This window comes from Arthrobacter silvisoli, from assembly GCF_003369445.1.
GTDB classification, from domain to species: Bacteria; Actinomycetota; Actinomycetes; order Actinomycetales; family Micrococcaceae; genus Arthrobacter; species Arthrobacter silvisoli.
In genome coordinates this window covers 1-57,671 of the sequence record NZ_QRCU01000076.1, presented here as the reverse complement: position 1 = coordinate 57,671, position 57,671 = coordinate 1, and the positions used below count along the sequence as shown (strand labels likewise).

Below are 57,671 nucleotides of genomic sequence, written 5' to 3'. Positions count from 1 at the left end.
GGTGACCAGGTTCTGGCTGGAGAAGATGGCGGTAGGCGGTTCATCCGAGGACAGGACGGCAAGGGCCGCCAGCCGCGCTGATTCCACATCCCGCAGCCCTTCCCGGACGTAAACAGTGGAGGTGGGGATGCCGGCCTGGCCCAGTTGCTCGAGGAAGCCGCGGCGGCGTTCCCGTGCCGTCTGGATTTCCGGCGTGTCACCAAAGTAGGCCAGCCGGGTGTGGCCGTGGCCCACCAAGTGGGCCGCGGCCCGGGCGGCTCCCGCAGCGTTATCCGTGACCACGGCGTCTGCCTCGATGCCCACCGGTTCGCGGTCGATGAAGACCATGGGGAGGTCCCGTGAATGCTCCGGGATCACGTACGCCTGGTTCCTGCCGATCGGCGTGAGCACCATGCCATCCACCCTTCGGCCGAGGAAGGCCGCCACGAGCGCCTTTTCGCGTTCGGGATCGTCGTCGAGGCTCGCCGCGAAGACCGCGATTCCGCGTTCGGAGAGGGTGTCCTCCAGCGCGCGGTGTATTTCGCTGCTGAAGGGATTGGCCACGCTTGGCAGGAGCAAGCCGATGGACAGGGTTTGGCGTCCGGACCGGCGCAGGCTGCCGGCAGCCATATCCAACTGGTAGTTCAACTGCCGGCTGGCCTGCAGGACACGCTGCCGGGTTGCTTCGGATACCCCGGGTTCGTCATTCATGACGCGCGAGACGGTCTTGATGCCGACGCCCGCGAGGGCAGCAACGTGGCGCATGGTCGGACGCCCGCCTTGGCTGGCTTGGTAACGATGAGACAACGTTGTCACGAAATGTTCTCCCCCTTGAGGTCTACGCGTTGACTATAGCGTGTGAGCTGCATTACACATGGGGATGACATCGTTGTCAGGCACGCCACGTGCCCTGAGACAGGAGATTCAAAGATGAGTTCCATCGCCCCTCGCTCCACCGCCCGCCGCCTCTTCGCCGCCGGCGCAATCCTGACCCTCGGTGCACTGAGCCTGACGGCCTGCGGAGGCAGTTCAGGCGGCACAGGCTCCTCCACCGGGGCTTCATCCGAAAAGATCGGCGTCTCGCTGATCGTCAAGACCACCGCCAACCCATTCTTCGTCTCCATGCAGGACGGCGCGAAAAAGGCTGCCGAAGCGGACGGCGTCGACCTCAAACTCGCGGCAGGCAAGGCCGACGGCGACGAGGACACCCAGATCCAGGCCATTGAAAACGCCATCTCCAAGGGCGACAAGGGAATCCTCATCACCCCCAACGGCCCGTCCGTCGTCGACGCCCTGAAGAAGGCCAAGGACGCCGGCCTCTTTGTCATCGCACTGGACACCCCTCCGGACCCGGCCGATGCCGCGGACATCACCTTCGCCACGGACAACTTCGCGGCCGGCGAGCTGATCGGAAAGTGGACCGCCGCGCAGCTGGGAGGCAAGAAGGCCACCATCGCCCTGATCGACCTCTTCGATGACAAGGTGGTCTCCGTTGACTACAACCGCGACCAGGGCTTCCTGACCGGCCTCGGCATCGACACGGCGGACAAGAAGAAGAACGGCGACGAAGCCAAGACCGGCAAGTACACCGGCGGCAAGGGCGGCGACTACGAGATTGTCGGTAACCAGGCTTCCCAGGGCGCCGAGGACGGCGGCCGCACGGCGATGGAGACCCTGCTGTCCAAGAACCCCAACATCAACGTCGTGTACACCATCAACGAACCTGCCGCCGCCGGAGCGTACGAGGCACTCAAGTCCGCCGGCAAGGAAAAAGACGTCCTCGTCGTCTCGGTGGACGGCGGATGCGCCGGCGTGAACAACGTCAAGGCAGGCGTCATCGGCGCCACCGCCCAGCAGTACCCGGTCAAGATGGCAGAGCTCGGCGTTAAGGCAATCGTCGACCTCGCCAAGACCGGCAAGAAGCCGGAGAACTCGGCAGGACTGGACTTCTTCAACACCGGAGTCGAACTGGTCACCGACAAGGCGGCCGAAGGCGTCAAGAGCATCACGACGGCGGATGCTGCCCAGATCTGCTGGGGCAAGTAGGACCGGCCGTTGTCAGGAGCAAACATGACCCAGCAACAGCAAGCAGCCGGACCGCCGGCCGAAAAGCCCACCGACCCGGCCGAGGAATTCCTGGACCGGAGCACACCCCTTAGCCGCATCCGCAATGTGCTGCACCGCTATCCCGCCCTGAGCCCAGCCATCGTGCTCCTGGTAGCCGTGGTGGTGTTCGGCATCCTCAACGACCGATTCCTGCGCGTTGAGAACCTCTCCCTCATTACGCAGCAGGTCTCCGTGGTGGGAACCCTCGCCATCGCACAGACCCTGATCATCCTCACTGCGGGAATCGACCTCTCAGTGGGCGCCGTAATGATCCTGGCGTCCATGGTGGTTGCGCAAATGACAGTTAACAACGGCATGCCGGCACCCCTGGCACTCGTGGCGGGGCTCGTCGTCGGACTCGCCGCGGGGGCGCTCAACGGTTTCCTCGTGACCAGGTTCAAGCTTCCGCCGTTCATCGTGACCCTGGGAACGCTGAACATCTTCATCGCGCTGACCCTGCTGTACTCGGGCGGTTCCACGGTGCGGGGCTCGAGCATGCCGGCCCTGCTGACCTGGATGGGCAGCACCTTCCCCGTGGGCCCGGTCCGGATCTCCACCGGGGTGGTCACGATGCTGCTGCTCTACATCGCCGTGGCATTCATCCTCGGCAAGACCGCCTGGGGGCGCCATGTCTATGCCGTGGGTGACGACAAGGAGGCGGCCCGCTTGGCCGGTATCCCCGTCAACCGGGTCCTCATGAGCGTCTATCTGGCCGCAGGCGCGGTCCTGGCCGTCGGCGCGTGGATCCAGATCGGCCGTACCAACGCGGCCAGCCCCAACGCCGGCGTGGACCTGAACCTGGACTCGATCACCGCCGTCGTCATCGGCGGCACGAGCCTCTTCGGCGGCCGCGGATCCGTCTGGGGTTCGTTGCTCGGGGCCCTGATCGTGGGCGTCTTCCGGAACGGCCTGTCCCTCGCCGGACTGGACGTCCTGTTCCAGACCCTCGCCGTCGGCGTGCTCATCATTGTCGCTGTGTCGGTGGACCAGTGGATCCGAAAGGTTAAGTCATGACCGCCGTCGACGTTCCCACCCCGGCTACCGGGACCCGCCAACCGATCCTGCAGGCACGCAACCTGGTGAAGACCTTCGGCAAGGTGGTGGGGCTGGACGGCGTCAGCCTGGACCTCTACCCCGGCGAAGTTCTGGCCATCATCGGTGACAACGGGGCCGGCAAGTCCACCCTGATCAAATGCCTCACCGGGGCCGAGATCCCGGATACCGGCGAACTGCTCGTGTCCGGGCAGCAGGTCCATTTCAAGCGGCCCCAGGACGCCAGGGCCCACGGCATCGAGACTGTTTACCAGAACCTGGCGGTCTCCCCCGCCCTGGATGTGGCTTCGAACCTGTTCCTTGGCCGGGAAGAGCGGCTCCCCGGGCCCCTGGGATCGATCTTCCGGGTCCTCGACACCAAAGGCATGCGCCGCAAGGCCAAGGCGGAGCTGATCCGGCTGGGTATTTCCACGCTCCAGGACGTCACCGTTCCGGTGGAGAACCTCTCCGGCGGGCAGCGTCAGGCAGTTGCCGTGGCCCGGGCCGCTGCCTTCGGTTCCAAGGTGGTGGTGCTGGACGAGCCGACGGCGGCCCTGGGCGTGCGTGAATCCAACCAGGTTCTGCAGTTGGTCCGGGACCTCCGGGACCGCGGGCTGCCGGTCATCCTGATCAGCCACAACATGCCTCACGTGTTCGACGTCGCCGACCGCATCCACATCCAGCGGCTCGGCAAGTGCGCGGCCACGATCACGCCACAATCGCACTCCATGACGGATGCTGTGGCGATCATGACAGGTGCCGCAACGGCCTGAACCGTCCTGACGGCGCTCCATCCCACCTCCCGTCCGCGGACCCGGCGCAGCCCAACAGCGCCGCGTCCGCGGACGGCCCCGCGAAAGGCATCCGGCAATGGCCAACTCGTACACAGCCTCCGCTCCCCAGGCGAACTCAGCCGACGTCGTCGTGATCGGCGAAGCGCTCATCGACGTCGTCACTACCTCCAACGGCACCGTTGAACACCCGGGCGGTTCGCCCGCCAACGTGGCCTACGGGCTGGGCCGGCTCGGGGTCAGGGCCAGCCTGCTGACCTCGATCGGCGACGACGAACGCGGTGCCGCGATTTCCCGCCACCTGTCCTCGGCCGGCGTGTCCCTGCTCCCGGGGTCCATCTCGGCGGGGCGGACCGCTTCGGCAACCGCCACGCTGGCCTCCGACGGTTCCGCCAGCTACGAGTTCGACATCTCCTGGGAACTGGCGCCCGTGGCTCCCGCTTCCCTCCCCAGGATCCTGCACACCGGGTCGATCGCCAGCTTCCTTTCTCCTGGAGCGGGAGCCGTCAGGACCTTGCTCGAGCAGTCGTACCGCGAAACCCTGGTCACCTACGACCCCAATATCCGGCCCGCGTTGCTCGGCACCCATGCCGAAGCGCTCACCATCTTCGAGGACCTCGTTCCGCTGACGGATGTGGTCAAACTCAGCGACGAGGACGCGCGCTGGCTCTACCCCGGCCTCGGGCTGGACGATGCCGCCGACCGTATCCTCGGGCTTGGCGCCGATCTTGCCGTAATCACGCGCGGCGCCGAAGGATCCCTGCTGGCGACACCGGCCAACCGCCTGCACGTGCCGGCGGTGAAGACCGTTGTTGCCGACACCATCGGAGCCGGCGACTCCTACATGGCCGCCCTGATCTACGGCCTGCTCAGCCGCAGCAGCGACGGCCTGGCACCTGCGGTGCTCGAACTCCTCGGCCGGACCGCGTCCAAAGCGGCCGCCATCACGGTCAGCAGGCCCGGTGCGAACCCGCCCACGACAGAAGAATTGGCGGCGGAACCGGTGCCCGCGCCCGCTTAGGCTCGCAGGGCGGCAACCCTTCGCATTGAAAACCCGGAGACCACCAGCAGCAAGCCTGCGACGGCGGTGAACGCCGCCAGCAGCCCCGAAAGGGCCAGGATGCCGATGCCTGGGTTGACGAGGAGAAGGATGCCAAACGCGATAAGGACAAATCCTGTCAGCGCTGGGCTCCGCCAGGCCCTGAGGGTGGTCCGGCCTTCAAGCGCGATGAAGATCTGCGTGATTCCCAACGCCAAGGCCCAAATCCCCGTGAGGAGAGCCAGCGCCGCGACCGCAATGCCGGGCCACGAAACGGCCACCAGGCCGACGGCAACGGAGGCAATCCCGCCGATCATGCTCCAGCGGGAGTGGCGTACGGGATCGTAGTAGTAATGCGCGAGGTTCGCGAGGCCATCGGTCATCGCGTAGATTCCGAACACATACGCGAGGGCGAACACCGTGGCAACCGGCAAGGACGCCACCGCCAAGGCCAGAAGCAAGGCCAACGCCCCACGGAAAATGAGGCCCGTGCCCGAATGCTTGTACAACTTGCGCGCTGCTATGGCGGACATATCCACAGTTTAGTCCGCCCCGGCCACAGGGGACATGGGACAGCGGCCCCGGATTCCGCGATGCCCCGGATTCAGTGCCCTGCGGACTTGGCAGCCTTGGCCGCGGCCTTCGCAGCCTGCTTGGAGGCGCGGACCTTCCGCAACGATTCCGGATCCACGATGTCTGCCACGGAAAGGAAGACGTCGGCCTGGCCATAGTTCCCGGCGGCTTCGCGCCAACCCGGTGCCTGGAGACCGCATTGCTTGCCAAGAAGGGCCAGGAAGATCTTGGCCTTCTGCTCGCCGAAGCCCGGCAGCGCCTTGAGCCGGTTCAGCACTTCCTTGCCGTCGGGCTCGCCCTTCGTCCAGATGGCGGTGGCGTCTCCGCCCCATTCGTGCTCAACGGTCTCGGCGAGCGCCTGGACCCTGCCCGCCATCGAGCCCGGGAAGCGGTGCACGGCAGGGCTCTCCTTGAACATCTCGACAAAGTCCCCGGGGTCGTAGCCGGCAACCGTTGCCGGCGCGATGGAACCGATGCGCGTCCGGATCTTCTCCGGTCCGGCGAACGCCGACTCCATGGTCACCTGCTGGTCCAGCAGCATGCCGGTGAGCAGTGCAAACGCGTCGTCGCTGAGCAGTTTGTCGGCGGCCGGATCCCCCGTGATGTGCAGTTCCATGCGCCCTATCCTGCCACCCGGCCCTGCACCCGTCACGGCTCCTCCCAGCAACGCGGGGTCAGCTACGGCCCATGTTGCGTCCCGGAACGGGCCGTAAGTGACCCCGTGTTGCTCTTTAGGAGGGGTGTCCGCGCAACACCACGATCCCCCACGCCGCCAGCAGCACCGCCGCGAGGAGCAGTCCGGCCTCGCCGAGCTCGATCGACCCGAGCCAGCTGGTCACAGGATCGTCCAGGCTGAACGCGGCCTTGAGGAAACCGCCGAGGGTGATGACCGAAATGAAGAACGCGGAGGCCGCGGAGATCCCGGTGATCACGGCGTTGAAGCCCAGTTTCCGCTGCGGGTCGGCGAGAGCAGAGCGGTACATACGCATCATCGCGACGCCGTTGACCGAGTCGCAGAGGGTCATGGCCGCGGCGAACGCCAACGGCAGGGACAGCAGCGCCAGCGGAGAGGCCCCGGCGAGGGAGGCCGCCGTCGTCATGACCAACAGCCCGATGGTGGTGGCGGTATCGAAACCCAGCCCGAACAGGAAGCCGATCACGTAGATGTTCCGGGGCCGCCGCACCCGGGCGAGCGGGCGGGCGAGCAGCCGCGCGACAAACCCCCGGGCCTCCAGGTCCTCGACGGCGACCGCGCCGCCGGCCTTCGACCGCCGGTACAGCTGCGTAGCCCGGAGGAACGCCGCGCCGTTGAAGATGCCCATCGCCAGCAGGAACAGGCCCGAAACTCCGCTGCCGATCAGCCCGAGCACCAGGTTCGCGGCGCTGCCGTCCTCCATGAACTGGCCCACCACGGTGGCGCCCGCCAGCACCAGTGCCCCGGCCAGCACCACCACGGAACTGTGCCCCAGGCTGAACGCGAAGCCCACGCTGACGGGCTCCCCGCCCTGGGCCACGAACTTCCGGGTGGAGTTGTCGATCGCCGCGAGATGGTCCCAGTCGTAGCTGTGCTTGACGCCGGCCAGGTACGCGGTGAGTACCAGCCCGAGCGCCAGCGGCTGTCCGCCGCTTTCCCCCGAACGCAGCAGGCCGAACAGCAGCAGCCCGACGGCGGCCAGATGCAGGGCGGCGACCGCGCCGAAGGTGAACAGCAGCCGCGTCCGCAGCGGCAGGTCTTCGCGTTGCCGGTACAGGACGGCGAAGCCGGTCAGAGTCGTCATCAGTACTTCCTCAGGTTCAGCGGCTCCTGGCCGTACCAGTGCTTGCGCAGGTGCGCGGTGCAGGCACCGAGAAGGCGGTTCAGTTCTTCAGTGTTGTCCGACAGCGCCCGCAGCACCAGCCCCGTGGTTCCGCCGACCGTCGCGGTCAGGGAGACACCGGCCAAGGCGTCATGCGGTGCGGCCAGCGCGTGCAGTTCATCGGCGAGCGCCTGGTCCACCCGCGCATCGACCACCAGCAGCGACCCCAGGTGGCTACGGCCTTCCATGAAGCCCAGCCCCGTGACGTTACCCGCCTGGGCACCGCGCCGCGGCTTGACCAGGACGTTGTCCAGTGCCAGCAAGCCCGCCTCCCCCGTCGGGCCTTCCACCCGGATTTCGGTGCGCAGCCGCAGTTCCTCGTACTGGAAGGCCGTGCGTTCAGGGGACCATCCGGGCGTGACGATTTCGCTCATGACCAGGCTCGACGCCGGATGCACGGTGATGCGGGTGTCCTGACGGTAACTGGCCTCCCGGTAGGCGATGAGCTGGTCCGGCGCCAGTTCCAGTCTGGCGCCCTCGCCGAGCCGAATGGACATGCGCTGTTCAGCGAAGGAGCCCGGCGTACGGTAGATCTTGGTGGCCGACTGGGTGGTCAGCAGCAGCGAGGCCCCGGCTTCAACTTCGACGTCGATCACGTACAAGTCCGCGCCCAGGTACGCCCCGCCCGGGTTCACCATCACGTAGCCGAGCTGCCCCGAGTCGTCCAGGTAGTGCGGCCGCAAGACCCGAAGGGCACCCTGATGGAACTGGTGCACGGCCACGGAACGTCCGCCGTGGCGGGCCACGCGCAGGCGGAGCTCCCCCATCGGTGACCCAACGGCTGCGGCAGGCGCCGCCGTCGAACGCGCGCCGGCCGCCGTCGTACTGGTGCTCATCACGATCCGCTCACTGGACTGTACTCAATGAACAAGGTACTCACTGAACCAGGTCGAGCATCAGGACGTCGTGCCGGATCCATTCGATGACCGCTTCCAGGCCTTCGTCCGTCTTGAGATTGGTGAAGCAGAACGGCTTATCGCCGCGGAATTCCTTGGAGTCGCGCTCCATCACGGCCAGGTCCGCGCCGACGTGGGGCGCCAGGTCCGTCTTGTTGATGATGAAAAGGTCGGATTTGATCATGCCCTGCCCGGCCTTGCGCGGGATCTTCTCGCCCTGGGCGACGTCGATAATGTAGATCGAGAAGTCCACCAGTTCGGGGCTGAAGGTGGCCGAGAGGTTGTCGCCGCCGGATTCGACGAAGATCACCTGGAGGTCCGGGTGCCGTCTCTTCAGTTCCTCGATGGCCGCGGTGTTCATGGACGTGTCTTCGCGGATGGCGGTGTGCGGGCAGCCGCCGGTTTCGACGCCGATGATCCGGTCCTCGGGCAGGATGCCGTTGGCGGCCAGGATCTTGGCGTCCTCGATCGTGTAGATGTCGTTGGTGATGGCGGCCATGGAGATCTCCGCACTCATGTGCCGGGTGAGGCGCTCCACGAGCTGGGTCTTGCCGGCGCCCACGGGCCCGCCGATGCCGATCTTGACCGGTTCTGATGTAACGAGTTCAGTCATGGTGTCCTCCTACTAGCTCATGAACATGCGGGCACGTTGTCTCTCGTGCCGCATCTGCGAAATTTCCAGGCCCGGGCTGACGGCTCCGAAGTCGTCCGGTGTAAGGGTGCGGACCCGTTCGACCGCGGCAGCAACACCGTCGTGCGCTGCACGCAGCACCCGCTGCCCGGCGTTCTGGCCGAGCGGGATGGCCCGCACGGCGTTCTGGGTCAGCGAGGTGACCGCGGCGAAAAGGTACGCGGGGAGCGCCTCCTCGAGCGGGATGTCCAGTGAGCACGCGACGACGGCGAACGCCAGCGGCTGGTGGCCGGCGGCCCGGCCGGTGGCCACCGCAGCCCGGTACGCTTCCAGCTCCGGGGACGGGAAGACCTCGGAGCCGATCTCTAGCAGCCGGCCGCCCATCTTGGTGCTCGCTTCGCGGACCTGCCGGGGAAGCAGCTGGGCGCTCAGGTGCTCATCGAGTTCCGCGAGCGGCATACCTTCGTAGAGGAAGCGGATGGCCAGGGCGTCCGAGTACGTCAGCTGCTGGCCCAGGAACGCGGCCAGCCAGGTGCCGAAGCTTGCTTCGTCGTGCACCAGCCCGCGCTCCAGGTAGGACTCGAAGCCGAACGAGTGCGCGAACGCCCCGGTGGGCAGCGCGGAATCCGTGAGCTGCTGCAGGGCAAGGCGGCGGCTAGTGGGTGTGCTCGGCATGGCGGAACGGAACGGGCATGACCCGTTCCTGGCGGTCGTAGGGAACGCCGACGTGCTTGAGGTAGTCCTCCACGGTGTGGTCGTACTGGCAGACCATGACCTCGGCGGCGTACTCGGAGGCGGCGTCGAAGAACTGGGCCTGCAGGTGCCGGTTGCCCAGGGAGTGCGCCACGACGCCCATTTCGTGGATGGTGCGCGGGGCGATCACCAGCACGTCCGTGGGCAGTACCGACACGACGATCAGGTTCTTTTCCTCCACAGCCAGGATGTCGCCGTCGCGCAGGTCCGGGGAACCGGACGGCAGGCGGATTCCGAGCTCCTTGCCGTGGTCCGTGGTGACGCGCTGGATGCGTTTGACCAGCAGGGCGCTGGGCAGCACCACCTTCTCCTTGTGGTGGCCGGCGTAGGAGCCGGGATCGGGCAGCTCGTGCAGGTTGCCCTGGATTTTCTCGATGATCATGCTGTTTTCTCCGTGCCGCTCAGAATCCGGACCGCTCAAAAGAGGAAGTAGCGCTGCGCCATGGGCAGCTCCGTGACGGGTTCGCAGCTGACGTCCTCGCCGTCCACCGTCACCTTGTAGGTTTCGGGGTCGACGGCGATGTCCGGCGTCGCGTCGTTGAACTTCAGGTCCGCCTTCCTCAGGGAGCGGATGCCCGAGACCGGGCGGATGGTTTTCTCCAGGCCGAGTTCCTCCGGGACGCCGGCCTCGATGGCCGCCTTGGACAGGAAGGTGATGGAGGACTTCTGCATGGCTTTACCGAAGGTGGCGAACATGGGCCGCATGGTGCGCGGCTGCGGCGTGGGGATGGAGGCGTTGGCGTCGCCCATGATGGCATAGGCAATCTGCCCGCCCTTGATGACCAGCTCCGGCTTCACGCCGAAGAACGCCGGGTCCCACAGGACGAGGTCCGCGAACTTGCCTTCCTCCACGGAGCCGATGGAGTCCGCCATGCCCTGCGCGATCGCCGGATTGATGGTGTATTTCGCCACATAGCGCTTGAGGCGGAAGTTGTCGCTGTCCGCGGAACCGTGGGCAGTCCCGGCCGGGTCAGCCAAAGCGCCGCGCTGCTTCTTCATCTTGTCCGCCAGCTGCCAGGTGCGGGTGATGACCTCGCCCACCCTGCCCATGGCCTGCGAGTCGGAGGAGGTGATCGAGAAGATGCCGAGGTCCTGCAGCACGTCCTCGGCGGCGATGGTTTCGGCGCGGATGCGCGAATCGGCGAAGGCCACGTCCTCCGGGATGTCCGGGTTCAAGTGGTGGCAGACCATGAGCATGTCCAAATGCTCTTCGATGGTGTTGCGCGTGTACGGCAGCGTGGGGTTGGTGGAGGCCGGCAGCACGTTGGGCATGCCGGCGATCTTGATGATGTCCGGGGCGTGGCCGCCGCCGGCGCCCTCGGTGTGGAAGGTGTGGATGACCCGGCCGTCGATTGCCTTGATGGTGTCCTCCACGAAGCCGCACTCGTTGAGGGTGTCCGTGTGGATGGCCACCTGCACGTCGTATTCGTCCGCGGCCTTGAGGGAGTTGTCGATTGAAGATGTCGTGGAGCCCCAGTCCTCGTGGACCTTCAACCCCACCGCGCCCGCACGGATCTGTTCGGCCAAGGGCTCGACGGCGGAGGCGTGGCCCTTGCCGAAGACGCCGATGTTCACGGGCAGCCCCTCGGCGGCCTGCAGCATGCGCTTGATGTGCCAGGCGCCGGGGGTGACGGTGGTGGCTTTGGTGCCCTCGGCCGGGCCGGTGCCGCCGCCCACCATGGTGGTGATGCCGCTGCTGATCGCAGCGGGCACTTGGTCCGGAGAGATGAAGTGGATGTGGGTGTCGATGCCGCCGGCGGTGAGGATCTTCCGTTCACCGGCGATGATCTCGGTGCTTGCGCCGATCACGATGTCCACGCCGCTGCTGATGTCCGGGTTGCCGGCCTTGCCGATCCTGAAGATGTGGCCGTCCCGGAGCGCGACGTCAGCCTTGTAAATGCCCGTGTAGTCCAGCACGATCACGTTGGTGATGACGGTATCCGGGATGTCTTCATTCCGGGTGGCCTGCCCGTTCTGGCCCATCCCGTCGCGGATCACCTTCCCGCCGCCGAAGACCGCTTCTTCGCCGTAGACCGTGTAGTCCTTCTCGATCTCGAGGAACAGCCCGGTATCGGCGAGCCGGATGGCGTCGCCGGTCGTCGGGCCGTACAGCTCGGCGTACTGCCGCCGCGGAAGCTCGAAACTCACTGGGTGCCTCCCTCAAGGCGGGTGCCGCCCTCGAGCTTTCCGTTGACAGCATTGCTGAGCCCGTGAACCTCCCGGTTCCCGGCGAGTTCCACGAGCCGCACGGTGCGGCGGTCCCCCGGTTCGAAACGCGCCGCGGTGCCGGCGGGGATGTCCAGGCGGTGGCCGTAGGCAGCCTCCCGGTCGAACTCGAGTGCCTGGTTCGCCTCGGCGAAGTGGTAGTGGGAGCCGACCTGCACGGGCCGGTCGCCGCGGTTGACGACGTCGACGGCGATCGCCTCGCGGCCGCTGTTGCAGTGGATCGGCTCGGGGCGGAGCCGGTATTCGCCCGGGATCATGTGCGGCCTCCTAGCGGATGGGGTGGTGGACGGTGACGAGCTTGGTGCCGTCGGGGAAGGTGGCCTCGATCTGCACGTCGTGGATCATTTCCGGCACGCCTTCCATGACGTCCTCGCGGCCCAGGATGGTGGTTCCCCAGCTCATGAGCTCGGCCACGGTGCGGCCGTCGCGTGCGCCTTCGATAAGCTCGTAGCTGATGATGGCCACGGCTTCGGGATGGTTCAGTTTGAGGCCCCGGGCCTGCCTCCGCCGGGCCAGGTCCGCGGCCACCACGATCATGAGCTTTTCCTGCTCACGGGGCATCAAATGCATCGCTTCTCCTCATCGCCGGGCACGCTTCCCGATGGTTTGTGACAAGAGTAGGCGCGGGGTGTTTCGACGAGGTTTCGAGATGCTGGGAACACGGCCGAAGCGGGAGCTCGCAGTACCCGTATCAACCGGGGCTACAAGGAGCGGTCCGCAGACTGGCCAGAGCCCGGTTCTCACACCGTGAACGTAACCGTGGCCAGGACCCGGGAGCGGTTGATCTGCTTGGGGATTTCCAGCGTGGCCGTGCAGTTGCCCGACGGCGGGTAGACGGCCTGGGTGATGCCGGTGCCGTCCGCGCCGATCACCACGGTGAGGGTGGTGGAGTAGTCCCCGCAGACGATCCGCACCGTGTAGTAGTCCCGGTTGTTCGCGCCCTGCACGGTAAAGCTGACGCCGCCGTCGGGCAGGTAGTTCACGGTGAGCGGGCCATCGGAGGGCGCCGCGGCGGGTGCCGGCTCGGCGGAGGTGGTTGAGGTGGGCTGGGTGGCGGAAGCCTGGGTGGAGGACGACGTATCCGGCGACGACATCGTAGCGGCGGCCGGGCTGCCGGCCGGGGCAGTGTAGCCCGCCGGCGCGGCGTCGTCGTTGCTGATGGTCACCTGCCCGTAACCGTCGGCGAGGTTGAAGTCCGGCCCGGCAAGGAGTTGGACCATGAACTGCTCGGCGGATTCGTAGAGCGTGTCCTCGTAGACCGTCACGGTGATGGTCGTTGTCGTGCTGTTGGCAGCGAACGTCGCGGTTCCGGAAGCGGCGAGGAAGTCCGAACCGGCCGCCGCGGTCCCTGCCAGGGTCCGCCAACCGAGCGTCAACGGCGTTGCCTGGACCTGGCTCAGCGTCAGGGTGAGCGTCACCGTCCTGGACCCGCTGTTGCCTTCGACCATGGTGGCGTCGCCGATCCGCACCTCGCGCTGGATGACGGCGGGAGGGGTGAACTGGTCGTCGTCGGTGCGGAAGCGGAAGCTGTTGAACGAGGCGGGCTCCGTGCCCGGGACCGGCCTGCCCAGCAGGCCCGTGCGGCCGTCCGCGACGGCGGAGTTGAAGGGGAGGCTGGTGACCACCTGGCCGTTGAGCGTCACGGTGGCCACGGTGGCTTTGAGCACCAGGTTGAGGGTCTGTTCGCTGCCGGCCGCGATGGTCCGGGCGATGGCCTGGTCCACCACCCAGCCGCTGCGCGGGCTCACGTGCCCGATCAGCACCCGCTGGCCGGGGACGTCCAGCACCACGAACTTGTAGTCGTTGGCGGCGTAGTAGTCGAAGACGATGCCGGTGACGCCGGAGGCCCGGAATGCGGCCTCGACCTCCACGTAGGACAGGGGGTCGATTCCGGTGCTGCCGAACTGGGCTGATGCGAGCGCGGTGTTGGCGGGGAACGCGCCGCCGGTAGTGCCTGCCATGCCGAGGTAGCGGCCGGTGTCGATGGTCCACGAGCCGGCTGCCGGGGTGAACGCCTCGGCCGTGCCGTCGTCGAAGTATTCCGTGCGGTCCAGCGAGATCTCCGGCGAGATGACCGTCAGGGCGATGTTGTCGAACCAGCCCTGGGCCTGCTGCGAACCGAAGCCCACCAGCCCTTTGTTGAGCGCCACGGCGTCGCCGTCGACGTACCGCACCGGGAACTGGTGGCTGAAGGCGTTCTTGCCGTCGATCGTCACGATGACCACCAGTCCGTTGACCACCACGTTCAGTTCGTAGTACCTGCCGGCGCTCACCGAACCGGGCACCGCGGCCTGGGCGTCGTACCACCAGCCGGAGGCGTTGCGGTGGCCGATCACCATCTTGTTGATCGAGTCGTCGATGCCGGCGAACTTGAAGTCCTCCGGGCCGAAGTAGTCGAAGATGGTGAACGCGTTGGCCTTCCAGCCGCCGGTTGCCTTGTCCATGGAGATCTTGGCGGCGATCTCGTAGTACACGGACTTGTAGGCGTCCGAGTACCAGACGGCGACGGCGTCCTGCGAGGGTCCTGCGGCGGTCACCTTGAGCAGGCCGTTCTGGACGGTGAACGCACCTGAGTCGGTGGCGAAGCCCTGCAGGGTGCCGTCGTTGAAGTCGGCGCCGCGGAGGGTGTCGCGGCGGCCACCCGGGATGTTGCCGGCCTGCGGGTCGGTGGGTCCGCCGGTCTGCGTCTGCCACTGGCCGTGGTCGTGCTGGGTGATGAGGCCCAGCTCGCCGTCGGGCTCGCCGTTGCGGGCGGGGTCGTTGCCGGTGTCGGTGGCCCGCGTCGGGTCCGCACCCTGGCTGCGGGAGAGGGCGTACAGGAACCTGGGCAGCTGCGGTTCCACCTGGCGGCTGACGGTGGCGATGCCGAACGGTGCGAACGGCACGAGGTAGCTGTTGAATTCGCCCACCCAGTCGATCAACCGGTCGCCGCCGGTGTTGCCGATGAGGATGTCCAGGCCGGCACCGCCGAAGACGCGGTCCTGGTAGCTGGAGTTCACGCCGTCGGGTGCGTCGTTGAGGCCGTTGTTGGTGGTCAGCAGGTCATCCGCGTTGGAGAGGTCGTTGCCCCAGCCGGCCCAGATGGTGTCCTGGCCGGTGCCGCCCACGGACCAATCGTTGCCGAGGTCGCCGAAGATGGCGTCGTCGCCGTCGGAGGGCTGGTTGGTGATGGTTCCGGTGCAGTTGCCTTGGTTGTCGACGGCGATGCAGGCGGTCACCCAGTTGCCGGACGTGGCGTCGTTGTTCAGGAAGAACTGCCGGGTCCACGGCGGGGTGATGCCCTTCCAGACGCTTCCGTCGGTGTTGAAGAGGACGACGCGGCGCGGATCGTATTCGTCGTAGAGCAGGAACTCGCCCAACCGGCCCATGTTGTGGTTGTTGCTGTGCCAGGCGTTGGTGTCGGCGCCGAAGTGCAGCACATCGCCCGGGTTGTACGGGTGCAGGTAGTCGATCAGTTCCAGGCCCGTTGCGTTGCCGTTGGCCTCGTTGCCGCCGGCGTCGAAGTGCTGGGCGTAGGAGGTGCCCAGCGCCTCGGAGCCGGAGACGGCGTCGTCGCCCGCGCCGCCATGGATGAAGTCGTTGCCCCAGCCGCCGAAGATGATGTCGTCCGAGTTGTTGGCGTCGAAGAGCGGCTGGTTGGCCACGTGGTGCTGGCTGGCGTTGACGTTGTCGCCCAGGTTGTACGGGGTGAGGTCCGCGGCCTTGGCCAGCTGGCCGGCAACGTTGATGGTGGCGGTCTGCACCCGGCCCGGGGTGTAGATGGCCTCGTTGAGGACGTCCCCTTCGCTGGTGCGGGTGTCCGGGTCCACGGTGCGGAACTTGTAGACGCCGTAGAGCGGCTCGCCCAGCTGCGTGCACACGGCGCTGGAGGCGAGCGAGCAGCCGGTGTTGCGGCTGGTGAAGATCCGCCCGTCGTCGCCGAGGATGCCGTCCGTTCCGGTGCCGCCGGAGATCCAGTCGTTGCCCCAGCCGCCGATCAGGTCGTCGTCCTGCGCGTCACCATAGAGGGCGTCGTGGTCTGCCCCGGCGTAGACGGTATCGTCGCCGGACTCGCCGTGGACCTCGTCCCGGCCGCCGATCTGCGTGTACTTCCAGGTGCCGGTGGCGGTGTCCAGGACGATCGAGCAGGTGGGCTGGGTGGGCGAGCCGTTGCAGTCCGAACCGGCGCCCTGGCCGAAGTTGGCGGGGACGAAGTCCGGGCCGCCCGGGGTGTAGTCGAGCAAGTGGACGCCGCGGACCACGATGCGCTGAGTTCCGTAGTTGTCGTAGTTGAAGGTGACGTAGTTGGCCGTGCCTGCTGCGCCCGTGGGGTTGATGTCCGTGTGGTTGGTGCCCACGATCCGGATGATCCGGCCGTTGTCCGCAACGATGGTGTCGGCGTCGCGGGCGTGCATGTTGGCCGGGAGCGTGTTGTCGGCCAGGATCCCGCCGGGCAGGCCCGGGGTGCCGGGCACGCCGCTCACCTGGTTGTTCATGGCGATCTGCGTTCCGGCGCCGCCGAACAGCAGGTCCGCGCCGCGGTCGTCGCCGGGCAGGTAGGCCAGAGCCGGGAAGGGCAGGCCATCCGGGCGGAGTTCCGGGGTACCCAGCGAGAAGAAGTCGCTGCTGCCGCCCACGATGTCGTCCTGGCCAAGTCCGCCAAACGCCACGTCGTTGCCGGCATTGCCCTCGATGTAGTCCTCGCCGTCCGTGGCGGCCTCGAAGGAGGCGACGACGGCGAGCACGCCGGTGAAGTCGCACACCACGTTGCCGGGGGCGCCGGTGCAGCCCAGCGGGGTGCGGGAGGCGCCCGCGTGCAGGGTCACCGTGGGGTCGTCCACCAGGCGGGCGAAGGCCTGCTCGATGCCGCCGTCGCCCTGGATGACGTCGTTGCCGAGCTGTCCGAGGATCACGTCGTGGCCCGCGCCGCCGGCCAGGTAGTCGTTTCCGAAGCTGCCGGCCCACTTGCTTCCCTCGTCCGAGGCGAAGTCGTGGAACAGTTCCGTGACGTCGTACTCAGCCCACCAGGGGGCGCCGTCCGGATCGCGGTAGGCGCGCGGTGTGCCGTCCACGAGGAGCAGGCCGCTGTTGTCCTCCGTGACCGTTCCACCGCAGGCGTTGGGCTGGTCACTCCGGCTGTAGAGGAGCGTGCCGCAAAGGGTCTGGAAGTGGTAGCTGAGGAAATCGGTGCGGAGCAGGTAGGCGTTGTCGCCGAGGACGAGGTCGTCGGCTTCGTCGCCGTCGGCCATGTCGTTCCCGGCCCCGCCGATCAGCAGGTCCCGGCCGAGGCCGCCGAAGATGATGTCATCCGTGCCGCGCTGCAGGTTACGGGACTCGACCGCCAGGACGGAGGCGAGCGCCGTCGTCCGGATCTTCTGCAGCCGGGTGTCGGGTTCGTTCGGGTCCGCGACGTCCTGGATCACGGCGCCGTGGTCGCCGAAAACGATGTCGTCGTACGCGCGTTCAGGTGTGGAGCCGACAGTCCCGGTGCCTTCGCCGAAGAGCAGGTCCCGGCCCGCGGTCAGCAGGTCGTCCCGGACCGGTGACGGGTACGGCTGGATGGTGGTGCCGTTGTTGAGGAAGCCGGCCCCGGTGGCGGACGGCAGCGGGCTGCGGTCGACGACGGCGATGTCCAGCGCCCGGGTGAAGACGTTGACGTTGACGCCGGAGTCGCCGTAGATGTGGTCGACGCCGCGCTGGCCGCGGATTTCGTCGTCGCCCGAGCCGCCGGCCAGGTGGTCGCCGGCCTGGCTGCCGATGATCAGGTCGTCGCCGAGTCCGCCGTAGGCTGTGAAGCCGACGGTGGGCAGTTGGGCGGGTGCCAGGTGGGCGAAGAGGCCGGAGGCGTCGATGATGTCGTTGCCGGCGTAGTCGTAGGGGTTGGCCAGGCCCAGCATCCACTCGTCGTCCTCGTTCTCGGCGTCCGGGATGTTGACGAAGGGGTCGAAGGGCTTGGGGCCGAATTCCATGCCGAGGACGTCGTACGGGTGGCCGGAGTACCAGACGCCGTCCTGGCTGGTGTCGCCATAGACCACCAGCGGGGAGCCGGGACCCGCGGTTGCGTCGAGGTCGCAGGGGACGGCCGTGCCGTCGATGACCGGGGCCACGAGCTTGCAGACGGTGATGGTGTCGCCGCCGATCAGGAGGCCGCCGTCGCGGTTCGGGTCGTAGCCGGTCACCGTGAAGACCGGCGCGTCCCAGACCGCCACGCCGGCGGCGTTGAGGTGGACGGTGGGCCGGAGGGCCGCGTTCCAGAACGTCATGGTGGTGGCCGTGAGGGCCTTGATGGTGAAGGGCCCGGCGAGGCCGCTGATGCGCACCTGCATGCCCACCGTGAAGCCGTCGGCGAGGAAGGAGCCGCCGTCGGTTCGGACGAGGTAGTCAGTGTGCAGCTGCATGGTGCCGCTGGCGGTCAGGGCCACGGGCTTGGCCGCGTGCACGTCCGTGGGGACGACCGCCGGCGGGCCGCTGTAGACGGGCCCGGAGAGGTACATGACCGAGCCTTCGCCGCAGTGCGGGAAAGGGTCGGCGAAGGGGCAGGCGGCGTTGCCGAAGCCCAGGATGAGCCGGGTGAAGGACTCCCCCGCCAGCTGGATGTGCTGCGGGCCGTGGCCGTACGGGTCCAGGGCGAAGTAGCCGCTGCCCGGCAGGAAGTCGGTGAGTGCCCACGGCAGCCCGTCCAGGCGGGTGAGGACCAGGCCCGTCCCCGTCGGTGCACCAACACCTGCGCCGGCGCCGGGGGCGGAGCGTTCCATGTCGAAGGCGTTCCGGATGAAGGAGTTGCCGCCGCCGTGGACGGTGGTCAGGCCGCCGTGCGGTCCGGGAACGAACACGGTGCGACTGCCGCTCAGGGCGGGCAGCGGGTCTCCGCGGCCCAGGGTGAGCACCAGGTCCGTCACCGCGGTGAGCCGCCAGGCTCCCGGGACGCCTTGAATCATCACCAGCTGCCCGGCGACGAAGCCGTCGGCGATCCAGCTGCCGCCCGCCCGGGTGACCGTTCCGCCGTCGTTGGCTGCGTTCGGAACGGTGGTGACGGCGCCGGTGACGCTGACCGGCACGTCCGCGGCCACCAGCGTGCGCAGGGCCGTGGAGGCCACGGCCGCCGGGCCGGTGAGCTGCAGCAGGTACATCACCGTGTTGTCGGTGGTGTCCGTCGGGTCGTCGTCGCCGAAGCCGAGCACCTTCCACGTTCCGGCGAGGCCGCTGATGGTCACCGGCTGGCCAGCCAGGAAGCCCTGGGCCTTCCAGTCGAACGGGGCGGGCCGGCTGACCCGGTGGGTGGAGCCGTATTCGCCCACGGACGGGGCCAGGACCACGGTGCCGGTGAGCTTCACGGCGTCGTCCGGCTGCAGGGTGCCCTGGATGTCCAGGTGGTCGTTGCCGGTGCCGAGCATCAGGTTGAAGATCTCGATGGTGGACTTGGCGCCGTTGGTGGCGAACTGGCCGTCCACGAACTGGACGGTGCCGTAGCTGATGCCGCCCGGGAACACCTGCGGTTCGCCGAAGGTCTGGCCCTCGGCCCCGCCGTAGGCTGCCCCGAAGTCGAGGTCCTTGGCCATGCTGAAGCCGCGCAGCGAGGTGCTGTTCATGGCCCCACGCCCGTTCGCCTGCGAGGAATCGTTGTAGATGTTCAGGATGTCGATCTGCTTGGATTCCGGCGCCTGGGCGGCGATCGCGAACAGCGGACGGTCCCGTTCGCCCGGAAGCTTCAGGCCCAACTGGAGGGAGCGGTCGGCACCGGTGACGCCGCCCTCCACGGCGAGCGGTCCGCGCAGCCGGGACACCAGGTGCTGGCCGGCCGGGAAGATCTTCACGCCCTGCCGCTGGAGCGGTTGTTCGTAGGCGACGTCCGCCCGGAGTTCGATGAACTGTTCCTGGAACCAGTTGGCGGCGGTGAAGTCCACGACGGCGGCAATCCGTACCACCGTGAAGGCGCCGGCGCCGAAGCCGGCCAAGGAGTCGCCGCTGAGGGCGAAGTTGCGCAGTTCCAGCTTCTCGTCGTGCCCGGCGTTGTCCCCGCGGATGACGGCGATCTTGGCCCGGATGCAGGTGCCGGCCTGGCAGATCTGCACCCATTGGCCTTCGCTGAAGCCGTCGGCGAGCCAGCTGCCACCCGTCGGTCCAACAACCGGCCGGACCAGCCGCCAGGCGCCGCCTACGAATTCGGTGGTGGCAGTGCCGTCCCACGCGCCGGAGCGCGTGATCCGGTTGATGCTGATGCCGGCGCCGCCCGCGCAGGCCGGGGCGGCGGACAGGACCATGGACTTGCCGTTGGCGCTGACGGACAGCACTGTGAAGATGGTCGCGCCGCAGCTGGAGATGGTGATCCGCTGGCCCGCGGCGAAGCCTTCGTCGAGGAAGCTGCCGAGGTCGCTGCCGTTGGCCCGGCTGATGGTGGCCCCGGCGATGGCCAAGGCGCCCTGGAAGGCGCGGGCCGGGATGTCCCCGCCCACCACCGCGTAGTCCGCCGGGGTAACGGCCACGCCGCCCACGGAGACCACGTCCACCAGGCCGTCCGGGATCAGGGCGATCCGGACGGTCCCGCCGGCACCGCCGGCGGGGGTCCTGGTGAGCCGGATGGTGTACCCGTCGGTGCCGCCGGGGATGGTGCAGGCGGTGTTGCCGCACTTGACCACCACGGTGTCCGTCCCGGTGGGGAGGCTGACCACATTGGGGGTTTCGTCGTCGTACACCAGCACGTCGGTGCGCTGCAGGCCGCTTCGCAGGTTCGGGAACGGGTAGGCGGCCGCCGCGGCAGGCGCGGTGAGCAAGGTGTCCAGTTCGTAGTTGACGACGGCGGTCAGCGGGTCGCCGGGGTCGCTGTTGGTGCGGGCCTTGACCACGATCCGCAGCGGGGTGCTCCAGTTGGTGGCATCGAAACTGACTGAGTAGTAGGTGCCGCCGTGTCCGTCGGAGAAGGCGAGCCAGCGGCCGGCCGGGACCAGGCTGAAGTCGAGCTGGATGAGGCGCTGGCTGTCCGCGTCCATCCAGACCTTCACCCAGATGGTGTGGCCCGGGGCGGGTGCCTTGGCGAGGCTGAGCAGGAGGTCGTCGGTGCGCTGCGTCAGGGCGCTGCCTTCGATGACCACGGTGCGGCCGTCCGTGGCGGTTCCGCCGGGTTCGACCTCGGTGACGTACACGCCCGGGGTGTCGTTGTCGTAGACCAGGGCGTTGACCTGGCGGACCGCGGCCCGGTGGAAGCGGGGATCCTGGCTGATCACGCTGTGCTGCAGGACCACGGTGCGGTCGCCTTCGGCCCGGGGATCGTCCACGGCCCAGAGGTAGACGCGTTGCGGCGTGTTCCAGGTGCCCGGCGTGAAGGTCAGGGTCAGTGCCCGGCCGGCCTCGTCCACCACCGCGCCGTTGACCACGTAGTGCCGCTGGAACTCGGAGAGCTCGTCGCACTGTGCGTCCACCGTTCCCACGCACAGCCACACGGTGTCGCCCAGGCCGTTGGGCAGCGGGGCCGGGTTGGTGAGGCTGCCGTCAGCTTCCTGCGATGGCGCGAAGGCGGCGGAGACGGTCACGTACACGTTCGACGTCGGGACCACCGCGAGTTCCACCGTGTAGTAGGCGTAGCTCTTGATGGCGGCGGTGCCGGCGGCTCCTTCGCGGACCCGGGTGCCGCCGGTGCCCTCCCGGATCACCACGATGCCGCGGTCCTGGGTGGCCAGGTTGTAGGGCACGCCGTCGGCGGTGAGGCCGTCGTAGCCGGGGTCGGTGGGCGAGGTGACGATGTGGTCCACGGCGCCGCTGAGGCCCTCGAGTTCGCGGGTCACGATGTCCGCGGTGACGTCGCCGGTCACGCTGATCATGTCCGAGCCGAGGCCGCCGATCACCCGGTACGCCACACCATAGGCGGTGGACTGGACGAAGAACTGGTCGTCGCCTTCCAGCCCGTCCACTTCCACCACTTCGATGGTGGTGTACTTGACGTTCAGGCCGGCCCCGAAGATGCCCTTGTCCGTGATGGCGAAGTCGTCCGCGAACTCGGTGCCCAGGACCACCAGCTTGTCGAAGCCGGTGCCGCCGTCCACGTTGACGGGGGCGTTGACGTTGTACTGGACCTCGTCCTCGCCGCCGCCGGCCCGGATGTCCAGGGGCCGGGAGGTGGAGAAGCCCAGGCCGATCACGGGAACCGCCACGCCGTTCAGGTCCAGCGGGATGGTGTCGTCTTCCCACTTGGTGTTGTCCAGGTCGGCGTTGCTGCCCGCGAGGTGGTTGAAGGTGGTGTGGGCGTCGGCGTTGTTGCAGACGCCGTCACCGTTGCGGTCGTAGCGGGTGTAGCCGGCGTTGATGACGCAGGAACCGAACGCAGCGGTGGTGGGGAACGTGCCGCCGGCGGGCACGAAGGACACGTCGCTCAGGCCGCAGCCGGCGATGCTGTCCGCGTCGGTGTCGCAGACCGCGGCCACCGCGAAGGCCCGCACGATGAAGATGTCGTTGTTGTCGTCGCCGTTGAGCTGGATCTCGGCCTGGTTGGAGTACACGGTGAACTGGTCGTTGCCGGTGCCGCCGGTGGCCAGCAGCGGGGCGTGCGCCCCAGGGCTGAGCCAGCCGCGGGTAGTGGGGACCAGCGCCGGGAAGGTGTCGGCCGGGAGGAGGGCGCCGCCGTCGGGAGCGTTTTGGCCGCCGCGCTGGGTGCCGAAGATCTGCCCGATCTGGAACACGTCGTTGCCGGCGCCGCCGTCCAAGGTGATGGTGGCGGAGGTGTCGTCCACGTAGAAGGCGTCGTTGCCGCCCTCGCCGAAGACTGTGATGCGGCCGTTGAGCGCGGTGTCGTAGTTGATCCGCTGGACCAGGGCGCTGGGTTCATTGCCGGCGGTCCGGTCGCGGTAGGAGCCGATGCCGCCGTCCGCAGCGAGGCTGCCGGCCAAGAGGGCGATGAAGGCCGGGTGGTCCGCCGTTTCCGTCGGGCTGAGGCAAGTGCTCGGGACGCCCGTGCCGAGGTCGAAGGGGCTCTCGTTGTCGATGCACTTCAGGGCCCGCAGCAGGAAGATGTCGTCCGTGGCGGCGTTCCGGGTGGTGCCGGGCAGGTAGCCGTTATAGGCGGCGGCGGTGTTGTTGTAGCCGTGGATGGCGAGTTCGTCCACGCCTGCGTTCGGGGCGCCGGTGTCCAGGACGTTGATGACGTAGTTGCGGATGTTGCCGTGGCTGCCGTTGGTGTAGACGGTGTAGTGGTCGCTTTCGCCCTGTCCGTCCAGGGTGAGGGTGTGCCCTGCGCCGTTGCCTGCCAGGCCAGGATTGGCGAGGCCGGTGGGGCTGGTGAGCACGTTCATGGACTGCAGGTACCAGACCGTGATGCGGTCCTCGCCGTCCGCGGAGTTCGAGGCGGTGGTGGCGTTGCCGTGGATGGTGGTCTTGGAGCCCAGGAAGATGTAGCCGGGATCGCCCTGTTGTTCCTTGTTCAGGGCCGGGTTGGTGGTCTGGGCCAGGTCGAGTCCGGAGGGGTCGCCGAGCTGGATGAGGTCGACGTCGGAGCCGCCCCAGACGTGCACCTGGCGGCTGGGCACGGGGTTGCTGGTGCTCGGAGCGCAGGTGCCGATCGGCTCGCCAGTGGCGTCGCCCGGGGTGACGGTGCAGTCCGCGATGATCCGGCCACGCAGGATCATGCTGCTGCCGTGCTCGGGGTCCGGGACGGCCAGGGTGCCGCCGGTGTCCGCGTTGCCGAAGTCGCCGCGGATGTCGATTCCAAGGTCGGCGAGGATTTGGCTGTTCTGGTGGAGGGTCACGTCGTCGCCGACGCGGAGCTCCACGCTGCCGGTTTCGGCGAAGACGGTACCGGCCGGGATGCTGCGCAGGTGGTCGGCGTCGTTGCCCGGCACCGTGGTGTTGTCCTCGGCGAAGTTGGCGCTGCCGTCGCGGATCAGGAACAGGTCCTCATCGAGTCCGGCGGTTTCGCGGACGGTGATGCGGATGTTGCCGGTGACGGCGTGGGCCAGGACCAGGCGCAGGTAGGCGTCGGTTTCCGTCAGGTAGATGCCGGTGCCGGCTTCCAGGGCGACGTCGTCCGCGACGGCGGCGAGGCCGGCGTCGGAAGTTCCACCAGGGTTGTTGGCGCAGTTGGCGTTGCTGCAGGCGAACGGCGAGCCGCGGAGCGAATCGATGTCCACGTCCTTGGCGGCGGTGCCAATCGAGCCGCCGTGGGCGTCGATGTCGATCGTCTGGCCCAGTACGTCGGCCGCGGCGTCCCCGGCGCCGTTGGCGGCGCCGTCGATGATGGATCCGGCCCGGCTGCGCAGTGACACGTTGCCGGTGCTGAGGCTGTCATCGCCGGCGGTTTCCACGATGCCGATCCGCAGGTCCCCGGACACCTGGTCGAGGTAGATGCCCAGGGTCTTGTCGTCGTCGGCCGCGAGGTCATGGGCGTTCAGCAGGCCCTTGGCCACGGACGGGAAGCCGCCCACGGCGTCCACCTGGATCTCCAGGAAGTTGTCCGGCAGGCCGATGCCGCCGGTGCCGGAGACGCTGCCGGCCTCGCCCAGGCCGTTGTCGCCCGCGGTGAGGGTGATGTTGCGGCCGGTGACGTCGACGCCGTTGTGGTTGCCGCTGATGTCGAGGTCGTAGGCGTCCACCAGGGTGCCGTCGTCGTCAGTGTCCAGCACGCCGCTGTCGAGTTCAGCGTCGAGGATGCGGGCCGGCGAGTCGAGCCGGACGTCGGCCGGGATCGGGGTGGCGCACAGCGCGGCGGGGCCGGTGCAGAGGCCGGTGGCGTGGATGTGGCCGACGCGCAGGTCGCCCTTGCCGCTTTGCTCGATGACCCAAATGTTGCCGTTGTTCAGCACGTCGGTCTTGCCGGAGCCGTCGGTCACGCCGTGCGTGGCGCCGGTGTCGTCGTCGCTCCACTGGGCGTCGACGTCGGTGAAGGCCTTGATGGTCATGGCCGTGGCGGCGGACGGGTGGAAGACGGCGATGTTGTGGCCGGCGCGGAGGTCGCTGAAGGTGTAGTTCGCGTTGATCGGCGTGAGGTCGGAGCCGAAGGCGACAGCGACGACGGCGCCGCCCACCACCACGGGGGTGTCCGTGCCGCCGGTGCAGGCTGCGCCGTCGGGCCGGAAGTAGCAGGTGGTGGGGACCGTTTCGAGGACGCTGCCCGAGCCGTACGGTGCCGGCTTGTTGTCCGGGGTGTAAATGTCCACGTTGACGTCGCCGATGCCGGGGCCGTTGATGCCTTCGCCGCTGTCGCGCAGGATCACGACGGCGTCGTGCCCGGCCTTGATGGGGCCGATCACGGGGTTGATGGCGGCCGGGTTGGCGGTGAGGGAATCACGCCGGAGCACGGTGAGGTCCAGGTAGAGGTCCTGGCCCGCTTCGGCGTCCAGGCCTACGGGCTTGAGGACCGCGGGGACGCCGGGCTCGCCGGTGTGGAAGATCTGGAGGAGGACCAGGATGAGCGGGTTCGGAACAGTTCCGAGGGAGCCGGATTCCGAGTCCAGGGTGATGGTGTTGCTGTAGAACGTCTCCGTGCCGGCGTCGTTGCCGCGCAGGATGGAGCCGCGCTGGTTGCTGAGGCGGGTGCTGCCGATGTGGTTGCGGATGTCGCCGTCGACGGTGAGGTCGAAGCCGGTGGTGGCCGTGGGCCGGAGGCTTTCGATCACCACGCCGGTGGCCGGGAAGATGTGGTGCACGTGCCAGAACCATTGCGTGGCCGGGGGCGCGTGGGGGCCGTTGTCCACGGAGACGCTGATGACCGCTTCCGGTGTGCTGGTCAGGTGGGAATTGAGCGTGTTGATGGAGACGCTCTGCGGGTCCGTGGTGCCCTTGAGGACGATGTTCTTGTCCGAGCTGTTGCGGATCAGCACCGAGTTCCAGGTTTCCTGCATGTAGAAGATGCCCAGGCTGCCGTGGATGAGGCCGTTGCAGTCGGCGTCGCATTCGCCTCCGGCGTTGTTGGCTTCGAAGAGGGCCGCGGGCAGTTCGTCGTAGAGGATCGGGTCGATCCAGATGGTGGGGCCGGAGACGGTGTCGCCGATGTTCAGGGCCGGGCCGAACTGGGTGGAGCGGACGGTCACGTTGTAGGTCTTGGCGATGATCTTGCCGCTGGCGTCCACGATCAGCACCGGGTTGGGTTCGCCCAGCAGGTACACCGTGGATTCCCACAGGATGTCGCGCTTGGGCTGGTAGCTGATGTCGCCGTCGGCGCTGCCGAAGTCGAAGAGCCCGCCGGAACGGTGTGCGTGGTAGTACAGGCGGTCGAAGTACTGCAGGGCGGCCACGTGCAGTTCGGCCGTGCGGATCACGGATTCGTCGAGGCCCTGGACCGCGGAACTGCCGGTGAAGGAGACGTAGGCGCGGGCGTCGGTGTCGCCGCCGCCGCAGCCGCAGTTGGCGTTCGCGTCGGCCTGCAGGTTCAGGTGTTCGTGGGCGGCGCGGATGTAGACGGATTCGCCTTCGATGTAGGAGCCGGTGTCCAGCTTGGTGAGGACGCTGTCCGTGACGCTGACGTAGGCGCCGGCGTCGGAGTCCGCGCCGAGGGCGTAGGCGTCGGCGTCGGAGCGGGCGACGCCGCGGGCCTCAAGCGCCCGGCCGTCGATGCTGCCGTCGGTGAAGTCGATGGCGAAGGCCGTGCCGACGCCGGCGGAGACCTGGACCTGGGCGCCGCGCAGCTTCGCGGTTCCGCCAAGGCTCGTGGCCACCTCGGCGGTGTAGTCGTGCCCGATCTGCGCGCCCTGGCCGCTGTCGTCGTTCGCGTCCGCGTTGGTGCCCAGGCCGCCGGAGCCGGAGGAGGCCCGTGCGTTGGCGTTGAAGCCGGCGGCGGCGTCGATCAGCAGCGAGCGGTTGGCGTAGAGCGTGCCGGCCACCTCGGTCTTCACGGAGTACCCGAGTTCGAGGTCGACGTCGGTGTCCGCTCCGGAGATCAGCCCGCCGGTGCGGTTGACGGCCTCGCCGTTGGCGGTGGTGATGCCGAGGGCGGTGGCCTGCAGGTCCGTGGAGGCGAAGATGTTGGCCGTGCTGCCGATCAAGACCCGCACGGTGTTGACGGCGTCGGCGAAGGCGTTGGAGGCGCCGAAGCCGAGGAACCCGCCCCCCTTGCCCACGGAGCTGACGGCGACGTTGATGTACGAAGTGCCGTCGATCAGGACGGCGTTGCCGCGCAGCGTGCCGGCCTGGACGTCCACCGTGAGGGAGGGCTTGGAGGTGACCTCGGAGAAGACGTCGCTGAAGCGGAAGAGCCCGCCGCCGATGCCCGTGGAGGTTGCGCTCGCCACGCCGTTGGTGGAGCCGGCGGGGTCGGCCAGGAGTGCGCCGGGGCCGCCGACGCCGATCATCACGTGCGGGGTGCCGCTCAGGGCGCCGGCGCCGAGGTCGATGTAGAGCTGCTGGGTGCCGGTGCCGCCGCTGACCGCGGCGATGCCTTCGTTGACCAGCCGGTGGGTGCCGAGCTTGCTGGTGTCCAAGCCGGTCATCAGTGTTCCGGCGGCGTTGCGCAGCTGGAAATCGGTGCCGTTGACGACGTCGATGAAGTACATGTTGCCTTCGACGAGCCCGATCGATTCGTAGCCGACCCGGCGCAGCGAGTGGTTGGCGCGCAGCCCTGCCGGGCTGGTGTTCGGCACCAGGGCGATGATCTGCATGACCTCGGTGCAGGGGTGGAGGTCGACGCCGGCGCCCGGGTCGGCGTCGTACTGTCCGATTCCGGCGTGGCAGGCCGAATCGGCGAGCCGGATCATGTGGTTGCCGGCGGCGAACATGCTGCCGAGGCCATCCAGGTCCTCGAGGACGATCCAGACGTGCTGGCCGTTGAACAGGCCGCCGATGGCCGGGCCGTCGGTCACGGTGTAGACGTACTCGGCGTTGTCGATGGCGCCATGGGACGGGGCGTAGATGGTGTTCCAGGAGCTGTCGTGGTCGATGCCGTTGTTGTCGTTGTCCTGGAGCTGCCCGCTGCCGTCGGTGTTGACGTCCACCAGGCTGGACTTGAAGTCGATGGTGGCCGGTGCGTGGTAGACCACGGCGCGGCCGTCCAGTCCGGTGGTGTCGGCCACCTGGAAGGTTGCGCCGTCCGGCATGGCCGTGCTCGGGTTGAAGGTCACCACGTTGCTGCCGGCGGTGCCGAGCGGGGTGGTGGAGAGCCGGATGTCGAACTCGTCCACGGCGAAGACGTAGTAGGAGCTGCCGCAGGCGAGGCCGGCCACCGGGAGGGTGCCGAGGGCGCCGCCACCGTTGCAGTTGTAGACCACCCGGTCGCCGGTGCGGAAGTTGTGGCCGGCGGCGAAGTGCAGGGTGCCCGTCTGGGCGTTGACGACGCCGGCTGCGTTGAATTCGACGCCGAGCCGGAGGGTGTTGTTGTCCACCTTGATGACGCCGTAGGTGCGCCCGTCGCCGAGGCCCGGGATCGCGTTGGGGTTGGGGACGGTGCCTTCGGCGACGCCCGGCACCGAGGAGGCGGGGGCGCTGTAGGTGACGGTGGTTCCGGTGCCGATGCCGTGCGGCAGGGTGAAGCAGATGGTGTCCGCGCCGTTGCAGTTGATGCCGGCCACTGTGCCGTCGGACAGCGGGGACTGCGCCGCACCGTGCAGTGCCGTGATGGAAAGCAGCCCGCCTGCCTGGACGAAGCCGCCGGTGACGATCGCGGAGACTTTGGGGCTGGCGAAGGACGTGGCGGTGAAGCCGGCCTGGATGTCGATCACGCCGCCGGAGGCAGCGTAGGCGTAGGAGTCGGCGTCGGTGAGGGACTGGGCCAGGACGGTGACGCCCTGCGTCGCGGTGACCTTGCCGCCGCCCAGCTGGGCGCGGACTTCGGGTTCGGTGCGGGCCTCGGCGGAGGAGGCCGAGACGGCCACGAGTCCGATACTCAGGCTGTCCACGCTGGCGTTGCTGGCGTCGTCGCCGATCGCCTTGACCTCGATGGTGAGGGCTCCGGCGTCACCCACGGTACCGACGGCGGGATCAACGTGGGTGGTTCCGACGTCGCCGTTAAGTTCGGCCTTGGTGACGGCCTTGTCCGTGGCATTGGGGAACATGACGCCGATGCTGACGGCGCCGATGCCCTTGCCGCCGGCCACCGCCGTGGCCCGGTTGACCGCGTGGGCATAGACGAGGAGCTTTTGGGTGAGGCCGCTGATCTTCGCGGCGCCGCCGATGATCGCGTAGCTGACGGTGGCGGTGGTGATGTTCGCCGGGGCCGAGGCTCCGGTGACGCCGACGATGCCGGTGGCCAGGACCTTCGCGGTGGAGTTGGCCGTGTTGGTGGCGTCGGCTTCCACCGTCATGTTGCGCCCGGCGGTGACCTGGCCGTCCCATTGGGCTCCGGTGGGTGCCGAGATATCCGCGACGGGGGCACTGACGGCCACGCCGCCCAGCAGGCCGCCTGTGATGACGTTGGAGTAGGCGGTGGCGGAGTTGACGCTGGTGGCCTTGATGCTGAGGTCGGCACCGGCCGCGGCGATGCTGCCCGCCCCGGTGGCGCGGGTTCCGGCGTCGATCTTTGAATCCGCCGCGCCGATCGCCAGGCTCACCAGCGCGACGGCGGCCGTCTTCACCCGTGCCTCGCTGCTGTTGTGCGCGTCGGCCAGGACGTCCAGCCTGCCGGCCGCGGTGACGGCGCCGTCCAGGGTGGCGCGGACCTCGTTGGCCACGCGGGCCACAGCCACCATGGCCTTGAGGTCGACGAGCCCGCCGCTGGTGGAGTCCACGATGCCCTTGGCGTAGTTGCCCTCGCCTTGGGTGCGGGCCTTGACGGTGATGGTTCCCGTGGAGCCCAGGCTGGCGGTGCCGTCAACGATCGCGCGGATCCAGGCGTCCGAGGTGATCCTGGAGCTGGCCCAGGCCCCGCTCAGGCCGATCAGGGAACCCGAGACCAGGACCGTTTCGGTGTCGGCCTTGTTGGCGGCCGTGGCCACGACGTCGATCGAGGAGGCGCCCGTCACGGTGCCGGTAGCCTTGGCCAAGGTGTGCCCGGACAGTTCCGCGAAGGACACCGTGATGCCGATGGTGACGCCGCCGATCGAGACGCCCGGGGAGCGGACGGTGGCGGTATTGCCGGCGGTGGCCGTGGATTCGACCGCACCGCTGGTGGTGGCGCTGCCGCCCACGATGGACTCAAGGTGCCGGGCCGAGTCGGCGCGGACCACGGTGAGGCCGATCGCCACCCCGCCCACGGTGACGTTGAGGGTGGTGGCCTGGACCGTGCGGGTGCCGGTGGCGGTGGCGGCGACCCCGCCCGAGCCCACGGCGCCGCTCGGCGAGGCCGAGGCCTTGGCCGTCCCTGCCAGGCTGACGAGGGTGACCACGCCGCCAATGGCCCCGGCCCCGCCGGCGACACTGACGCCCAGTCCGTAGACGTTGATATTGTCCACGGTGCTGGACGTGAAGCTGGCCACGGTTCCGGTGCCGCCGACGGCGACCGTTCCGGTTTCGGCGGTGTTGTCGCCGGAGACGTTGACGACGGACACGGACACGCCCGCGCCGACCGCCCCGATGGCCAGGCCGATCGAGTAGTTCTCGAGGTGCCGGTCCGCGGTGGATCCGACCGCGACGCCGCCGCCGGCCTGCAGGATCTGCGCGCCGCCGTCGATGTGGGCCCGCTGGGCGCCGCGATCGTTGATGACCACCACCTGTCCGGCGATCCCGACGGCGCCCACGGCGCCGGAGAAGCCGAAGCCCACCGAGTCCTCGTCCATGCCGGCCTGGACGGACACCTCGCCGCTGCCGCCGGAGCCCGCGGTGATCTGCGCGGTGGAGCCGATGCCGGCGTCGGTGTTGCTCTTGATGTTCAGGACCAGGACGGAGATGCCGACGCCGACCGCCCCCACAGCGCCGGCGCCGGCGACGCCGAGGATCCGCAACTGGTCCTTGGCCCAGGCGCGTACGTGGCCGCCGGCCAGGACGATCGCGTTGATGGTGGCGGTGGTGCCGCCCGTAGGAACGGTGCCGAGCGCGTCGTTGCCGATGTTGCTGGCTGGCGCCGCCGCGGAGATCCGGCCCGAGGCGACGCCCAGCTGATCGGCGAGCCGCTGGTTGGTCTTGGTCTCCGAGCCGGAGACGAGCCGCCATTTGGCGCCCGCGGTTCCCGGCGCGAGGGCCACGCCGCTGGCGATGTCCTCGGTGGCCGACCAGGTCTGGCCGTTGTAGCTGGCGAGGGCGCCTTCATCCCAGGCCTGGGCGCTGGTCCACGCGGCGGCCGCGCCGGCAGTGGTGCCGGTGAGGGTGTTGTCCTTGTAGCCGCCGCTGCCGCCCTGGGCCGCCGAGCCGCCCTGCTGGATGCTGTTGAGCGAACCGCCTTCGTCCCAGTTGCCGGAGTCCAGGCCGGGGCGGGTGGCGCTGTGCACGCCGTCCGCGGTCGCAGTGTAGTACTTGCCGTCAACCGTGTCGCGGACTTCGTCGCCCTTGTTGTAGTACTCCGCCGCGGACCAGTCGCCGCGCCCGAAGGCGCTGGATTCGCCCAGCCACTTGGCCGGGTTGTTCCTGGGTGAGGCCCCGCCCAGCACGCCGTCTTCCTTGGCGGAGTAGCGCTTGCCGTCGCCGGTGTCGGTGACGACGTCGCCGCGCCGGTAGCTGGTGCCGGCGTTCCAGTTGCCGCGGTAGTCGCCGCCCGGCGCTGCGTGGTACCCGCCTGTGGCGGTCGTGCCCACAGTCCAGACCGACACGGCCGCAGCGACGCCGACGAATCCGCCCGAGACGCTGACGGCGAAGGTGCTGACGTCCTTGGCGGAGACCGCGTAGACCTGTACGTTCCCGGCGGCGTGGACGGTGGCGCCGGCGCCCAGAGTGGCCTGAACAGAATTGTTGGCCACGCCGACATCCACACCGCCGGAAACACCTACGAAACCGCCTGCGATACCGCCGGCGATTGTCAGCGACTTGAACCGGTCCGTCGCCGAGACATTGACGCCCTGGGCCGGGCTGGCCCCGGCCTGGCCGTTGACCGTGCTGTTGCCCCCAATGAATGCCTTCACCAGCACGGTCAGCAGGGCCACGGACACGCCGCCGGCCACGCCCACGAAGCCGCCACCCACCGCGGCGACCAGGCCGAAGATGTCCTCCACCGAGTCGGCCCGGACGATCACGCCCGAGAAGGACTGGCGGCCGAAGTCCGCTGCGGTCCCGGAGCCGCTGAGCCCGGAGCCGTTGGACACTCCGCCGATCGCGCTGCCGAGGGCCAGTGCGTCCACCACGCCGCCGGCGCCCAGGTAGGCCTGCACTTTCTTGTCCAGGACGGCGACGCCGACGGCGGCACCGACGCCCACATAGCCGCCGGCCGCGGCGATGGTGAGCAGGAGCAGGCGGGTGTCGTCCTTCGCGGACACCAGCACGTTGTTGTCGGCCTTCAGGGTGGCCCCGGTGCCGAGGCATTCGAAGGCGAGGGTGCCCGTGGGGGTGCCGGTGCAGGCGAAGGTGTTCACCTTCAGGACGGTGACGGCGACGGTGCCTGCCACGCCGACCGTGCCGCCGCCGGCGCCTGCGGCCACGGAGACCACGGCGTCCTTGGCGTTGGCGGTGACAGCAATATTGTTGCGGGCGTTGACGATGCTGCCGGTGCCGATGTAGGCGTACGTGTCGATGCTGACCACCCGGACATCGACGGGAACGGCCACGCCGGCAGTGCCGCCGATGCCCACCGCGGCGGCGATGCCCAGCTGGTAGTACTGGTTGGCCGCGGAGACCTGGACGGACTGCCCGGTGTTGGCACCGGCAACGTTGGAGGCGCACGTCGCACCGCAGTTGATGCGGGCGTTGGAGCCGATGTGCGCCGAGGTGCGTATGGTGTTGACGGCCACGGCGCCGGCGAGGGAGACGCCCGCCGTGCCGCCGATGCCCACCGCCACGCCGAAGGCGCCGATGTTGTCGGAGTTGTTGGCGGTGACGGCGATGCCGCGGAAGTCCGGGGTGCTGCCGGCCTGGATGACGCGCGGTCCCATGGCGCTGGCGTCGCCGCCCGGGGCCGTGCCGGACTTGGTGATGCTGTGCGCCTTGCCCGTCGTGCCGCTGAGGGACAGCGCCACCGGGGTGCCGCCGTCGGTGCTCTTCTTGTTCAGCAGCTGGAAGGTGTTCCCGCCCAGGCTCTTGTAGAAGTACGTGCCGCCGTCCACCAGCCCGCCGATCACCGCGCCGCCGCCGGAGCTGTAGACCACGGCGTCGTCGTTCGCCGCGCCCACGGAGTACGGCGTGGTGATCTGGTTGCCGGACACCGCCGTCTGCGGGTTGAAGCGCAGGGTGTTGTCTTCCTGGACGTTGGCTTCGTCGGTGGCGAAGAAACGCTGATTTTCGGTGCTGCCCTGGCTCTGCAGGTCCACGGCCGTGCCGCCCTGCGTGGCGGAGACCTGGAAGGTGTTGGCCGTGGCGTTGACGATGTAGTAGACGCCGCGGTGGGTCAGGCCGGTGATGCCGCAGCCGCCGGTGTCGCAGCCGCGGTCGTACTGGACCTGCTGGCCGTTCTGGAAGCCGTGGTTGGCCAGGGTGATGGTGTCGCTGCCGGTGTTGACGTCGGCCGGGGCGAAGCGCAGGTCCTTGGTGGTGACGCTGTAGCTGCCGGTGGCCACGGTGACGGTGCCGGCGCCCTTGGCGGAGACCTTGGCGTAGTTGCCGATCCAGGCGTGGGTTTCCTTGGTGGTGACCGGCACGGACACTGCGGCGCCGACGCCGGCGCTGCCGCCCACTGCGATGTTGCCGCCGATCACGTTCAGGGTGAGGGATTCGTCGGCGTTGACCCGGACGCTGCCGTCCATGGCGACGACGGCGGCGTCGGAGGTGGAGGTGCCGTCGGCGATGAAGGCCTTCGTGGTGATGGACAGGACGGACACGGCGGCGTTGACGTTGACGGCGGCGGAGCCGGCGAAGCTGCCGCCCACGGAGATGGAGGTGATCTTCTCCGCGGACTGGGCGTCCACGGTGAGGTTGCCGGTGCCGGTGACGGAGGTGTCCTTGGCGATCCAGGCCTGGGTGTCCTTGGTGATGACCTCGACGTCCACGCCGGCGCCCACACCGGCCGAGCCGCCCACGGTGAGCACGCCCGCGAGCGCAAGGACCGCGGTCGTGTCCTTGGCCAGCACCGTGGTGTGCGTCCCGGCGGAGGAGGCCCCGGCGTCGAGGTGGGCCTTGGTGGTGTCGCTGCTGACGTTGACCACCACGGAGCCGGCCACGCCGGCGGAGTTGCCGCCCGCACCGCCGACGGCCAGGAATTTGAAATCGCCGGACTGGATGGCGCTGACCGTGAGTCCGGCGCCGCCGGCTTCGATGTCCGCGCCGGCGCCGACGTACGCGTCCACCACGCTGCTGCGGACGATCACGACGGCGGAGGCACCGACGCCGGCCGAGCCGCCGCCGATTGCCAGGTTGCCTGCGGAGAACGGCCCGCTGGCGGTCCGGCTCGCCAGGACCTTGACGGTCCCGAGCGCGTGGACCTCGGCGCCGCCTTCAATGGAGGCGACGACGGCGGGGCTGCTGCCGCCCTGGTTGAACACGAACACCAGCACGGCGCCCGTGACGGCCGCGCTGCTTCCGCTCACGCCGCCGGCCACGGAGAGTTCAAACCAGTCCTCGCCGCCCTTGGCCTCGACCGTGACGCTGCCGCCCGCGCGGACAGCGGAGCTGGCGCCGATCCTGGCCCGGACGTTGGAGTTGATGACGTCCACGATCACTGTCAGGCCCACGGCGGCAGAGCTGGCGCTGAAGGACAGGGCCCCTGCGACGTTCACGATCTGCAGGCTGTCCTCGGCGGTGATGGACACGGACTGGCCCGCCCCGCCCACGGCGCCATCCTGGTTCATCTGGGCACCGTTGCCGAGGTAGGCCTGGGTGTCGAAGGACATGATGTCAATGATGAAGGAGCCACTCACTGCCGCACCGCTGCTGCTGGCGCCCGCACCGACCGCGACGTTCGTGACCGAGGGCAGGGTGATCTTGCCCTGCAGCGGGGTTTCGGGTTCGAGCGGCACCAGGGTGGCTTTCGCGCTGATGCTCAGGGCACCGTCGGCGTCCACGGAGGTGACCTGCCCGGCGGTGGTGCCGGAGTCGATGAAGGCTTTGGTGGCCACCTCGAGGTAGTTGACCGCGACGGCCCCGCCCACTGCGGTTCCGCTACCTGTGGAGAAGCCCCCGGAGAGCGCGATGAGCTGCAGGCCCATGGCTTCGGTGGCCCGGACGGTCACGCCGCCCGCCGCGGAGTCCAGCTGTGCGCCCTTGCCGACGGACGCCGTCGTGGTGATGAGGAGGATCTGCACGCCCGCCGAGGCGGCCACGCCGGCGCTGTTCTTGCCGCCGCCGGCGGCGATGCCCCAGACGATGAAGTCGTTGCGCTGGCCGGCCGGCGTGATTGCTTCGACGGTGATTCCGGCGTTGCCACTGACCACGGCACCGGCGCCGATGGTGGCGATGCTGGTGAGGTCCTGGACGTTCAGGCCGATCGCGGCGCCCACGCCCGTGTCGTTCTGCAGGTCGATGGCCGAACCCATGGCCCGGGCGTTGGCGTCCACGTGGCTGAGGGCGCGGACGGTGACGGCGCCGGCCGTGGCGGTGACGGTGCGGTTGGCGGTGATCCGTGCGGTGTTGACCATCACCACCCAGTTGACGGCGATGGCGCCGGCCACCCCTGTTCCGCCGCCGCTGCTGCCGGATTCGCTGCTGGCCTTGCCGTTGGCGTTGGTGGCGCCGTTGCTGCCGTTGGTGCCGCCGCTGGAGCTCGGCAGGGTCCCGGTGCCTTGGTCCTTGGTGTTCGGGTTGTCGCCGTTGACCTGGCTGTTGGCGTTCTGGTCGCCGCTCTTGGGATCGCTTTCGCTGCCGCCCTTGGCGCTGGCCACGGCCTTCGCTTCGCTCTTGATTTCGCTGGAGGCCACCACGTCCACGGAGGCGCCGGTGACGTGCCGGGCGATGTCCGCCGTCGTCTGCCAGCCCACCGCCACGTTGATGGAGATGTCGATCCCGACGGCGGTGTCCTTGCCGGCCGCTTCGGCGTTGCCTTCCGTGCGGATCCGGTTGAGGTGGGTGGCGGTGACCTTGACGGCGCCGGAGCTGGTCAGGGCGGAGCCGGTGCCGAGGCGGGCGATAACGTGGTCGTCCTTGCTGATGAGCAGGGCCACCACCGGGGTGACCGCGGTGCCGCCGGCCGTCCCGCCCTCCGCCGTGGTGACCATCTCGCGGAAGCCGAAGGCGTCCACGGTCACGGAGGATCCGCCGGTGAGGGTGGCGCCGTTTTCGGCTTCCGCCCGGACGGTGGACGGCACCAGGACCTGGAGGGCGACGGAGGCGCCGACGCCCGTGGCACTGCCCACCTCGGCCTTGCCGCTGGCCTTGGCGTCGTCGTATTCGTTGCTGAGCGCGGAGATCACGACGGCGGAGCCGCCGAGCGTTGCCGAGGCGCCTGCCTGCAGCACGGCCTCGGTGGCGTTGGTGACGATGTTCAGCGCCAGGGCCCCGGCGACGCCGACGCTCGTGGCCTTGCTGGCACCGGCGCGGGCGGTGGCGGAAACCTCGTGCTCCCAGAGCCGGAAGAGCTGGTCGGTGGCGGGGCTGGCCGGGAAGTGGTCGCCGTCGGTCAGTGTCACGGACTGGGCCACCCACTGCTGGGAGCCGTTGCGCTTGTAGAAGCCGGGGGCGTTGCCGCCGTCCTGGGCGGTGAGCTGGAACCAGTCGTTCTGTTCGATCTCGTTCTTGGGAAGTTCTTCCTTCTGCCCGAAGGTGTCTGCCGTGACGAAGTCCCACTCGCTGCCGTCGTACTTGTAGACGCTGTTGCGCGGGTGGCCGTCGTGGGCGGTGGTGAGGAGGAAGTAGTCGCCGCTGGAGGGTGAACCGGGGAACGCCGCGCCGCTGGTGATGGTGACGTCCTGGTCCAGGGTCCAGTCGCTGCCATTGAACTTGTAGATGCCGTCGTTGCCGCCGGTGCCGCCGTTGGTCTTGACGTAGGCGAGGTCGTCCTTGGACGGGCCGGGAAGTTCGGCGCCGCTTTCCACGGCCTTCCATTCGCTGCCGGTCCAGCGCCGCACCACGTCATTGCTGTCGCCGCCGGTCAGGGCCGCAGTGAGGACCAGGCCTGTACCGGTGATGGTGGCGGTGCCCGTGACGGCCCGGTTGATGATGTCCACCTTGTTCACGGCCACGCCGGCGCCGATGCCAACGCTGGCGTCCGCGGCGCTGTCGCCCTTGGCGTTCGCCAGGACGTCCGTGTTGGCCAGGCTCTTGAGGGTGACGATCCCGCCGGAGCTGATGGTGATTCCGTTGGCGAACCAGGCCCTTGAGGTGGTTTCCACGACGTTGATGGCGATGGCTCCGGCGATCGAAACGGAGCTTCCGCCGTCGTCGTTGCTGGCGGCCTTCGGGGTGGAGCTGGTGCTGGAGGTCTTGCCGGTCTCGGCGGACTGGGTGTTCTTGGCCTGGCTGAGGTTGTCGTCGGCTTTCTTGTTGACGTTCTTGCCGCCTCCGCTGCTGCCTTCACTGGGCGAGGCGCCCTTCGCGGAAGCTTCGGCAGTGGACTTGGTGTCGGAGGTTCCGGTGGCCTTGAAGCTGACGGCGCCGCCGGCCGTGATGCTGCGGGCACTGCCTGAATCGACGTCGTTGTCGATGATGGCCAGTGCGAGGGAGACGCCGATGCCGGCGGTGCTGCCTACCTTGGTGTCGCCCTTGGCGGTGGTGGTGGCCTTGACGGTCTGGGTGGCCTGGGCGTCCACGGCGCCGCTGGCGGTGAGGGCCGTGGCGCTGGCGCCGAGCGAGGCGCTGCTGAGGATGTTGGCGATGGTGATCGCGATTGCCGGGGTGATGCTGACTGTTCCGCCCGCTGATCCGCTTTCGGCACTGGTGGTCAGGGTGTGCGCGGTGGTTCCTGCGATGGTGACGTTTCCGGCTCCGGTCAGCGGGGGTCCGCGGGTCGGGTCTCCCACTTGGTCGATTCCCGAGTACACCGTGTCGTTGATGAGGTTCAGTGCGAAGGCCGCGCCGATCCCCACGGTTCCGCTGCCGGACTGGCTCGCCTTGGCCTTGGCGTTCGAGGTGGAGTTCGAGTTGGCGCTCATCGCCACTGCACCGCCGCCCACGATCGCCACGCCCGGTGCTGCCGGTGCCTGCGGGGCGGGGGTCGGATCGGCATGGACGGTGGCGAGCGTGTCCTGGTCGATGATGTTCAGCGCGAAGGCGCCGGCGATGCCCAGGTTGCCGCTGCTGCCGGAGGCCCCGGCCTTGGCGTCCGCCTCGAAGGTGTGCACCGTATCCGTCCCGCCGGCCAGCGGCCGCATGCCCGCGGTGAGGTTCAGGCCGCCCGCCGTGACCGCGGTCCCGACGCCGATGCCTGCCTCGTTCCGCAGGATCACCTTGTTGATGGCGAGGCCTGCGCCGATGGTCACCGAGCTGCCGTTGCTGGCCGAGCCGTCAGCCACCGCCTTGGCGTCGGTGTTGTTCAGCGCCTTGAACGTGACGGCCCCGGCGGCGACGACCACGATGGCAGGCTGGCCGGCCGCAGCGGCGGCGAGCGCCGTCGTCGTCGAGGTCACCAGGTTCAGGGCAATCGCGGCGGCGACCGTCACGGTGGTCCCGTCTTCGTTCTTGGCGGCCGGGGTACTGGTTCCGTTGGCGTTGGTGGAGGTGGACTTGGAGTCGGCGAAGCCGAGCTGGGCGTCGGACTTTTCCTTGCTGTCCTTGTTGGAGGAGTCCTTGCCGCCTGCGCTCTGGCCGCCCTCGGCGCCGGCTGCGCTGGCGGTTGCCGTGGTGGACGTGGTGGAGGTGCCGACAGCTTCCATGCTGATCAGGCCGCCGGAGGTGGTGTTCCGGTTGAGCGAGGAGTCCACGAGGTGCTCTGCGGAGGTAAGGGCGAAGGAGATCGCGGCACCGAGGGTGGCTCCGGCACCGGCGGTGGTGGCGCCGAGGGCCTTGGTGTCCACGGTGGCGGTCTGGTCGGCCTTGCCGGTGATGTTGCCGGTAGTGGTGAGGGCGCTGCCCCGCCGGACGGAAGCGCTGGTGGAAACGTTCGAGATGGTGATGCCGACGACGCCGGTGAGGACGGCCGCGCTGCCGCCGGCCGCGCCGCCGCTCGCCTCCGTGGTGGTGGCGTCCGTGGTGGTGGCGTTCATCGTGAGCTTCTTGGCGGCGGTGAGGATGCCGTTGACGGCCAGGCCCGCCGCCACGACGTTGTTGATGATGTTGATGGCGACGGAGGCGCCGATGCCCACCGAGCCGCCGCCGTCCTGCTTCGCTTTGGCCTTGGCCTTGTTTTCGTGGTTTGCCTTGGCCGTCTGGGCGAGGTCCGAGCCGTTGAGGTTGGCACCGGCGCCGCGGACGTTGGCCAGGGTGGTGGCGGTGATGATGTTCAGGGCCAGGGATCCGGCGACTCCCACGCTGGCGTCCCCGCCGGCGCCCGAGGTGGAATCCGCCGAGAAGGTGTTCTTGCCGGCGGCCGGTCCGAAGGCTTCGAGGACCACGCCGCCCGCGTTGAGGATGGCACCGCCGGCCAGGTAGGCCTCGGTCAGCAGGGTGACGACGTTGATGCCGACCGCCACGCCGACGCCCAGTCCGCTGCCGGAGGTGGTGCTGCCGTCCGCGGTGGCCGTGGCGCCGTTGCTGGAGCCGGCGTGGATCCGCTGCACCCCGGTGGTGGTGACCCGCGAGCCGGAGATGAATGCGGCGGTGCTGCTGTGCAGGACGTTCACGGAGAGTGCGCCGGTGATGCCGATGCTGCCGTCGGCGGTGTTGGCCTGGCCGTTGCCGCGGTCGGCCGAGTTGGGGTCCTTGTCGTTCTGCGTGGAGCCTTCGACGCCGGCCTTCGTGGTGGCGTTGTTGGCGCCTTCCGAGTCCGCGGTGATGTCGAGCTTGGCGGCCGTGGTCGGGGTGGTGCTGGTGGAGGCGATGAAGGCGGTGGTGGTCTGGTCCAGGTTCGCGACGGCGATGCCGGCACCGGAGTTGGCGTCGCTCGCGTCGCCGGTGGCCGTGAGCGCCGCGTGGTTGATGGCGGCGAGGGCGAGGTCTCCGACCACCTCGAGGTGCGCGCTACCGGTCACCTTGGTGATGGTCTTGGCCGTCACGGTCAAGATGGCGACGGCGGCGTCGAAGGTGCTGGTACCGGAGGAGTCGGCTTCCCCCTCGTCCTTGCCGGCCGAACCCGGGGTGGCTCCGGCGTCGACGGTTGAGGTGGACGTCATGGTGACATTCGAACCGGCGGTGACCACGGCGCTTCCGCCTACGGTCACCCCGGCGTCGGAGGAGATGATGGCGAGGTCGCCGTAGTCCTTGGTCAGCGTGACAGGGCCCACCGTGGAGCTGGCCGACATGACTACGGCCCCGGTTGCTGCCAGGTGCGCGTTGCCGGTGACGTTCACCGCGGCCTTGGAATCGACGTTGATGGCGTAGGCGGCGAAGTGGCTCGCGTCAGGGACGATGCTCGAGGTGGCGGTGAGGTTGAGGTTGTTGGCGCTGATGTTGCCGCCGTTGATGGTGACCGCAGCGTCGGTGCAGTGCGTCGCCAGGGCCACGAGGCAGCCGAGGACGGGTCCGCCCGTCACGGAGTCGGCCGCTTCGAGGGTGACATCGCCGGTGGTGGTGATCTCGGCGTCGTCGGCTACCTCGATGAGCTCCATCTGGATCAGCAACCATGCGGCCATCAGGGCGATGGTGCCGGAGATGATGATCTTGTCCTTGCCGGCGCCGCCCTTGATGGTCAGAGAGGTGGTGGGGGCGGCGAACGCCACGGTCTCGAAGGTGGCGCCGCTGAGCTCCAGCAAACCGCCGCCGTTGAGGGTGAGGGTGGCATCGTCGTCGCCGCCGGTCAGTTCGTAGACCGCGTTGCTGGCGTCGCCCGAGGCGATGGGCTCGATGTTCAGGTAGTTGATCACCGTGGCGTCCAGCCACAGGGTGCCCGAGTGCGGGTCGGCCGCGACGGAGCGGCTGCTGGCGGTGGCGCCCGCCGTGACCAGGGTGTCGAAGCCGGCCGCACCGTCGAAGGTCACGGTGATGGCCGGGTTGTTGATTCCCCGGTCGACGGTGAAGGTGTCATCACCCGCGGTCCCGGTGACGCTGATGGCGTCGATGCCGGCGAGGCTGCGTGTCTCGCCCGCGAAGGTGGCCGTGCCGTCCGCGTTGAAGACCAGGGCGGCCGAGGTACCGGCCATGGCCAGGACCCAGGTGGAGGGCGCTGCTGCCGGGACCGGATCGGTGGTTGCCGGACCGCTGCTTGCAGGATCCGAGGCCGGAGCCTGTTCCGAAGGCGCTTCCGGCCCCGAAGGGGACTCTGCCGTCACGGAGGCTCCGGCCGCGGAAGCCGGTGCGGGGGTGGGTCCGGTGGGTGCACCGGATTCGGCGGCCGGAGCTGCTTCGCTTCCCGTAGCGGGTTCCGTTGCGGGAGCCGGGTTCTCCACGGGTGCGGGCGCGGCTTCAGGTGCCGGCGCGGCCGCCGGTTCAGCGGCCGGTGCGGGTTCGACGGCGGCCGCCGGTTCAGCGGCCGGTGCGGGCTCCGCTGCCGGGTACATCCGCTCGGGGTTGTTGAAGCGCCGCTCCCCCGGGCTGAGGGTCCGGGTCATCAGATCGGCCCCGCCCTCGACGTCGGTAAACCCGGCGATGTGGCCGTACTCGTGCGCGAGGACGGTCAGCAGGTCCATGGTTCCCGGAGCCGGTACACCCGTGGTGGCGGACCAGCCCCAGCCGGCCGCCGTCGGGTCAACTGCGATGCTGTTTCCGAAGGTGATGGCGAGTGCGTCGCCGGGCAGGTCCTGCAGGAAGACAGTGGCCCCGCCGACATTCCAGCCCGGCCACTGGGCCGCCGCGGAACCCTGCAGTGCGGCGAGGTCCGCGGCCGAGATCGTGACGCCGGACTGGGCGCCGGCGGTGTACGCGGCGTCCTGGTGCTCGCCCTCGAACAACACGAATCCTTGAAGTCCCGGGGCACGTGAACCAGCGGCCGCGGAAGCGGCCAAGGCCGGCACGGCCGAGGGAAGGTTGAAGGCAACCACCATGCAAAGCGCCACTGCAGCGGACACTATCCGCCGCAGGGCCGACCCCAGCACAGTCCAAGTCATCGCGTGCATCCTCGCGGACGTAAACCCCCAGAATGCGCCCGCTGCCAGGCAAATGCCACTTGCATTGGACGCGCGTGGCCCCTCCCAGCGAGACCACGACATTCACGCTCTCCGGAACGCCCTGAGGCTCCGTCCGGACCGGATGCGGGCCGATTTGATCGACCCAAGCGGGAGAGTATTCCTGTGCCGATTTATAAGTCAATACCCTTTAGGAATTCAATCGGCGCGTCGCAGCCGCGACACGCCGATGTTATTCGTTTCAAAAAATCAGACTTCATGCCCGAAAACGGGTCGTGGGTACGCTTGTATCCGCACCAGATCACAGGAGGTTGACGTGGCCGAGGCGACGCCCAACGGAACCACTCTTGCCGAAGCGATGGCCGAGCTGGCCGAACTCGGGGACCCGAAATCGCGCGAGGTCAATGAGCGGCACGGCGATGACCACGGCGTCAACCTCAGCAAGCTGCGCGCGCTTGCGAAGCGCTTGAAAATCCAGCAGGACCTGGCACGTGAACTGTGGGCCACGGACGACACCGCGGCGAAACTGCTGGCCCTGCTCATCTGCCGGCCGAAGGCGTTCGGGCGGGAGGAATTGGACGCCATGCTGCGCGCCGCACGTACTCCCAAGGTGCACGACTGGCTGGTGAATTACGTGGTGAAGAAGGGCCCGCACGCCGAGGAACTGCGGCAGGCCTGGTTTGCCGATCCGGATCCGGTGGTCGCAAGTGCGGGCTGGGCTCTCACCAGCGAACGCGTCGTCAAGAGTCCGGAGGGCCTGGACCTTCCCGGGCTATTGGACATCATCGAGGCCACAATGAAGGCCGCCCCGGACCGCCTGCAGTGGGCCATGAACACGTGCCTGGCCCAGATCGGGATCGAGCACGCCGCGTACCGTGCCCGCGCCGTCGACATCGGCGAGCGCCTGGAGGTGCTGAAGGATTACCCGACGCCGCCCAACTGCACCTCTCCCTTCGCGCCGGCCTGGATCAACGAAATGGTACGGCGGCAGGACGCCGGCTAGGTCCTGGGGCTATTGGGGCGGCGCCGACGCTAGCTGATGGCCACGGCCTGCACGGCGCGGAAATGCGCGGGAGCGGGCTTGACGACGCTGTCGGCGTACTCGGGGTGTTTGGGCAACCAGGCGGCGACATAGGGGCAGACCGGGACGATGGCGTAGCCGGCGGCGATGACATCTTCGACGGCGGCGCGCACCAACACGGATGCGAGGCCCTGGCCGGCGTAGTCCTCCGAGACACCCGTGTGGAACAGCACGCGCTGGGTCTCTCCGGCGGCATCGACGTCCACGTAGGATTCCTCGCCGATCACGTCCTGCGCCGATCCGTCAGCGCCGCGGTCGATGAGCACGTAGCGTGATTCTTCAGGCCGGTCCTGCACTTCGAAACGGGAATCGGTCATGTGTGGGGCTCCTCGTCTTGTTGTTCGGTGAGTTCGTGTCCAGCGAAGTCTTGTTCAGTGGATGAGCTTGCCGTCGGCGTCGCGCGGCCGCACCGGGTGCCCGCTGAGGATTGAGATGCGGTTGAAGGCGTTGATCGTGACCGCCACCCATTCAGCCGCAACGAAGGTTTCCTCGCCGAGGACTGTCCGGGCGGCCGACAGCTCGGCCTGGCTATCTTCGGTCAGCGGCAGCTTCGTGGCCGCTTCGGTGATCGAGAGGACGGCCGCCTCGCGATCCGTGTACGCGTCGGTCTCCCGCCAGGCAGGCAGCAGGTCGAGCTTCTGCTGGGCGATTCCGGCGTGCCGGGCCTGCCTGGAATGCAGGTCCAGGCAGAAGGCACAGCCGTTCATCTGGGAGGCGCGCACCTTGATGAATTCCACCTCTTGGGCAGTGAGTCCGCGCTGCAACACAGCCTTGCTGATCTCAGCCGCATAGGCCTCCGCGGCGTCCCAGGCTTCGGGCATGACTTTGTCCAGGAAGGGGCGCGTATCCATACCCTCGAGGATAGCCGGGAGTCCAGGGCACGGGCGTCGCCGCCCGCCAGGAGCGGAAGAAGAAAAGGGGTGGGCCCTGTGGGGCTCGAACCCACGACCCACGGATTAAAAGTCCGATGCTCTACCAACTGAGCTAAAGGCCCCTGCCGGCAACCGCCGGCCCAGTCCATTTCTGGACGATAAATACTCTACCGCACACCAAAGGAGGCCATGACATCCCGGCAAGCTCCGCCGTCGGGCGCTGAAAGGGGGAGCAAACCCAAGAGCCTTCCTGACCCTTTTTGACCGGAGAACGACGGCGGTGCGGGGCCCAGGGCGGCGTGTCGGGGCACGGCCGGCGCGAAAGAAGGTCAGGAGGGGAGCCTCCCGCAGAGAACAAGACCCCACAAACCGGGGTGCCCGCCCCGAAACCAAACAAGCCATGAGTGCACTAGCGAAAGCACAGGAGTAGCGTTGGGGCATGAGCGATCCAGCAGCCTCCAACGGTTCCGGCGGAGCACCCAGGCACCACAAGCCCAAGCCTTTCGCGCCGATCGATTTTGAGCCTTTCGCGGGCGGGGCGGACCCGGCGAGGGTGTCGGAGGCTGCGCACCTGGCGGCACAGGCCTTGGTCCGCCGCGGCCGCGACAGCGACGACCCCAAGGTGACCAAACGCCTGGTCAAGCTGGCGGACGAACAGGGCCTGGACGCCATCGCCGAAATGTGGGCCGAGAGCCCGGCCCGCTCCCTTCCCGGCGCCCTGTGGCGGCTTTACGCCCTCCGCGCCGCCACCATGCAGAACTCCGAACGGATCTCCGTGTACTTCAAGGCCGGCCGGGACACCGCGCAGGTTTCGCACGTGGTCGCCGGTGCCGCGGAACCGCCCGGAGCCGACGAGATGAAGCAGATGGCGGATGCCATCCTGTCGGGCGCGTTCGACGGCGATTTCGACGTCGCGCTGGAACGTTCCGCTGCATTCTGCCGCGTGGTGGCGCTGGGCCAGGCGACCATCGCGGACAGCGCGGAGCACGCCAACGAAGGCCATGCCAGCAAACTCACCCGAAGCTCGCACCAGCTCGTGAAGACCGCCGAAGACCTCGAACACGCGGCCAACGCGTGGCGGCTGGGCGAACTGGATTGAGCCTGCCGGCGCCCCGGCAGAGGCACCCTGAGCCGAATCTGTCAAGGTTGACTTAGCTTGGGCGAGGTATAAGACTGAAACTGGTGTCGAACCGCGAAACCCCCGGGCTTCAACTTATAGCCGCTTCGAGCGGCCTACCGCCGAGAGGCGTATCCGGTTCGGCACCATTTTCATGTCCACTTCACGGCCGCCGCCGCGTTCGCGCCGCAGAGCATCCACGGACGCAGCGCCCGGGCTGAAGCAAATCAGTCCGGGGCGCAGGTATAACTGCCGTAAAGTTGGTGTCTGTGAACGTTCCCGCGTCAAGTCATGCGACCCCCGTTGCCGCACACCCAGCCGGATCCGCAGGACGGGCACCACGATGAAGCTCCGCCTTTTTCCCCAGGAATCCGCGGGCCTGAAGCTTCTCTCCCAGATGGCGCGCCAGATCCTTGAGGCCACCGGAACGCTCTCGGAAATCCTCGGGGCACCCGTCACGGAACACGGGCGGCTCGTCGAGGAACTCCACGGGCATGAATCGAAGTCCACGGAACTTCACTTCGCGCTTCTTACCCACATGCGCACCAGCTTCATCAACCCGCTCCCCCGCGAAGACATGTACGCCCTCTCCCGCTTCCTCAACGAAGCCATGGAGAAGCTGGATGCCGCTGGCGAACTCGTCGCCCTGTACAAGCTGGACCGGCTGCCCAAGCGGGCGGCCGACCAACTGGAAATCATCAGCCGCCAGGCCGAGCTCACGGTCGAGGCCATGGGCCGCCTGGACGACCTCGACGAACTCGAGGACTACTGGATCGAAATCCTGCGCCTGGCCAAACGGGCCGAACGCAGCCACCGGACCTGGGTGGCCGAGATGTACCGGGACATGAAAGCCGCGCAGTACGCCCGCCACCGCGACATCGCCAACCAGCTGGTTGACGTCACCAAGGACATGCGCAGGGTGGCCACCCAGGTAGGCAGCATCATCGTCAAGGAAGCCTGACGTGGCGATCGGCTTTTTCGCCCTCGTGGTGGCCCTGGCCTGCGGCTTCGCCTTCCTCAACGGCTTCCGCGACGTCTCCACCGCCGTCGCACTCTCCGTCCGGACCCGGGCCCTGACCTCTTCGGTGGCGGTCCTGCTGGCCGCCGTGTTCAACTTCGCCGGCGCCATGCTGAGTGGCGGCTTCGCGCTGCTGTCCAGCCAAAGCCTGTTCGAGCTGCCCGACGGCGTCAGCGGGCTGGCCATCCTGGCCTCCGCCCTCGCCGCGGCCATCCTGTGGGGCGCCTACGCCTGGTGGCGCGGCATCCCGCTGTCCTCAACGCACGCCCTGGTGGGCGGCTTCGCCGGTGCCGGCGCGGCCAGCACCCTGATTGGCGGACACGCGATCGGCGGCGTGGACAACGCGCTGCTGTTCCAGGTTGTCCTGCCGCTCGTGCTCTCCCCCGTCATTGCCTTCGGTGCCGCCTACCTGCTGGTCTGGCCGGTCACCTGGGCTGCCCGCTTCACCCAGCCGGACGTGGTGCACAGCCGCTTCCGGCGGGCCGAAGCGGTCTCCGCGGCCGCCGTCGCCTTCGGCCACGGCCTGCAGGACGGCCAGCGCACCATTTCGGTGCTGCTGCTGGCCGGCGTTGCGGCAGGACTGTACGACGGCGGCGAGTTGCCTCTGTGGCCGGTGGTGCTGACCGCGGTGCTGCTGACCGTCGGCACCCTGTTCGGCGGCTGGCGGATCTCGCACACCCTCGGACACAAGCTGACCCGTATCGATCCGCTGCGCGGTTTCGTGGCGCAGAGCCTGAGTTCGCTGATGCTCTTCATCGGGGCGATCGGCCTGCACCTGCCGCTGTCCACCACGCACACCCTCACCTCCGCGGTCCTGGGCGCCGGCACCAACCAGAACTTCTCCGTCACCAACCGGCCCATGGTGCTGCGGATCCTGGGCTTCTGGCTGCTCACCCCGGCGGTGACGGCAGCAGTGGCGTTTGTCCTCGGGCTCGCGTTCTCGCCTCTGGCCAAGCTCTGAGACGGGCCCAGTTCTGAGACTGCCGGCTAGGCCAGCTTCTTGCTCTGGAGCCAGTCCCTGGCGATTTCGCCGATGTCCTCGAACTTGGCCACCCGCCCGTTCATCTTCATGAGATCTTCCGCAGTGAGCGCCGCGGAAACCTTGTCCAAGGTTGCTTTGACGGCCTCCGTGGATTTCTTCTGGTTGATGAGCGGCACGATGTTCTCGGACAGGAAGAGATTCTTGTCGTCCTTGAGTCCCACGAGGTTGTTCTCTGCCAGCGCGGGATCCGTGCCGAAGAGGTCGGCTACCTGGACCTGGCCCGAAAGGAGGGCGTTCAGCGTAAGCGGCCCGCCGGCGTCGAGGGCTGAAAATTCCTTGAACTCAAGGCCGTAGACGGACTTCAGTCCCACAAGGCCGTTGAAGCGCGTCTTCCACTCCGGAGAGGCGCCCAAGGCCAGCTCTCCGGCTACCGGCGTCAAGTCACTGAAGGACGTGAGGTTGTACTTCTCCGCTGTCTCCTTCTTCACTGCAAGGACGTCCCTGTCCTCCGCCCGGGATTCCGAAAGCAGGATCAATCCGGCAGGGGTGTTCGCGCCGAGTTCCCGGATGACCTCATCCGGGGTCACGGCTTTGGTGCCGGGGTCGAGGTACTGAAGGAGCGATCCGCTGTATTCGGGCATGAGGTCGATGGAGCCGTCCTTAAGGGCGGGAATGGTGACCTCGCGGCTGCCGATGCTCGGCTTTTCCTTGACGTCGACTCCGCTTGCCTTGAGGGCCTCAGCGTAGATCTTGGCGATCAATTGGCTTTCAGGGAAGTCCGCGGAACCGACGATGATGCTGTCACCGGAGCTTCCTGCCGGGGTGGTGGACGAACTCATGGGGTCGCCTCCGCCGCAGCCACTGAGAGTGATGGCGACAGCGGCCGCCAGGGTGAATCCGGTCAGGTACTTCTTCATGTCAGATCTCCTTGGGAGAGCGGCTGCGAGCACGCAGCGGCCAGATGTGGGTGGGTGGTCTTCGAAGGTAAGGGGCTTGCTCCGGATGGCTTGCTCATCAGTCCCGGCAGGAATTCGACGAAGGTGGCGCCCAGCTTCAAGACTTCGGCGGCACGGCGCCATTTGTCCTGGACTTCGCTCAGGTCAACGACCACGCCTTTATGGTGCGATGCCGTCGCCGCCCTCACGGCGCCGGCGATCGCCGAGTCCTCGCTCTCCCCGGAAACCCGCACCAGATCAGCGCCTGCCTGAAAAACCCTGCGGGCCGCCTTCTCGCCGGCTGCACCGTTCAGGTCGACAATCACCACCTTGTGCGGGGATTCCTTCTTGAGCGCCTCTATTGCTTCCAGCCCCCCGTTCCTTAGCTCAAGGATGTCAAAGCCGATGGCCTTTTCTTCGGCAGCGCTTTGATTCGCTGCCCCCGGTGGTCCCGCCGCGCAGGTGAACCGGGGCCGGCAGGCCGGACACCGGTTCACCTGGCAGTCAGCCGGAGCCTGCATTTTCCCGGCGCGCGCAGCCCCCGCATCCGGCGCAATCGCCCGGGCCAAAAGCATGCAGGGGGATGACCCGGGACTCCGGCAGCTTCGGGCCGGCGGTATCCTCCCCGGACCCCTTGTGCGCGGGCATGCAGGGCGTTTGCCTGTCTGATCCCAGGATCGGAGATTTCATGTCACGCTGTCCGGCCGTAGAAGAGCTGCTGGGTCAGGGAGTTCATCTTGTCGTCGGGCTTCTCCGAGTAGGCCAGCACGGCATTGATGCGCGTCTGCTGTCCTTGAACAGGGGTGACGCGGTGCATTGAATATTGTCCTCGGAACATGCTCAGTGTTCCGGGTTCGCTGGACAACTTGATCCGCCCTGCTTCCGAACCGCGGAGCCGGGCCGCAACGCCTGCCTTGTTTTCGTCCCCGGGGGTGCGGAGCCTGTGGAAGTACTGGTATTCGCCTCCGGCGGTGGAAGGCTGCAGCATCAGGGTGACGGCGAAGGGCGAGCGGTCAAAGTGCCATCCAAGCTCATCGCCCTCCTCGAAAATCATCAGGGAGCAGGCACCCAGCGGATCGGCGTACTTGTGCAGGCTGTCCATTTCCATGGCTTGGCCGATGAAGTTGGTCAGGCCCTCCCATTCGTAGGCGATTCGCAGGGGCGAATCCTTCTCGATAAGGTCCCATGCAACAGCCTTTTTTGACGAATGCTGCAGCAACGTAGCGGGGTCGCCGGACGGCAGGCTTTCGTCGATGCCCTCGAAGTAGACGTTGTGCGTGTTGTCGGTCCGGAAGGCCTGGTCCTGCTTGTCCAGAGCCTCGGCGACCAGCCGCTGGACGGCGTCCTGCTTCACTAGTCCGGGGAGCTGGCATGCCCCCTCAAACCGGAGGGCCGCGCGGCAGGAGTCCAGCAGCAGCCGCCCCTTGGGACTGTCCAGGCGGTCCAGGGGGTAGCGCTCCAGGTCGAGGATGTCTGCGATCACCGGGGTCGTCACTGTGGCCATGGGAAGTACTCCTTCATTGGAAATTCAGGGGGAAATCGGTACTCCACAAGCATGGCGCGGGTCACATTATTAGGGCAAACACTGATTATTTGTTCTATTCATTAAAATCGCTTATATGATGGGATAGTGGACAAGTCACCGCTCAGCCAGTTGGACCTCCGGCACCTCATCGCATTGGCAGAGGTCGGCCGGACCCGTTCGTTCACCGCGGCAGCGCGATCCCTGGGGTATACGCAATCGGCGGTCAGCCAACAGATCGGCCGGCTCGAGCAGATCGTGGGCCACCGCCTCATCGATCGGTCAGGCGTGCGCGTGGTTGCCCTCACGCCGGCGGGCAGGATCCTGGTTGACCACGCCGAGGCAATCCACTCGCGCCTGGAGAGCGCCTTGGACGATTTGTCCGCGCTGAACAGAGGCGAAGCGGGGACGTTGCGGGTCGGATGCTACGAGAGCATCAGCGTTCGGATCCTTCCGCGGGCCCTCAGGCTTTTCGCCGAACGCTTCCCCCGGGTCCAGGTCGTCCTGACCGAATCGGATGACGACGAAGAACTTCTCGGGATGGTCGAAACCGGGGACTTGGACCTGACCTTCGTGGTGTTTCCGATGACCGACGGCCCCTTCGAAGCGGTCAATCTTCTTGATGACCCCTTCGTGCTGGTGGTTTCAAACGACTCCCCGCTGGCGGCAAGGACAACACCGGTCTCCACAGACGACCTCGCAGGCCTTCCCCTGATTGCCTACGGGCAAATGCGTGATGTGCATCAAATCGAGACGCGGCTGGGCCGCCCGCAACTCAGCAAGCAGGTCATCTTCCGGAGCAACCACAACGGAACCATCCTCAGCCTCACTGCCGACGGCTACGGTTGCGCCGTCCTGCCGTTGCTGTCCGTGGACCCCCACCGCCCGGGAATCACCATGCTCCCGGTGGAGAAGGTCACTCCGCGGACCGTAGGAGTCGCCTGGCACAAGCGACGCAAGCAGGGTGCGGCGGCCAGCAGTTTCGTGGAAATTGCCGGCCAGGTGGCGCGGGAAATCGAAGAATCACGGAGCTGGATCCACTAGCGCGCCAGCAGGGTTTCCTCCGCCAAACGGCCCAGCTTGTCCGGGTTGCGCATGGCGAAGATCCGGGCGACCCGCCCGTCCTCCACCACCACGCTGATGAGCGACGGGCCGCCTGCTTCGTCGTCGATCCGGATGCCCAGGCCACCGTTGAGCCAGACCAGGCCAATGTGCGGGCTGACCGCCCACTGCGGGAAGGGCCGTAGCAGGTTGGCCACCTTCTTCGCGCCGTACACCGGCACCCGTACCGCCTGCGCCACTCCGCCGCCGTCGGCGATGAGGACCACGTCCGGAGCCAGGACGTCCATCAGCCCCTGCACGTCCCCGGTGGTGACGGCCGCCAGGAACCGTTCGACGACGGCCTGCTGCTCGGTGCGGTCCACCTGCATGCGGGGGCGCCGGGCCGCCACATGGGAGCGGGCGCGGCTGGAGATCTGCCGCACGGCCGCCGTCGACTTCCCCACCGCCTCGGCAATCTCCTCGTAGGGCGCGTCAAAGACTTCACGCAGGACGAAGACCGCCCGCTCCACCGGGGCAAGCGATTCGAGCACCGTGAGCATGGCGATGGAAACACTCTCGGCCAGCTCGACATCCTCGGCGACATCCGGCACCGTGAGCAGCGGCTCGGGCAGCCACTCCCCCACGTATTCTTCCCGCCGCCGGCTCAGCGTGCGCAGCCGGTTGAGCGCCTGGCGCGTGACGATGCGGACGAAGTAGGACCGCGGCTCGCGCACTTCCGCCCGGGCTTCGGGTTCCAGGCCCGCCCACCGGAGCCAGGCTTCCTGCACCACGTCCTCGGCGTCGGCGGCGGAGCCGAGCATCTCGTAGGCCACGGTGAAGAGCAGGCTGCGGTGGGTGACGAAGAGATCCAGGCCGTCGGTGGTGCCGGAGCTGCGCATACCGGCCACGCTACCCCGCGACCGCTTGGGACCGCGAGAGGCCCGGCACCGCGAGGGGCTTCAGCCCGCACGAGTCCGAGAAGCCCTCGGACTCAATGCCGAGCGCGACGTTGCCGCGGGTGGTGAGGTTGGCGTAGCCGATCACGCTCGTGAGCTCCACCAGAGCCGCCGCGCCGAGCTGGTCAAGCAGCCTGGCGGCGAGCTCGTCGGTGACTTCCACGGGGGTGGTGCTCATGGCTTCGGCGTATTCCAGGACGTCGCGTTCCAGCGGCGTGAAGACGCCGGATTCGCGCCAGCGAGGGATCTGCTGCGCCTTCTCCAGGTCGAGGCCGCGGTTGTGGGCCATGAAGTAGTTGAAGTCCAGGCACCAGGTGCAGCCGATCAGGGAGGCCACGGCCATGTGGGCGTAGGACTTCAGCGACTCGTCACAGCTGTTCCACTTCTGCAGTTTCTGGCCCATACCCATGGATGCCTTCAGCACGGCCGGGTTGTGCCACATGACGCCCAGCGACTCCGGTACCTTGCCGAACATCTTTGCGCTGAACTTCTTGATGAGGGAGCCGTAGAGGCCGGTGATTTCTGCGGCGGGGATCCGGGTGGTCATGATTCCTCCTGCGGGTTCGGTTTCCTTGCCTTGCAGCATGAAGACACCGGCCACGCCCGGTCTGTGACACCCCGGCCCGGAAAATCCCGGAAAAGGTTCAGCCCTGCCACCTGTAACGGCGCTCAGGCCTGCCGATCCCGCCGTACCGCAGCTGCACCACGGCCCGGCCCTCCTCCACGAGGTACTCAAGGTAGCGGCGGGCGCTGACCCTCGAGGTGCCCAGGGAGTCGGCGGCCTCGGTGGCGGACAGGTCCGCGTCGGCGGACGCGCCTGCGGTCCTGCGGAGCAGCTCCTCCACCAGCCGCAGGGTTTCGGCGCTGAAGCCCTTGGGCAGCGGACGCGAGCTCCCGCCCAGGCCGAAGACCCGGTTCACGTCGGCCTGCTCGGCCGTCCCGCCTGCCGAGCCCGGCGAGAGGGCCCGGTAGCTCTGCCGGTAGTGCTCGAGCCGTTCGTGCAGGTCGTCAGCTGAGAACGGCTTCATCAAGTAGTGCACGATCCCCCCGCGCAGCGCCCGTCGCACGGTTTCCACTTCGCGGGCGGCGCTGATTACCAGCACGTCCAGTTCGGGCACCACGTCGCGCAGTTGCTGCAGCAGTTCCAAGCCGTTGATGTCCGGCAGGTGGATGTCCAGGAGCACCAGGTCCGGCTGCAGCCGCCTGGCCTCGGCCACCGCCTGGGCGCCGGTGTGCGCCGCGCCCACCACTTCGAAGCCGGGAAGCTGCCGGACGAAGCCCGAATGCACCTTGGCCACCATGAAGTCGTCGTCGACCACCAGGACCCTGATCGTTTGGGCGTGGTTCATGCGTTCGGGCTTCCCTCCTCCGTGTCCGCCTTGCCGGGCGAGCGCCGCAGCGTCGCGGTGAAGACCGCGCCGCCGTCGTCGTGGACCTCCACGTCCCCGCCGCGGCGCAGGCACACCAGCCGGGTCAGGGGCAGTCCGAAGCCGCGGCCGCCGTCGCTGTCGGACGCCTTGGTGCTGTAGCCTCGCCGGAAGATGTCCTCCCGTTCGACGGGCGCGACGCCGGGACCGGAGTCCCGCACGGTGACGGTCACCTTGCCTGCCTCCTCGACGAGCCTGATACTGACTTTGCCATCCGCGGAGCCGCCAGCAGCATTCACTGCACCGCCGTCGGCGTCCATGGCAGCGGCGTCAATGGCATTGTCCACCAGGTTCCCGACGACGGTGGTCAGGTCGCGTGAAAGCTCCTCATCCACCTTTTCCAATCCGGAAGCGGCATCCAGCTCCAGGGACACGTTCCGTTCGCTGGCAAGGCTGCTCTTGGCAATCAGCAGGGCGGCAAGCGCGGGGTCGTGGATGCGGGAGGTGATATCGTCCGAAAGCTTGTTGCGGCTGAGGCTCACGCCGTCCACGAAGGTGACCACCTCGTCGAACTCGCCCAGCTGGATGAGCCCGGAAATCGTGTGCAGCTGGTTGGCGAATTCGTGGGTCTGGGCGCGGAGGGTATCCGTGGTGCTGCGCGTGCGGCCCAGTTCCTTCTCCAGCGAGGACAGCTCGGTGCGGTCGCGCAGGGTGGTCACGGAGCCGATCACCCTGCCCCGGGACATCACGGGCTTGCGGTTCAGGACCACCAGCCGCTCCCCCACCAGAAGCAGGCGGTCCGGCTCGGGCTGCTCGGTGGTGAGGTCCTCACGGAGCTGCCGCTGCACCCCGAGCTCGCCGAGGCTGCGGCCCACGCAATCTTCCGGCAGGCCCAGGAACTCCCGGGCGCTTTCATTGGCCACGGTGATCCGTTCCTGCGGGTCCAGGGCGATCACGCCTTCCTTCACGCCGTGCAGGATGGCCTCGCGGTGCTCCACCAGGCCGGCGATCTCGCCCGGCTCCAGGCCGAAGGTTTGCCGCTTGACGCGGCGGGACAGCAGCAGCGAGCCGGCCGCGCCCAGCGCGAGGGACACGCCCAGGTACACGAGCAGATCGGGCACCGTCTCACCGAAGCGTTCCAGCACGGAAGGGTACTGGCGTCCGACGGCGACGATGCCCACCGTACGTCCGCCGTCGTCGAGCACGGGAACGTGGGCCATCAGGGAAAGGCTGCCGCCCATGTCCATGGCCCCCGTCCAGGCCCGCCCCTGCAGGGCCGTGCTGGCGCCCAGCGGGAGCGGGGTGCCCACGGCGGCGGGGTCCTCCGGCGAGGTAAGGATGGTGCCGTCCGTCTTGGCCAGGATGACGATGCTGGCGCCGGACACCGTCCGGACCGATTCGGCAACCGATGGCAGGGCCGCACCGTGCCGGGGTTCCGCCGTCGGGATCAGCGTACGGACGGTGGGGTTCGCGGCGAGGGACTCGGCCACGGAAAGCGCCCGGCGGCCCTCCACCCGCTCGAAGGTCGCTGCGGACTGGACCTGGGAAATCGCGATCACCCCGAGCAGGACTGCCGCCACGATCAGCAGCTGCAGGACGAGGTATTGGCCGGCCAGGGACAGGCGCCGGCGGCGGCGGGGCTGGGAGGTGCCGGGCTGGGGATGGCCGGGCTGCGTCAGCGGCACGTCTTCGGGCACGGGGTTCCTTCGGCAGTGGTTTCCCTTCATTATCCGGCCGCGGGATGCCAAGGGCACGTGACCACAATGAACAAAACAATCTTTGAGAACACAAGCGTGACCGGGGTCACGTCAGGCCATAGCGTGAAACCACTCCCCCGATGATGAGAAGAGGAACACACAATGCGTCGATTGAACGCACTGCGCGCCATTGCCGTCGCTGCAGGCCTTGCAATCGCGGCCACCGGCTGCGGCGTCACCAGCGGCGGTGGCTCCGCCGCCACCAGCGGAAGCGCCGCGGACTCGGGTCCGCTCACCGGACTGCGGATCATGGTCCCCAACACCGCCGGCGGCGGCTACGACACCACCGCCCGCACCGCAGCCAAGGTCATGAACGACACTAAGACCGCCACCAACGTCGAGGTCTTCAACCTCGCGGGCGCCGGCGGCACCGTAGGCCTGGCCCGCCTGGTCAACGAAAAGGGCAACAAGGACCTGGCCATGCTGATGGGCCTGGGCGTGGTAGGCGCCAGCTACACCAACAAGTCCGAGGCCAAGCTCACCGCCACCACTCCGCTGGCCCGCCTCATCCAGGAACCGGGCGCCATCATGGTCCCCAAGGACTCCCCCTACAAGACCATCGGCGAACTGGTTGACGCCTGGAAGAAGGACCCGTCCAAGCTGGCCGTCGGCGGCGGCTCCAGCCCGGGCGGCCCGGACCACCTGCTCCCGATGCAGCTCGCCCAGGCCGTGGGCATCGACCCCAAGAAGGTCAACTTCGTCTCCTTCGACGGCGGCGGCGACCTCCTGCCCGCTATCCTCGGCAACAAGATCGGCTTCGCCGCTTCCGGTGCCGGCGAATACATCCAGCAGATCAAGACCGGCTCCGTCCGCGTCCTGGCGGTGAGCGGCGCCGAACGGCTCGAAGGCATCGACGCCCCCACCTTCAAGGAATCCGGCATCGACCTCGAATTCACCAACTGGCGCGGCATCGTGGCACCTCCGGGCGTCTCCGACGCCGACCGCGACCGCATTGTGACCGCGCTGACCAAGATGCACGGCACCGATGAATGGAAGGCCGCCCTGAAGGATCACGGCTGGACCGATGCCTTCATCACCGGCGAGGAATTCAGCACCTTCCTGAAGGAACAGGACACCCGGGTTGCCGATGTCCTGACGAAGCTGGGGCTGGCGTGACCCAAAAGACCGACGCCGGAACCCCGGCAAGCAAAGGCCGCTCCGAGCTGGGCATCGCTGCCCTGCTCGGGGCGGCCGGCGCCGTCGTCCTGCTGGACGCGTCCCGCATCGCCGCCCCGTATTCGCAGTCCGATCCGGTGGGCCCGCGCACCATGCCGCTGGTCGTTGGCGTCCTGCTGCTTGTCTCCGCGGCCGCCTTGGCGATCAACGTGCTGCGCGGTGGCCGGGGCCAGGCCGAGGAAGGCGAAGACGTGGACCTGACCCACCCGGCAGACTGGAAGACCGTCCTGCCTCTGGTGGGCGCCTTCGTGCTGAACATCCTGCTGATCGACGCCGCGGGCTGGGTCATTTCCGGCACCCTGCTCTTCTGGGGCAGCGTCTGGGCCCTCGGCAGCCGCCACTACATCCGGGACGGGCTCGTCTCGGTGGGCTTGGCCCTGGCCACTTTCTACGGTTTCTTCTTCGGCCTTGGCATCAAGCTCCCGGCCGGAATCCTGGCAGGAGTTCTCTGACATGGATACCCTCAACCTGCTCATGCAGGGTTTCGGCACGGCGCTGACCCCCATGAACCTGCTGTACGCCTGCATCGGCGTGCTCCTGGGTACGGCCGTGGGCGTGCTGCCCGGCATCGGCCCGGCCATGGCGGTGGCGCTGCTCCTGCCGGTGACCTACAATCTCGGCCCCACCAGCGCGCTCATCATGTTCGCCGGTATCTACTACGGCGGCATGTACGGCGGCTCCACCACCTCCATCCTGCTCAACACCCCCGGTGAATCCTCCACCGTGATCACCGCGATCGAGGGCCACAAAATGGCCAAGGCCGGCCGGGCCGCGCAGGCCCTGGCGACGGCCGCCATCGGTTCCTTCGTGGCCGGCACCATTGGCACGGCCTTGCTGGCGGTCTGCGCACCGTTCGTGGTGAAGTTCGCGGTGAGCCTCGGCCCGTCCAGTTACCTGTCGATCATGGTCCTGGGCCTGCTGACCGTCACCGCGGTGCTGGGCTCCTCCAAGGTCCGCGGTTTCGCTTCGCTGGGCCTGGGCCTGGGCATCGGGCTCATCGGCTTGGACCCCGTGACCGGCCAGCAGCGCCTCGTGTTCGGCCTTCCCCTGCTCTCGGACGGCATCGACATCGTGGTGGTAGCCGTGGCCATCTTCGCCGTGGGCGAGGCCCTCTGGATCGCGGCCCACCTGCGCCGGAACAAGACCGAGACCATCCCGGTGGGACAGCCGTGGATGGGCAAGAAGGATTGGCAGCGCTCCTGGAAGCCGTGGCTGCGCGGCACCGCCTTCGGCTTCCCTTTCGGCGCCATGCCTGCCGGCGGCGCGGAAGTTCCCACCTTCCTGTCCTACGTGACGGAGAAGAAGCTCAGCAAGCACCCGGAGGAGTTCGGGCATGGCGCCATCGAAGGCGTTGCGGGGCCGGAAGCGGCGAACAACGCCTCCGCGGCCGGCACCCTGACCCCGCTGCTGGCGCTCGGCCTGCCGACCAACGCGACGGCGGCCGTAATGCTGGCGGCCCTGGTGCAGTTCGGCATCCAACCCGGTCCACTGCTGTTCGAGAACGAGCCGGTGCTGGTCTGGGGCCTGATCGCGAGCCTGTTCATCGGCAACACCCTGCTGTTGCTGATCAACCTCCCCATGGCACCGCTCTGGGCGAAGCTGCTGCAGATCCCGCGCCCGTACCTGTACGCCGGGATCCTGTTCTTCGCCACCCTCGGAGCCTTCTCGGTCAACATGCAGGCTTTCGACCTGGTGCTGCTGCTGGTGCTCGGCGCCCTCGGCTTCGCGATGCGCCGCTACGGACTCCCGGTGCTTCCGCTGATCATCGGCCTCATCCTTGGCCCGCGCATCGAGGGCCAGCTGCGCAAGTCGCTGCAGCTGAGCGCCGGCGACATCTCCGGCCTCTTCAACGAGCCGGTGGCCGTGGTCGTCTACATCCTGGTCGTCGTGCTGCTTGCCCTGCCGCTCTTCATCCGCCTGTGGCGCAAGTTCGGCCCGCAGAAGCCAGGCACACTGCACGTGGAGGACCAGATCCACGCGTAAGCGGACTCCGGCTCACGTTAAACAAACGACGGCGGGCGGCACCCCCAAGGTGCCGCCC

33 protein-coding genes and 1 tRNA gene (1 of these 34 running past the window's edge) are annotated in these 57,671 nt (G+C 68.2%); 12 read left to right on the top strand and 22 right to left on the bottom strand.

The window, feature by feature from the left end; translation table 11 throughout:
* Positions 1–744, bottom strand: partial view of a LacI family DNA-binding transcriptional regulator gene (locus tag DWV11_RS17200; RefSeq protein ID WP_115790143.1) — the 5' portion only. Its footprint begins 255 nt before the window's first position; 744 of the gene's 999 nt are visible here — the first part of the coding sequence; the start codon lies at positions 742–744; the stop codon falls past the left edge of the window.
* Positions 745–909: 165 nt separating this feature from the next.
* Here DWV11_RS17200 and DWV11_RS17195 point away from each other — a divergent pair, with 165 nt between their 5' ends.
* The 4 genes from DWV11_RS17195 (at position 910) to DWV11_RS17180 (ending at position 4,929) form a co-directional block, all read left to right on the top strand.
* Positions 910–2,025, top strand: coding sequence for a substrate-binding domain-containing protein (locus DWV11_RS17195; protein WP_115790142.1), 1,116 nt, complete (start codon positions 910–912; stop codon positions 2,023–2,025).
* A gap of 24 nt (positions 2,026–2,049) precedes the next feature.
* Positions 2,050–3,099, top strand: coding sequence for an ABC transporter permease (locus DWV11_RS17190; protein ID WP_115790141.1), 1,050 nt, complete (start codon positions 2,050–2,052; stop codon positions 3,097–3,099).
* Complete coding sequence (locus DWV11_RS17185; protein WP_115790140.1) at positions 3,096–3,890, top strand: ATP-binding cassette domain-containing protein; 795 nt, start codon at positions 3,096–3,098, stop codon at positions 3,888–3,890. The genes DWV11_RS17190 and DWV11_RS17185 overlap by 4 nt, the downstream gene beginning before the upstream one ends.
* A gap of 97 nt (positions 3,891–3,987) precedes the next feature.
* Complete coding sequence (locus DWV11_RS17180) at positions 3,988–4,929, top strand: carbohydrate kinase family protein (protein ID WP_115790139.1); 942 nt, start codon at positions 3,988–3,990, stop codon at positions 4,927–4,929.
* On the opposite strand, the gene DWV11_RS17175 is transcribed toward DWV11_RS17180, so the two are convergent.
* From DWV11_RS17175 to DWV11_RS17125, 11 genes are all read right to left on the bottom strand, one after another.
* The gene (locus tag DWV11_RS17175; RefSeq protein ID WP_115790138.1) at positions 4,926–5,480 is read right to left on the bottom strand and encodes an HdeD family acid-resistance protein; all 555 of its coding nucleotides are present in this window, start codon (positions 5,478–5,480) and stop codon (positions 4,926–4,928) included. The genes DWV11_RS17180 and DWV11_RS17175 overlap by 4 nt on opposite strands.
* Positions 5,481–5,551: 71 nt before the next feature.
* Positions 5,552–6,136 (bottom strand): HhH-GPD-type base excision DNA repair protein, encoded by a 585-nt coding sequence (locus DWV11_RS17170; protein ID WP_210725782.1) that lies wholly within the window; start codon positions 6,134–6,136, stop codon positions 5,552–5,554.
* Positions 6,137–6,251: 115 nt separating this feature from the next.
* On the bottom strand, positions 6,252–7,298 hold the full coding sequence (locus DWV11_RS17165) for a HoxN/HupN/NixA family nickel/cobalt transporter (RefSeq protein WP_115790137.1): 1,047 nt from the start codon (positions 7,296–7,298) through the stop codon (positions 6,252–6,254).
* On the bottom strand, positions 7,298–8,212 hold the full coding sequence (locus tag DWV11_RS17160) for an urease accessory protein UreD (RefSeq protein WP_115790136.1): 915 nt from the start codon (positions 8,210–8,212) through the stop codon (positions 7,298–7,300). The genes DWV11_RS17165 and DWV11_RS17160 overlap by 1 nt, the downstream gene beginning before the upstream one ends.
* 40 nt (positions 8,213–8,252) lie before the next feature.
* Positions 8,253–8,885, bottom strand: coding sequence for an urease accessory protein UreG (gene ureG, locus DWV11_RS17155; RefSeq protein WP_115790135.1), 633 nt, complete (start codon positions 8,883–8,885; stop codon positions 8,253–8,255).
* A gap of 12 nt (positions 8,886–8,897) precedes the next feature.
* Positions 8,898–9,578: an urease accessory protein UreF gene (locus tag DWV11_RS17150; RefSeq protein ID WP_115790134.1), complete on the bottom strand. Its 681-nt coding sequence runs from the start codon at positions 9,576–9,578 to the stop codon at positions 8,898–8,900.
* Positions 9,559–10,038, bottom strand: coding sequence for an urease accessory protein UreE (gene ureE / locus DWV11_RS17145; RefSeq protein WP_115790133.1), 480 nt, complete (start codon positions 10,036–10,038; stop codon positions 9,559–9,561). The genes DWV11_RS17150 and ureE overlap by 20 nt, the downstream gene beginning before the upstream one ends.
* A 35-nt stretch (positions 10,039–10,073) precedes the next feature.
* Positions 10,074–11,804 carry an urease subunit alpha gene (gene ureC / locus DWV11_RS17140; protein WP_115790132.1) on the bottom strand — a complete coding sequence of 577 codons (1,731 nt, stop codon included), beginning with the start codon at positions 11,802–11,804 and terminating at the stop codon, positions 10,074–10,076.
* Positions 11,801–12,139 carry an urease subunit beta gene (locus tag DWV11_RS17135; RefSeq protein ID WP_115790131.1) on the bottom strand — a complete coding sequence of 113 codons (339 nt, stop codon included), beginning with the start codon at positions 12,137–12,139 and terminating at the stop codon, positions 11,801–11,803. Before DWV11_RS17135 ends, ureC begins: the two co-directional genes overlap by 4 nt.
* Positions 12,140–12,149: 10 nt before the next feature.
* The gene (locus DWV11_RS17130; RefSeq protein WP_115790130.1) at positions 12,150–12,452 is read right to left on the bottom strand and encodes an urease subunit gamma; all 303 of its coding nucleotides are present in this window, start codon (positions 12,450–12,452) and stop codon (positions 12,150–12,152) included.
* A 170-nt stretch (positions 12,453–12,622) separates the two neighbouring features.
* Positions 12,623–41,788: a Calx-beta domain-containing protein gene (locus DWV11_RS17125; protein ID WP_136017938.1), complete on the bottom strand. Its 29,166-nt coding sequence runs from the start codon at positions 41,786–41,788 to the stop codon at positions 12,623–12,625.
* A 376-nt stretch (positions 41,789–42,164) separates the two neighbouring features.
* Here DWV11_RS17125 and DWV11_RS17120 point away from each other — a divergent pair, with 376 nt between their 5' ends.
* Entirely contained in the window at positions 42,165–42,809 is a 645-nt protein-coding gene (locus tag DWV11_RS17120; RefSeq protein WP_210725785.1) for a DNA alkylation repair protein, read from the top strand.
* Between the two features lie 29 nt (positions 42,810–42,838).
* Here DWV11_RS17120 and DWV11_RS17115 read toward each other — a convergent pair whose 3' ends face one another.
* From DWV11_RS17115 to DWV11_RS17105, 3 genes are all read right to left on the bottom strand, one after another.
* A complete protein-coding gene (locus DWV11_RS17115; protein WP_115790127.1) occupies positions 42,839–43,204 on the bottom strand; it encodes a GNAT family N-acetyltransferase in 366 nt (121 codons plus the stop codon).
* A gap of 54 nt (positions 43,205–43,258) precedes the next feature.
* A complete protein-coding gene (locus tag DWV11_RS17110) occupies positions 43,259–43,738 on the bottom strand; it encodes a carboxymuconolactone decarboxylase family protein (RefSeq protein WP_115790126.1) in 480 nt (159 codons plus the stop codon).
* A gap of 70 nt (positions 43,739–43,808) precedes the next feature.
* Positions 43,809–43,881 (bottom strand) — tRNA-Lys (locus DWV11_RS17105).
* A 317-nt stretch (positions 43,882–44,198) separates the two neighbouring features.
* Here DWV11_RS17105 and DWV11_RS17100 point away from each other — a divergent pair.
* From DWV11_RS17100 to DWV11_RS17090, 3 genes are all read left to right on the top strand, one after another.
* A complete protein-coding gene (locus tag DWV11_RS17100) occupies positions 44,199–44,858 on the top strand; it encodes a hypothetical protein (protein ID WP_115790125.1) in 660 nt (219 codons plus the stop codon).
* A 361-nt stretch (positions 44,859–45,219) separates the two neighbouring features.
* Positions 45,220–45,837: a DUF47 domain-containing protein gene (locus DWV11_RS17095; protein WP_115790124.1), complete on the top strand. Its 618-nt coding sequence runs from the start codon at positions 45,220–45,222 to the stop codon at positions 45,835–45,837.
* Between the two features lies 1 nt (position 45,838).
* Positions 45,839–46,855 (top strand): inorganic phosphate transporter, encoded by a 1,017-nt coding sequence (locus tag DWV11_RS17090; RefSeq protein WP_115790123.1) that lies wholly within the window; start codon positions 45,839–45,841, stop codon positions 46,853–46,855.
* 26 nt (positions 46,856–46,881) lie between these two features.
* On the opposite strand, the gene DWV11_RS17085 is transcribed toward DWV11_RS17090, so the two are convergent.
* From DWV11_RS17085 to DWV11_RS17075, 3 genes are all read right to left on the bottom strand, one after another.
* On the bottom strand, positions 46,882–47,793 hold the full coding sequence (locus DWV11_RS17085) for an ABC transporter substrate-binding protein (protein WP_115790122.1): 912 nt from the start codon (positions 47,791–47,793) through the stop codon (positions 46,882–46,884).
* Positions 47,790–48,386 carry a beta/alpha barrel domain-containing protein gene (locus DWV11_RS20190; protein WP_115790121.1) on the bottom strand — a complete coding sequence of 199 codons (597 nt, stop codon included), beginning with the start codon at positions 48,384–48,386 and terminating at the stop codon, positions 47,790–47,792. The genes DWV11_RS17085 and DWV11_RS20190 overlap by 4 nt, the downstream gene beginning before the upstream one ends.
* A gap of 116 nt (positions 48,387–48,502) precedes the next feature.
* The gene (locus DWV11_RS17075; protein WP_115790120.1) at positions 48,503–49,315 is read right to left on the bottom strand and encodes a HalD/BesD family halogenase; all 813 of its coding nucleotides are present in this window, start codon (positions 49,313–49,315) and stop codon (positions 48,503–48,505) included.
* Between the two features lie 126 nt (positions 49,316–49,441).
* Here DWV11_RS17075 and DWV11_RS17070 point away from each other — a divergent pair, with 126 nt between their 5' ends.
* Positions 49,442–50,377 (top strand): LysR family transcriptional regulator, encoded by a 936-nt coding sequence (locus tag DWV11_RS17070; protein WP_115790119.1) that lies wholly within the window; start codon positions 49,442–49,444, stop codon positions 50,375–50,377.
* Here the strand turns inward: DWV11_RS17070 and DWV11_RS17065 are convergent.
* The 4 genes from DWV11_RS17065 to DWV11_RS17050 all read right to left on the bottom strand — a co-directional run bounded on the left by DWV11_RS17065 (position 50,374) and on the right by DWV11_RS17050 (position 54,319).
* Positions 50,374–51,273, bottom strand: a complete 900-nt coding sequence (locus DWV11_RS17065) for an RNA polymerase sigma-70 factor (protein ID WP_115790118.1) — start codon at positions 51,271–51,273, stop codon at positions 50,374–50,376. The two genes, DWV11_RS17070 and DWV11_RS17065, sit on opposite strands and share 4 nt — an antisense overlap.
* A 10-nt stretch (positions 51,274–51,283) precedes the next feature.
* Complete coding sequence (locus DWV11_RS17060) at positions 51,284–51,877, bottom strand: carboxymuconolactone decarboxylase family protein (RefSeq protein WP_115790221.1); 594 nt, start codon at positions 51,875–51,877, stop codon at positions 51,284–51,286.
* Positions 51,878–51,974: 97 nt separating this feature from the next.
* On the bottom strand, positions 51,975–52,679 hold the full coding sequence (locus tag DWV11_RS17055; protein WP_115790117.1) for a response regulator: 705 nt from the start codon (positions 52,677–52,679) through the stop codon (positions 51,975–51,977).
* Positions 52,676–54,319, bottom strand: coding sequence for a sensor histidine kinase (locus DWV11_RS17050; RefSeq protein ID WP_115790220.1), 1,644 nt, complete (start codon positions 54,317–54,319; stop codon positions 52,676–52,678). The genes DWV11_RS17055 and DWV11_RS17050 overlap by 4 nt, the downstream gene beginning before the upstream one ends.
* Before the next feature lie 237 nt (positions 54,320–54,556).
* Between DWV11_RS17050 and DWV11_RS17045 the strand changes: the two genes are divergently transcribed.
* Genes DWV11_RS17045 through DWV11_RS17035 form a run of 3 tightly spaced genes read left to right on the top strand, consistent with a single transcriptional unit; the run spans position 54,557 to position 57,613 of the window.
* Positions 54,557–55,570, top strand: coding sequence for a Bug family tripartite tricarboxylate transporter substrate binding protein (locus DWV11_RS17045; RefSeq protein ID WP_115790116.1), 1,014 nt, complete (start codon positions 54,557–54,559; stop codon positions 55,568–55,570).
* Positions 55,567–56,082, top strand: a complete 516-nt coding sequence (locus DWV11_RS17040; protein ID WP_115790115.1) for a tripartite tricarboxylate transporter TctB family protein — start codon at positions 55,567–55,569, stop codon at positions 56,080–56,082. Before DWV11_RS17045 ends, DWV11_RS17040 begins: the two co-directional genes overlap by 4 nt.
* A gap of 1 nt (position 56,083) precedes the next feature.
* Positions 56,084–57,613 carry a tripartite tricarboxylate transporter permease gene (locus DWV11_RS17035; RefSeq protein ID WP_115790114.1) on the top strand — a complete coding sequence of 510 codons (1,530 nt, stop codon included), beginning with the start codon at positions 56,084–56,086 and terminating at the stop codon, positions 57,611–57,613.
* The last annotated feature ends 58 nt before the right edge of the window (positions 57,614–57,671 follow it).

Excerpts from the sequence above, each read along its gene's own strand:
- DWV11_RS17195 (WP_115790142.1), top strand. The coding sequence starts at position 910 with ATGAGTTCCATCGCCCCTCGCTCCACCGCCCGCCGCCTCTTCGCCGCC.
- DWV11_RS17190 (WP_115790141.1), top strand. The coding sequence starts at position 2,050 with ATGACCCAGCAACAGCAAGCAGCCGGACCGCCGGCCGAAAAGCCCACC.
- DWV11_RS17185 (WP_115790140.1), top strand. The coding sequence starts at position 3,096 with ATGACCGCCGTCGACGTTCCCACCCCGGCTACCGGGACCCGCCAACCG.
- DWV11_RS17180 (WP_115790139.1), top strand. The coding sequence starts at position 3,988 with ATGGCCAACTCGTACACAGCCTCCGCTCCCCAGGCGAACTCAGCCGAC.
- DWV11_RS17175 (WP_115790138.1), bottom strand. The coding sequence starts at position 5,480 with ATGTCCGCCATAGCAGCGCGCAAGTTGTACAAGCATTCGGGCACGGGC.
- DWV11_RS17170 (WP_210725782.1), bottom strand. The coding sequence starts at position 6,136 with ATGGAACTGCACATCACGGGGGATCCGGCCGCCGACAAACTGCTCAGC.
- DWV11_RS17165 (WP_115790137.1), bottom strand. The coding sequence starts at position 7,298 with ATGACGACTCTGACCGGCTTCGCCGTCCTGTACCGGCAACGCGAAGAC.
- DWV11_RS17160 (WP_115790136.1), bottom strand. The coding sequence starts at position 8,212 with ATGAGCACCAGTACGACGGCGGCCGGCGCGCGTTCGACGGCGGCGCCT.
- ureG (WP_115790135.1), bottom strand. The coding sequence starts at position 8,885 with ATGACTGAACTCGTTACATCAGAACCGGTCAAGATCGGCATCGGCGGG.
- DWV11_RS17150 (WP_115790134.1), bottom strand. The coding sequence starts at position 9,578 with ATGCCGAGCACACCCACTAGCCGCCGCCTTGCCCTGCAGCAGCTCACG.
- ureE (WP_115790133.1), bottom strand. The coding sequence starts at position 10,038 with ATGATCATCGAGAAAATCCAGGGCAACCTGCACGAGCTGCCCGATCCC.
- DWV11_RS17135 (WP_115790131.1), bottom strand. The coding sequence starts at position 12,139 with ATGATCCCGGGCGAATACCGGCTCCGCCCCGAGCCGATCCACTGCAAC.
- DWV11_RS17130 (WP_115790130.1), bottom strand. The coding sequence starts at position 12,452 with ATGCATTTGATGCCCCGTGAGCAGGAAAAGCTCATGATCGTGGTGGCC.
- DWV11_RS17125 (WP_136017938.1), bottom strand. The coding sequence starts at position 41,788 with ATGACTTGGACTGTGCTGGGGTCGGCCCTGCGGCGGATAGTGTCCGCT.
- DWV11_RS17120 (WP_210725785.1), top strand. The coding sequence starts at position 42,165 with ATGGCCGAGCTGGCCGAACTCGGGGACCCGAAATCGCGCGAGGTCAAT.
- DWV11_RS17115 (WP_115790127.1), bottom strand. The coding sequence starts at position 43,204 with ATGACCGATTCCCGTTTCGAAGTGCAGGACCGGCCTGAAGAATCACGC.
- DWV11_RS17110 (WP_115790126.1), bottom strand. The coding sequence starts at position 43,738 with ATGGATACGCGCCCCTTCCTGGACAAAGTCATGCCCGAAGCCTGGGAC.
- DWV11_RS17100 (WP_115790125.1), top strand. The coding sequence starts at position 44,199 with ATGAGCGATCCAGCAGCCTCCAACGGTTCCGGCGGAGCACCCAGGCAC.
- DWV11_RS17095 (WP_115790124.1), top strand. The coding sequence starts at position 45,220 with ATGAAGCTCCGCCTTTTTCCCCAGGAATCCGCGGGCCTGAAGCTTCTC.
- DWV11_RS17085 (WP_115790122.1), bottom strand. The coding sequence starts at position 47,793 with ATGAAGAAGTACCTGACCGGATTCACCCTGGCGGCCGCTGTCGCCATC.
- DWV11_RS20190 (WP_115790121.1), bottom strand. The coding sequence starts at position 48,386 with ATGCTTTTGGCCCGGGCGATTGCGCCGGATGCGGGGGCTGCGCGCGCC.
- DWV11_RS17075 (WP_115790120.1), bottom strand. The coding sequence starts at position 49,315 with ATGGCCACAGTGACGACCCCGGTGATCGCAGACATCCTCGACCTGGAG.
- DWV11_RS17065 (WP_115790118.1), bottom strand. The coding sequence starts at position 51,273 with ATGCGCAGCTCCGGCACCACCGACGGCCTGGATCTCTTCGTCACCCAC.
- DWV11_RS17060 (WP_115790221.1), bottom strand. The coding sequence starts at position 51,877 with ATGACCACCCGGATCCCCGCCGCAGAAATCACCGGCCTCTACGGCTCC.
- DWV11_RS17055 (WP_115790117.1), bottom strand. The coding sequence starts at position 52,679 with ATGAACCACGCCCAAACGATCAGGGTCCTGGTGGTCGACGACGACTTC.
- DWV11_RS17045 (WP_115790116.1), top strand. The coding sequence starts at position 54,557 with ATGCGTCGATTGAACGCACTGCGCGCCATTGCCGTCGCTGCAGGCCTT.
- DWV11_RS17035 (WP_115790114.1), top strand. The coding sequence starts at position 56,084 with ATGGATACCCTCAACCTGCTCATGCAGGGTTTCGGCACGGCGCTGACC.